The sequence below is a fragment of the Gemella haemolysans genome, from assembly GCF_028308085.1.
Taxonomy (GTDB): Bacteria; Bacillota; Bacilli; order Staphylococcales; family Gemellaceae; genus Gemella; species Gemella haemolysans_D.
In genome coordinates, this window is sequence record NZ_JAQMFS010000020.1 from 1 (window position 1) to 40457 (window position 40457).

The 40457-nt window shown below is 29.8% G+C and carries 42 protein-coding genes and 6 tRNA genes; 10 read left to right on the forward strand and 38 right to left on the reverse strand.

The window, feature by feature from the left end:
* Positions 1-218 precede the first annotated feature (218 nt).
* From PNO30_RS01005 to PNO30_RS01110, 22 genes are all read right to left on the reverse strand, one after another.
* Entirely contained in the window at positions 219-944 is a 726-nt protein-coding gene (locus PNO30_RS01005) for a zinc metallopeptidase (RefSeq protein ID WP_318263724.1), read from the reverse strand.
* A 239-nt stretch (positions 945-1183) separates the two neighbouring features.
* Positions 1184-2491, reverse strand: a complete 1308-nt coding sequence (der, locus tag PNO30_RS01010; RefSeq protein ID WP_003145884.1) for a ribosome biogenesis GTPase Der — start codon at positions 2489-2491, stop codon at positions 1184-1186.
* 102 nt (positions 2492-2593) lie between these two features.
* Positions 2594-3802: a 30S ribosomal protein S1 gene (gene rpsA, locus PNO30_RS01015; protein ID WP_271986829.1), complete on the reverse strand. Its 1209-nt coding sequence runs from the start codon at positions 3800-3802 to the stop codon at positions 2594-2596.
* 81 nt (positions 3803-3883) lie between these two features.
* Positions 3884-4615 (reverse strand): tRNA (guanosine(37)-N1)-methyltransferase TrmD, encoded by a 732-nt coding sequence (trmD, locus tag PNO30_RS01020; RefSeq protein ID WP_048803329.1) that lies wholly within the window; start codon positions 4613-4615, stop codon positions 3884-3886.
* On the reverse strand, positions 4615-5124 hold the full coding sequence (rimM, locus tag PNO30_RS01025) for a ribosome maturation factor RimM (RefSeq protein ID WP_271986830.1): 510 nt from the start codon (positions 5122-5124) through the stop codon (positions 4615-4617). Before rimM ends, trmD begins: the two co-directional genes overlap by 1 nt.
* A 24-nt stretch (positions 5125-5148) precedes the next feature.
* A complete protein-coding gene (locus tag PNO30_RS01030; RefSeq protein ID WP_271986831.1) occupies positions 5149-6708 on the reverse strand; it encodes a PhnE/PtxC family ABC transporter permease in 1560 nt (519 codons plus the stop codon).
* The gene (phnC, locus tag PNO30_RS01035; protein ID WP_271986832.1) at positions 6683-7420 is read right to left on the reverse strand and encodes a phosphonate ABC transporter ATP-binding protein; all 738 of its coding nucleotides are present in this window, start codon (positions 7418-7420) and stop codon (positions 6683-6685) included. The genes PNO30_RS01030 and phnC overlap by 26 nt, the downstream gene beginning before the upstream one ends.
* 205 nt (positions 7421-7625) lie before the next feature.
* Entirely contained in the window at positions 7626-7973 is a 348-nt protein-coding gene (locus tag PNO30_RS01040) for a thioredoxin (protein WP_271986833.1), read from the reverse strand.
* 150 nt (positions 7974-8123) lie between these two features.
* Positions 8124-8199: transfer RNA gene (locus PNO30_RS01045), tRNA-His, on the reverse strand.
* Between the two features lie 26 nt (positions 8200-8225).
* Positions 8226-8298, reverse strand: a tRNA-Phe gene (locus PNO30_RS01050).
* 5 nt (positions 8299-8303) lie between these two features.
* A tRNA-Asp gene (locus PNO30_RS01055) sits at positions 8304-8379 on the reverse strand.
* 31 nt (positions 8380-8410) lie between these two features.
* Positions 8411-8485, reverse strand: a tRNA-Glu gene (locus PNO30_RS01060).
* A 10-nt stretch (positions 8486-8495) separates the two neighbouring features.
* Positions 8496-8583 (reverse strand) — tRNA-Ser (locus PNO30_RS01065).
* 2 nt (positions 8584-8585) lie between these two features.
* Positions 8586-8659, reverse strand: a tRNA-Asn gene (locus tag PNO30_RS01070).
* A 197-nt stretch (positions 8660-8856) separates the two neighbouring features.
* Positions 8857-9741 carry a phosphate/phosphite/phosphonate ABC transporter substrate-binding protein gene (locus PNO30_RS01075; RefSeq protein WP_271986834.1) on the reverse strand — a complete coding sequence of 295 codons (885 nt, stop codon included), beginning with the start codon at positions 9739-9741 and terminating at the stop codon, positions 8857-8859.
* A gap of 157 nt (positions 9742-9898) precedes the next feature.
* Entirely contained in the window at positions 9899-10669 is a 771-nt protein-coding gene (locus PNO30_RS01080; RefSeq protein WP_271986835.1) for an RNA-binding protein, read from the reverse strand.
* A 4-nt stretch (positions 10670-10673) separates the two neighbouring features.
* A complete protein-coding gene (locus tag PNO30_RS01085) occupies positions 10674-10955 on the reverse strand; it encodes a YggT family protein (protein WP_271965732.1) in 282 nt (93 codons plus the stop codon).
* 2 nt (positions 10956-10957) lie between these two features.
* Positions 10958-11374 (reverse strand): cell division protein SepF, encoded by a 417-nt coding sequence (locus tag PNO30_RS01090; protein WP_271986836.1) that lies wholly within the window; start codon positions 11372-11374, stop codon positions 10958-10960.
* Between the two features lie 266 nt (positions 11375-11640).
* Positions 11641-12789 carry an AI-2E family transporter gene (locus tag PNO30_RS01095; protein ID WP_271965730.1) on the reverse strand — a complete coding sequence of 383 codons (1149 nt, stop codon included), beginning with the start codon at positions 12787-12789 and terminating at the stop codon, positions 11641-11643.
* Positions 12790-12809: 20 nt separating this feature from the next.
* Positions 12810-13016, reverse strand: coding sequence for a DUF1146 family protein (locus PNO30_RS01100; RefSeq protein ID WP_334212531.1), 207 nt, complete (start codon positions 13014-13016; stop codon positions 12810-12812).
* A gap of 24 nt (positions 13017-13040) precedes the next feature.
* Positions 13041-13994 (reverse strand): magnesium/cobalt transporter CorA, encoded by a 954-nt coding sequence (gene corA / locus PNO30_RS01105; protein WP_271986838.1) that lies wholly within the window; start codon positions 13992-13994, stop codon positions 13041-13043.
* Between the two features lie 68 nt (positions 13995-14062).
* Positions 14063-14818, reverse strand: a complete 756-nt coding sequence (locus PNO30_RS01110; RefSeq protein WP_271986840.1) for a TrmH family RNA methyltransferase — start codon at positions 14816-14818, stop codon at positions 14063-14065.
* Between the two features lie 121 nt (positions 14819-14939).
* Here PNO30_RS01110 and PNO30_RS01115 point away from each other — a divergent pair, with 121 nt between their 5' ends.
* Positions 14940-15326 carry a rhodanese-like domain-containing protein gene (locus PNO30_RS01115; RefSeq protein WP_271986841.1) on the forward strand — a complete coding sequence of 129 codons (387 nt, stop codon included), beginning with the start codon at positions 14940-14942 and terminating at the stop codon, positions 15324-15326.
* A 164-nt stretch (positions 15327-15490) separates the two neighbouring features.
* Positions 15491-15751, forward strand: coding sequence for a TM2 domain-containing protein (locus PNO30_RS01120; protein WP_271986842.1), 261 nt, complete (start codon positions 15491-15493; stop codon positions 15749-15751).
* A 109-nt stretch (positions 15752-15860) separates the two neighbouring features.
* Here the strand turns inward: PNO30_RS01120 and PNO30_RS01125 are convergent, their stop codons facing one another.
* The 3 genes from PNO30_RS01125 to dnaG form a co-directional block, all read right to left on the reverse strand.
* A complete protein-coding gene (locus PNO30_RS01125; RefSeq protein WP_271986844.1) occupies positions 15861-17285 on the reverse strand; it encodes a peptide MFS transporter in 1425 nt (474 codons plus the stop codon).
* Between the two features lie 386 nt (positions 17286-17671).
* Positions 17672-18757 (reverse strand): RNA polymerase sigma factor RpoD, encoded by a 1086-nt coding sequence (rpoD, locus tag PNO30_RS01130; RefSeq protein WP_271965798.1) that lies wholly within the window; start codon positions 18755-18757, stop codon positions 17672-17674.
* Positions 18758-18769: 12 nt separating this feature from the next.
* On the reverse strand, positions 18770-20560 hold the full coding sequence (gene dnaG / locus PNO30_RS01135) for a DNA primase (protein WP_271986845.1): 1791 nt from the start codon (positions 20558-20560) through the stop codon (positions 18770-18772).
* Between the two features lie 428 nt (positions 20561-20988).
* On the opposite strand from dnaG, the gene trkA reads away from it, so the two are divergent.
* Entirely contained in the window at positions 20989-22368 is a 1380-nt protein-coding gene (gene trkA / locus PNO30_RS01140; protein ID WP_271986846.1) for a Trk system potassium transporter TrkA, read from the forward strand.
* A gap of 3 nt (positions 22369-22371) precedes the next feature.
* Entirely contained in the window at positions 22372-23865 is a 1494-nt protein-coding gene (locus tag PNO30_RS01145; protein WP_271986847.1) for a TrkH family potassium uptake protein, read from the forward strand.
* Positions 23866-23886: 21 nt separating this feature from the next.
* On the opposite strand, the gene PNO30_RS01150 is transcribed toward PNO30_RS01145, so the two are convergent.
* From PNO30_RS01150 to PNO30_RS01180, 7 genes are read right to left on the reverse strand one after another with little or no spacing between them, the layout of a single operon-like run.
* Entirely contained in the window at positions 23887-24177 is a 291-nt protein-coding gene (locus PNO30_RS01150; RefSeq protein WP_271965802.1) for a hypothetical protein, read from the reverse strand.
* A 19-nt stretch (positions 24178-24196) separates the two neighbouring features.
* Entirely contained in the window at positions 24197-25027 is an 831-nt protein-coding gene (gene rsmI / locus PNO30_RS01155) for a 16S rRNA (cytidine(1402)-2'-O)-methyltransferase (protein ID WP_271986848.1), read from the reverse strand.
* A complete protein-coding gene (locus tag PNO30_RS01160) occupies positions 25028-25339 on the reverse strand; it encodes a GIY-YIG nuclease family protein (RefSeq protein ID WP_271986850.1) in 312 nt (103 codons plus the stop codon).
* Positions 25323-26057: a tRNA1(Val) (adenine(37)-N6)-methyltransferase gene (locus tag PNO30_RS01165; RefSeq protein WP_271986851.1), complete on the reverse strand. Its 735-nt coding sequence runs from the start codon at positions 26055-26057 to the stop codon at positions 25323-25325. The genes PNO30_RS01160 and PNO30_RS01165 overlap by 17 nt, the downstream gene beginning before the upstream one ends.
* A gap of 1 nt (position 26058) precedes the next feature.
* The gene (locus tag PNO30_RS01170; protein WP_271986852.1) at positions 26059-26895 is read right to left on the reverse strand and encodes a DNA polymerase III subunit delta'; all 837 of its coding nucleotides are present in this window, start codon (positions 26893-26895) and stop codon (positions 26059-26061) included.
* Positions 26885-27511: a dTMP kinase gene (gene tmk, locus PNO30_RS01175; protein ID WP_271986853.1), complete on the reverse strand. Its 627-nt coding sequence runs from the start codon at positions 27509-27511 to the stop codon at positions 26885-26887. Before tmk ends, PNO30_RS01170 begins: the two co-directional genes overlap by 11 nt.
* 21 nt (positions 27512-27532) lie before the next feature.
* On the reverse strand, positions 27533-28711 hold the full coding sequence (locus PNO30_RS01180) for an aminotransferase class I/II-fold pyridoxal phosphate-dependent enzyme (RefSeq protein WP_271965808.1): 1179 nt from the start codon (positions 28709-28711) through the stop codon (positions 27533-27535).
* Between the two features lie 292 nt (positions 28712-29003).
* Here PNO30_RS01180 and PNO30_RS01185 point away from each other — a divergent pair, with 292 nt between their 5' ends.
* On the forward strand, positions 29004-30089 hold the full coding sequence (locus PNO30_RS01185; RefSeq protein WP_271986854.1) for a branched-chain amino acid aminotransferase: 1086 nt from the start codon (positions 29004-29006) through the stop codon (positions 30087-30089).
* Positions 30090-30284: 195 nt separating this feature from the next.
* Here PNO30_RS01185 and PNO30_RS01190 read toward each other — a convergent pair whose 3' ends face one another.
* The 3 genes from PNO30_RS01190 to rny all read right to left on the reverse strand — a co-directional run bounded on the left by PNO30_RS01190 (position 30285) and on the right by rny (position 34129).
* Positions 30285-31070 carry a formate/nitrite transporter family protein gene (locus PNO30_RS01190; RefSeq protein ID WP_271986855.1) on the reverse strand — a complete coding sequence of 262 codons (786 nt, stop codon included), beginning with the start codon at positions 31068-31070 and terminating at the stop codon, positions 30285-30287.
* Positions 31071-31332: 262 nt separating this feature from the next.
* On the reverse strand, positions 31333-32124 hold the full coding sequence (locus tag PNO30_RS01195) for a formate/nitrite transporter family protein (RefSeq protein WP_271986856.1): 792 nt from the start codon (positions 32122-32124) through the stop codon (positions 31333-31335).
* Positions 32125-32575: 451 nt separating this feature from the next.
* Complete coding sequence (gene rny / locus PNO30_RS01200; RefSeq protein WP_271986857.1) at positions 32576-34129, reverse strand: ribonuclease Y; 1554 nt, start codon at positions 34127-34129, stop codon at positions 32576-32578.
* Between the two features lie 483 nt (positions 34130-34612).
* Between rny and rplK the strand changes: the two genes are divergently transcribed.
* Positions 34613-35038, forward strand: coding sequence for a 50S ribosomal protein L11 (rplK, locus tag PNO30_RS01205; RefSeq protein WP_003145837.1), 426 nt, complete (start codon positions 34613-34615; stop codon positions 35036-35038).
* Positions 35039-35051: 13 nt separating this feature from the next.
* Positions 35052-35744: a 50S ribosomal protein L1 gene (gene rplA / locus PNO30_RS01210; protein WP_271965652.1), complete on the forward strand. Its 693-nt coding sequence runs from the start codon at positions 35052-35054 to the stop codon at positions 35742-35744.
* A gap of 145 nt (positions 35745-35889) precedes the next feature.
* Here rplA and PNO30_RS01215 read toward each other — a convergent pair whose 3' ends face one another.
* The 3 genes from PNO30_RS01215 to PNO30_RS01225 are packed head-to-tail and all read right to left on the reverse strand — an operon-like array spanning position 35890 to position 37787.
* Complete coding sequence (locus tag PNO30_RS01215) at positions 35890-36705, reverse strand: hypothetical protein (protein WP_271986858.1); 816 nt, start codon at positions 36703-36705, stop codon at positions 35890-35892.
* Entirely contained in the window at positions 36698-37411 is a 714-nt protein-coding gene (locus tag PNO30_RS01220; RefSeq protein ID WP_271986859.1) for an ATP-binding cassette domain-containing protein, read from the reverse strand. The genes PNO30_RS01215 and PNO30_RS01220 overlap by 8 nt, the downstream gene beginning before the upstream one ends.
* Positions 37398-37787, reverse strand: coding sequence for a GntR family transcriptional regulator (locus tag PNO30_RS01225; protein ID WP_271986860.1), 390 nt, complete (start codon positions 37785-37787; stop codon positions 37398-37400). The genes PNO30_RS01220 and PNO30_RS01225 overlap by 14 nt, the downstream gene beginning before the upstream one ends.
* Positions 37788-38028: 241 nt before the next feature.
* Here PNO30_RS01225 and PNO30_RS01230 point away from each other — a divergent pair, with 241 nt between their 5' ends.
* The 3 genes from PNO30_RS01230 to arsS all read left to right on the forward strand — a co-directional run bounded on the left by PNO30_RS01230 (position 38029) and on the right by arsS (position 40307).
* Positions 38029-38712 (forward strand): TIGR04283 family arsenosugar biosynthesis glycosyltransferase, encoded by a 684-nt coding sequence (locus PNO30_RS01230; RefSeq protein ID WP_271986861.1) that lies wholly within the window; start codon positions 38029-38031, stop codon positions 38710-38712.
* Positions 38713-39016: 304 nt separating this feature from the next.
* Positions 39017-39355, forward strand: coding sequence for an arsenosugar biosynthesis-associated peroxidase-like protein (locus PNO30_RS01235; protein WP_003145829.1), 339 nt, complete (start codon positions 39017-39019; stop codon positions 39353-39355).
* Between the two features lie 7 nt (positions 39356-39362).
* The gene (gene arsS / locus PNO30_RS01240; protein WP_271986862.1) at positions 39363-40307 is read left to right on the forward strand and encodes an arsenosugar biosynthesis radical SAM (seleno)protein ArsS; all 945 of its coding nucleotides are present in this window, start codon (positions 39363-39365) and stop codon (positions 40305-40307) included.
* Positions 40308-40457 lie beyond the last annotated feature (150 nt).

Genomic DNA, 40457 nt, shown 5'->3' on the forward strand with positions numbered 1-40457 from the left:
ATATCTAAAAAGCTTTTATAAAGCGAATTTAGATATCAATAAACCACTGCGTCTATGAATTTTCATATAAACCTTGTTAAAATTTAGGACTTTTGAGTCAGCCCCTTTTTGATTAACCCTAATATAAAAAAATAAACGACTAGGAAATCGTGATTTTATGAAAATCTTGACTTCTAGTCGTTTTTTATTATTTTGACCGCATTGGTTAATATTAATTATTAGTCTCTATTACTACTATTTAATAAAATAAAAATGAATCTTAATAGTTCCATTAAAGCAACCATCGCTGCTGCTACATATGTTAATGCTGCTGCAGTTAGAACTTTACGACAGTGTCTGTGTTCTTGGTCATCTACGATATTTAAATCAACTACTTGCTCTAAAGCACGTTTTGAAGCATCGAACTCTACTGGCAGTGTTACTACTTGGAATAGTACTGCAAATAGCATAAATCCTACTCCAACCCAAGCAATAGTATAACCAAATTGTCCGATTAATCCTGTTAATAAGAATCCTACCATAATAAGAATAGTTGATAAGTTTCCTCCAAGATTTGCTAATGGTACTAGTGAGTGTCTCCATCTCATTGGTTTGTAGTCTGCTACTTTATCTTGAATAACGTGACCAATTTCGTGTGCAGCAATTGCAACTGATGCAACTGTTGGTTGATCATGTACGATTGGTGATAAAACTACAACATTATTAGTTGGATCATAGTGGTCTGACAATTCAACCTCACCTCTAACTACTCTAACACCTGTAATTCCATTTGCTTGCATTATTATTTCTGCAACTTCTTTTCCAGTTAATCCTGATTTTGTTCTTACTTTTTTATATCTTTCGTATGTTCTTTTTACTTTGAATTGAGCCCATAAAGGGATTAACATAATTAGTAAAAAGTAAAGTATATAACTTCCTGACATTCCATAATATCCTAATGGCATATAGATTACCTCCTAATTAGTAAATTATATAAGTTAAATTATACCATGTTCTAAGTATATTTTCTAGTATTTTGACTAAATTTTACCATTAAATTTTATTGAAAATAATGAGGGGTGTTTCCATTATTTCTTTCATAAAATTATTAACATAAAAGAGCAGTTTTAAAATCATTTTAGAACCACTCTCTTATCGTTTTATTAAGTTAATGTTTTAAAATTTGAATAACTAATCTATTCCACTAGTTTCTTTGTCTTGCTAATAGTTTAATAGGAGTTCCTTCAAAGTTAAATGAATCACGAATTCTATTTTCTAAAAATCTCTCATATGAGAAGTGCATAAGTTCTGGATAATTCACGAAAAACACGAATGTCGGTGGATTAATCGCAACTTGTGATGCATAGAAAATATTAAGTCTTTTACCTTTATCTTGTGGTGTTGGATTCATAGAAACAGCATCCACAACGATTTCGTTAAGTGTAGAACTTTGAATTCGACGTTGTCTATTTTCATAAGATTCTTTAATTAATGGGAAGATGTTAAATACACGTTGTTTTGTTTTTGCAGAAACATATACGATTTTCGCATAATCTAAGTATGCAAAACTATCTCGAATTTTTTCTTCAAATTCTTTCATAGTTTTATCGTCTTTTTCAATCGCATCCCATTTGTTAACAACGATGATTACACCTTTTCCAGATTCGTGAGCATATCCGGCTACTTTCTTATCTTGTTCAATAATACCTTCCTCGGCATTAAGAACAACTAAGACGACATCTGAACGTTCAATAGCTTTAAGAGAACGAAGAACTGAATATTTTTCACAACTTTCATATACTTTACCACGTTTTCTAATACCGGCTGTATCGATTACGACATACTCATCTCCATTATGTTTAAAATCAGTATCTATTGCATCTCGTGTTGTTCCAGCGATATCAGAAGCAATTACACGTTCTTCTCCTAAAATAGTGTTAATTAAACTAGATTTCCCAACATTTGGACGTCCTATTAGAGAGAATCTAATCTTATCATCTTCTTCCTCTTCTTCTAGAACTTTAAAGTTTTTACAAACTTCATCTAATAAGTCACCGATACCTAAACCGTGTGATCCAGAAATTGGGAATGGATCTCCAAATCCTAATGAATAGAAATCATAAATCATATGGTTCATATCAAAATTATCAATTTTATTTACTGCAAGAACTACTGGTTTATCAGTTTTATATAATAATTTTGCAACTTCTTCATCATCACTAGTAACACCATCGCGACCGTTTGTTAAGAATATAATTACATCGGCTTCATCTATAGCTAATTCAGCTTGTGCTCTGATTTGTTTTTGGAATGGAGTATCTTCTAACTCAATTCCCCCTGTATCAATCATGAAGAATGAATAGTTCAACCATTCTGCTTTTGAATAAATTCTATCACGTGTAACACCTGCTACATCTTCTACGATAGAAAGTCTATCACCAATAATTTTATTGAAAATTGTAGATTTACCTACATTAGGTCTACCTATTATCGCAACTGTTGGTTTTGCCATGTTTTTCCCTCCATATCTTTAAATTTTTACTTTATCTTTATACCTAAAAAATAAAAGCAATAGACAAGCTATCTACTGCCTTTATTTCTCTATTTTTTCAAATTAAAGTTCGATGTCTTTAAATTTGTCCCCTAAACTAAATGAAGTATCTTCATCTTTTAAGTAAGAAGTATCGTATTCTGCTTCTTCTTTAACTTCTTCTTTAACTGGTTTTTCTAAAAGTTCTTTGATTGATAGAGATAATCTTTCGCTTTCGAAATCAAATTCTAATACTTTTACAGTAACTTTGTCACCTTTTTTAAGAACGTCTTCTACGTTTGTTACTCTATCATGAGAAATTTGAGAAATGTGAACTAATCCTTCAACTTCTGGTAAAACTTCTACGAAAGCACCGAATGCAGTTGTGTTACGAACAACTCCTTCCAGTACATCCCCAGCTTTAATTGTAGCACGAGCTACTTCCCATTGAGTTGGTAATAAAGTTTTTGCTGAAAGTGAAATTTTTTCATTTTCTTTATCTACAGCGATAACAGCAACTTTAACTGTATCCCCAACTGAAAGTACGTCAGAAACTTTTTCTACACGAGCGTGAGAAATTTCTGAGATGTGAAGTAATCCGTCAACTTCACCAATGTTTACAAAAGCACCGAAGTCAGTAATACGACTAACTTTACCTTCAATAACATCACCTTCATTAATGTTACCATAAACTTCTGCTAATTTTTTAGCTTTTTCTTCTTCTAAAATTGCACGTCTGTTTAAGATAATTTTATTTTTAGATTTATCCACTTCTTCAATTTTGAATGTGTATTCATTTCCTACAAATTTAGATAGATCTTTTCTAAATTTAGTGTCGATATATGAACCTGGGATAAACGCACGTAATCCTTCTACGTCTGCTAATAATCCACCTTTAGTTTGTCCTGAAACTGTAGCTTGAATTAATTCTCCGTTTTCGAATTTTTCAATAATTCCAGTCCAAGATAATTCCATTAATTTTTTATATTCAGCATTTTCTAAAATTTTGTGTGATAAATAAATTACACCAGGTACGTCTTCTGATCTCTTTTCACGGTCAGCTCTGATTCCTGTTACTTGAGCTTCTACTTCATCGCCAACTGATAATACTTCTTCAATATTTTCGAATGGTTTTCTTGTAATTTGATTACGTAAAATTACGCAGTCATATTGAGCTCCTGCTACATCAACGTATACTTTATCGTTATCGATTTTAGATACTGTACCAGTTACTTTATCTCCTTTTTTCAGCATTTCTGAGCTATTTAATAATTCCTCAAATGAAGTTGTCATTACTTCTAATCCTCCTGTGCTTACAATACATACTATATTAATATTATACATCAAAAATACAGTTATGTCATTTATTTTATGTTAATTTTTTAATTCTTTTTTTATTTCATCGAGTAATTTTGTTTCTTCTTTACTCAATTCATAGTTATCTAGTAAATCTGGACGTCTTAGATATGTTCTTCGTAGACTTTCTTTTTTTCTGTAAGTTTCTATATTCTTATGATGTCCACTTGTCAGCACATCAGGAACTACCATCCCTTTGTAGTCTTTTGGTCTTGTGTATTGTGGATATTCTAAAAGACCAGTTGAAAATGAATCATCTTTATGAGATTCTTCTTTCCCTAATACATCTGGTACAAGTCGAGCAATACTATCAACCATAGTCATCGCAGCAAATTCCCCACCAGTTAAAATGAAATCTCCAATTGAGAGTTCATCAGTTACAAGGTATTCTCTAATTCTTTCGTCGTATCCTTCATAATGACCACAGATAAAAATTAAATGCTCTTCTTCTGAAAGTTCCTCAGCTTTTTTCTGACTAAATCTTTCTCCTTGAGGACATAATAAAATGATACGTGTTTTATCTGTTTTATCTAAACTTTCAACAGCATTAAATATTGGTTCAGGTTTTAAAACCATACCTTGACCACCACCGAATGGATAATCATCTACTTGATTATGCTTATTCCCAGAGAATTTACGATAATCTACTATATTTATGTCTAATAACTTATTATCTTTTGCTTTCCCTAAAATCGAATGATTTAACGAATCAAACATATCAGGAAATAACGTCAGTATATCAATTTTCATTAGTCAATTAGTCCTTCCATAACTTCGATATCTATTTTCTTATTCTCAACATCTATTTTCTTCACTACATCCTCAATATATGGTATCAAGATTTCTTTACCGTTTTGAGATTTTATAACCCAAACATCATTAGCTCCTGGTGTTAGGATTTCTGAAATTTCACCTAAAGATTTCCCATTTTCATCAAAAACTTCACATCCAATGATTTCATGAAAGTAGAATTCATTTTCTTCCAACTCACCAATATTATCTGAATCAATTTTAATTTGTAGATTTTTAAGTTTTTCAGCTTCTTCAATCGAGTCAATCCCAACAAACTTCACTAAAAGGTTGTTTTTATGAGTTCTATAACTTTCTACAGTCACTTCTTTTACAACTTGATTACCACGTGTTATTAATAATTCAGTGCCTTTTTCAAAGCGTTGCTCTTCAAAATCTGTAGATGAAATTACTTTCACCTCTCCTCTCAATGAGTGAGTATTTACAATTTTTCCTACTTTTAAACGCATTTGATCCTCCTATGTACTCTTATACTATTTTTTAACTTTCATTCTAATTAAATATGATATATTTTCTATAATAATTATAGAAAGTGATAACCCAATTAATAATGTTGAAATTCTGTTCCAATTTCTATATTCTATATTATTTACAAGTAAATGTCCAATTCCACCTGCTCCAACCATACCAAGTATAGTAGAATTTTTAATATTTGATTCAAATCTATACAACACTATAGTAACAAATTCAGGGAAATATCCATTAAATATTATTTTTATATAACTAATGAAACTTCCAAGACCTAAACTCTTCGTCATTAAAAGTACATTAGTATTTATCCCTTCTAGAACTTCATTATACATTTTTGTCATTACACCAACTGTATAAATGTATAATGCAAAAAAGCTACTGATTGCCCCTGGTCCAAATCCTCTAAAGAATATTAAAGCTACTATTATCGGCGGAAATGTTCTTAGTATATTTATGAAAATTTTCATACTTAGCGCTTTATATTTACCAAATAAATTAACCGAAGATAAGTAAGATGTGAAAATCGCTGTTACTGCGGCAAATATCGTTGCACTAAAAGCTATTTCAATGCTTACCATTAACTCGCTCAACATCTTTGGTACATATGCCAGATCAGGATTTATAATTCCATTTCCCAGCACCTTCAACTGTTTTAATCCTATTAAAAACCTTTCTTGGGTAATGGTAATATATTTAGTGACATACAGAATACTTCCAACTAGTACTATAGGTGTAACAACTCTAATAGTATTTTTTCTAAAAATAAATTTATCAAAAGTTAGTTGTGAAGAATTACTATAATTTCTAAAAAAGTAACTCACTAAATCGATAAAAAATATTAGAATTACTAGAGTAAGTATAATTATTGATACTCTATCATACCTCAAATGATTCAGCTCTTGCCACAATCTTTGACCTATTCCACCTGCTCCTACTAAACCTAGAACACTTGCTCCACGAATACTAGACTCTAGCGTTAAGAAATATATCGAAACCACCTGTGGTTTTAAGTTAGAAAGAATTGCATTTTTATATATAATAAATTTTGAACTTCCTAGTGACTCCATTGCCTCTAGCTGTTTAATCTCTACTTCTTCTGCATACTCCTTAAGCAATTTAGACGCCGTAAGAAAATTAATTAAATAAATACTTACAAATCCACTAAATACACCTGTACTAAATAAACTAACAAGAATAGCCGCAATAATTAGAAAAGGTATTGTTCTAAAAATAGAAAACACAGCACTGAATAATTTAGGTATTATTTTTAATTTAAAAAGCACATTTGTCAATATCGGTAAAAACAATAAAGCTGTAAATAATGCTAAAATCGATGAAAACAATGCTATATTTATCGTTTCAATTATAGGTTGTTTTAACTCACCCAAGATTGAAAAATCAACAGGATACATTCGCCCTAATAAGTTCTGTATTCTTTTAAAACCTACTGAAAAAGTTTTTGCATCATATTGCATAAACGCAATCAAGATAATACATACTATAAATATGCTAGCTAATATTTTATTTATATATTTTTTAATTATAAAGTTCTTCAAATTCATCTTTAGTCACCATATCAGAATCTTTATAAAATAAAACTTTTCCGTCTTTCAATCCTAAAATTTTTGTACTATATTTTTTCGCAAGATTTACATCGTGTAAATTGATTAAAACAGTAATATCTTTTTCTTTATTTAATTTCTTAAATGTATCCATTATAAGAGTAGTGTTCTTTTCATCTAAACTACTCACAGGTTCATCAGCTAATAAAAATTTCGGATCTTGTGCGAGCGCCTTAGCGATTGCTACCCTTTGCTTCTGTCCACCAGATAAATACTTAGACTTTTTAAAAGCCTCCTCTTCTAAACCAACCTGTTTTAAATAACCTACTCCTTCATTATACTCTTTCTTAGTATAACCAAGTAAAAGGCCTAATGGAGATTTTTTTACTAAATATGGAGTCAATACATTTTCAACTGTATATAAATTATCAAGAACATTATAATCTTGGAATATAAATGCAATTTCTCTTCTAATAAGCTTTAATTTCTTCTTATTGTAATTGACTATATTTTCACCAGCTATATTAATTTCTCCAGATTTAGGTTTATTCAATAGATTTAAGCAACGTAATAAAGTTGATTTACCAGCACCACTCTTTCCCACTACTGCTACAAATTCTCCTTGATCAACATTAAATGAGATGTCATTTAATATACTTTTTACTCCATAGTTAAATACTAGATTTTTAACTTCTAACTTCTCACTTTTCACTTCATCACCTCATTATCATATAATGAATTTTAAAATAAACTAATTCTAACTTTAGTAAAATTTTATAAGTACTATTATATCACTTAAAATAGTTTTTTTCAGTATTTTGCTACTAAATTTAGTACATTTATTAAACTGTTTACATTTAATTAAAAACAATCGTAAAATAATAAACTCGCCTATATTAAATAGACGAGTTATATTATTATTTAATGAATGTTGTAATTTCTTCTACAGATAAGCTAGAATCACATACAACTTTAACTTCACCAGCTTCAGCAACTAATAATCCTGGTACAGTTCTAACTGCATATTTTTCACGTAATGATTCAATTCCTGAGGCATCAGAAAAGTCTTCAGAATTAATAAAGAATGCTTCTACTTTATTAGAAACAACGACTTCACTTAATTTTGGCATGAATCTTCTGCAGAATGGACATGATGATCTACCAATAAATAATACAAATTTCTCTTTTGATTCAATTTTTTCAAAAGCAGTTTTTGAATCTATTACTTTAAAGTTCTCTAAATCTTGTTCGAATGTTTTTTCCATGTTATTTTATCTCCTTAAGTTTATAGGTCTAATTTTACTCTTATTTTTTAAAAATTTCTATTTATATGCTTACAAACTTTAAAATTCCATTTTATATAGAAAAAAAGAAGTAATGTACTTCTACACTACTTCTTTGCTAATTTCTAAAAATGGGGCGGCTGAGGGGAATCGAACCCCCGAATGTCGGAACCACAATCCGATGCGTTAACCACTTCGCCACAGCCGCCAAAATATTAATTTTAAATAAAAAAATGCCTTGAGACAGAGTCGAACTGCCGACACATGGAGCTTCAATCCATTGCTCTACCAACTGAGCTATCAAGGCAAAAATGGCGGTCCCGACGGGAATCGAACCCGCGATCTCCTGCGTGACAGGCAGGCGTGATAACCGCTACACCACGGGACCTAACTCTTATTCTCAATGTATTTAATTCAAATGGTGACCCGTACGGGATTCGAACCCGTGTTACCGCCGTGAAAGGGCGGTGTCTTAACCACTTGACCAACGGGCCAATAAAAAAACGGAGCAGGAGGGATTTGAACCCTCGCGCCGGTTTCCCGACCTACACCCTTAGCAGGGGCGCCTCTTCAGCCTCTTGAGTACTACTCCAACTCCACAGGCAGGACTCGAACCTGCGACCCTCTGATTAACAGTCAGATGCTACTACCAACTGAGCTACTGTGGATAAATATTTGTGTTCCTAACGAACAATATTTATTATACAAAAGTATTAACATAATGTCAATACTTTTGTATAACTTTTTTTATTTTTTCAATTACATATTTAAGAACTCTCTATTATCCCTGATAAAATAACATTTTTAAAATTCAGTTTTAAATATTTTTTTTTATTGAATTAATATTTTTTTGAAATTATTCGTATTATTTTACTTTATTCAAATCAATATTCATTTTTTCAGAGATTCTCACTATAGCTTTATATGCGTCATTATTTGGTTCTTCAAAACCAGTAATACTGAATAGATTTGTTAAAATCTGAATTGTTTCTTTATCATTTTGAATATCTAATAAGGCCTGTTTAATTTTTTTCTGTGTTTCTTCATCTAAATTATTTGATGCTACTACTGTTACTCCTGGTATTAGCTCACTTTTTGCTATTGGTGTAACATCTTCTTTTAGCGTAGGAAATTCTTTTGTATATTTTCTAATTACATTTTCATAGCTAGCTACTGCATCTACATCTTTATTTAGTAATAATTGTAAACTTTTGTCATGACCTCCACTAAATTGATACTGTATGTCTTTGTCTAAATCAATTCCAGCATCTTTCAACATTGCACCAGCATAAATGTAACCTGAAGCAGATGAAGGATCAACAAAAGCAATTTTTTTCCCTTTCAAATCAGCTAAGCTTTTTATATTAGAATCTTTTCTAACAAAGACTTCTGCAAAATAACCAGGTTTTCCACTAGTACTTCTTCCTACTAGTAAGTTTTTTGTATTACTTTGCTTATTAGAAAGCACTGCAGAAAATGGAGGTACCAACCCAAAATCAACACTTCCACTACCTATACCTTCTATCACCCCAATATAACTACTAGCAGTGAATACCTCAACTTTCATCCCTAGTTTATCTCCTAGAGCTTTAGCAAATGGTGATAAATCGTCTACCAGCTTTTCACTATTACTACTTGGTACTACACCAAGTTTTAACACTTTTTCTTCTTTAGTTGAACTCTTTTGTGAACAACCAATTAAAGAAAATACCAATAAGAAAGAAAAAATAGTTAATAATATTTTTTTCATTTTACTTACCTCATAATTATTTGTATAAATTTGTTTTATACAATTGAGTATAGCACAATACACTCAGCAATAAAATGAAAACGCTCATTTTTTGAAAAATAATAAAAAATTGTCTCAAAATACGACTTTATGTCGATATATTGAGACAATCATTTGATTAAATTAATTTTGATATTGTAATTCTATATTTTAAACTCTTTTTGTTTTGTTTGTATTCTTTAACCACGAATCTTCCGTACTTCCTAATAGAAATTATATCTTGAATTGCGCAATTTTTCTCACCATTTCTAACGATTACATGGTTTAACTTTATAAAATCTTGATCTAAGAACTCTTTCACCTTACTTCGAGACTTATTAGTAATTTTTGCCACTATTGAATCTAATCTAAATGAAGAACTTACTATTTCAAAATCTTCATATTTCTTTTCTATAGCAACATCAGCTAATTCAACTCTCTCGAAATTTAGATTTACTCTACCAGCTTTCGTGAATTCCATCGATATATAGTCGGCAATTTCTTCATCAACAAAAATATAAACTTCATTCTCAAGAACAACAATATCCCCAAATCTATTTATATTAATACCTAAGTTATGAATTGCACCTAAAATATTTCTATGTTCGATCTTGTTAAATTTATTATTATATTTAGCTTTCAAGCAAACAATATCATAATCTACATCATAATATTCATTTGAAATAATCTTTGCTTTCTTTTTCTCAGCATCATTATATCCACCAAAAAATTCTATTTTAAAATCACTATAATTATATGCAACTATTTGTTCTAAAATTACCTGTTCGAAATTAGTTAGAAACTTTGTAACAGTATTTCTATTTTCCACAAAACTTATACTTTGCAAAAGTTTCTCGGCTACTTCTTTTTGTTCTACTGATGCTTGCTGTAAAAAATTTAATTTTTTCATAATACTATACTGTTTTAAACAACAACGCTATTATAAGGTTTTGTATTACACTTAATACAATAAGCGCTACGACAGGCGAAATATCCAACATTCCAATAGGTGGTATGAACTTTCTAAATAGTTTTAAATATGGTTCACAAATAGCTTCTAGAAATTCTACTATAAAATTATTTTTGATTTGCGGTACCCATGATGTTAAAATATACGCTAACATACTGTATTCATAAAAATTAAATAAATAAATTATGAATTTATATACCCAAAAATATTCTGTTATATTTAGCAAAATTAATACTCTCCTTCGTAAAAGTCTCCTGAAACTTCAACTCCATTAGGAACACATAGATAAATATCTTCACCTATAGTTTTTAATCTTGCTCCAAGTGCGTAGATTCCACCTGAAATAAAGTCTAACAATCTATCTGAAGTTTCTACATCTAATTTACTTAGATTAATAATAACTACCTTGTTACGTTTAATATCATCAACTATATCTTTGCTATCAGCGAAAACTAAAGGTTCTGTTAATATTACATTATTTGTTCTTCCTGATGGTTGACTTTGTACGTTTGGTTTACTTTGCACTGGATTCTCCTTTTTTACAACTCTTTGTTTTGGTTGTTCTTGTCTTACTTCTTCTCTTTCTACTACTTCATCTTCAAAATCATCTTCATTAACGAATAAATTATTGAATTTTTTCATCATACTCATATTCTCAAACCTCAACTTACTTATATTTAACTACAATATTATAGCATATTTCTAGCAATAATGAAAATGATTTACTACTATCTACCTTTTTTATATATTTAAAATTATATTAATTTTTCAAAATACATTTCTAATATCAATATATACCATCATAATTATTAATTGACTTATTAAATTATGTCCAGCTCAAATACCTATTTCTTAAGTTCGAAAATAAAAATGAACCTTAGAGTTATAAACTCTAAAGCTCATTTTATTATTTACCCATAAAATTTATCGTATCTTTCTTTTAGAGATATTAATAGTTTAGAAATTAATACTTTCAATATTGAATAAACAGGTATTCCTAAGATAGCTCCAACTACACCCGAAATATTCACTCCTATCAAGATTACAAAAATAACTGTTAAAGGATGCATATTCATGCTTCGTCCCATTATGTTAGGGGAAATTATATTTCCTTCTAGAAACTGTACAACACCCCAAACTACTAACATTTTAACTACCATAACCCAACTTGTTGACGCTGCAACTAACATTGCTGGTGTAATAGCAATAACCGGTCCTAAATAAGGAACTATACTTAAAAATGCAGCAATAGTAGCTAGTGAAAATCCATAGTGTAATCCTATCACATTATACCCTATAAATAACATCACTCCTATGCATAATGAAACTAGCATTTGACCTTGGATATACGATCCTACTTTGTCATCAATTTCATCAATTGTTTCTGCAACTGGTTTTTCTAATTTTTTTGGTAATAAACTTATTACAAACTTATTGAATTTAGATGCATCTTTTAATAAGAAAAATAGCACGAAAGGCATAGTTACCAACACCGAAGCCGTTGAAGAAATAGATGAAACTATCCCCTGTGCAACTGATGTTGCAATCGTTATTAATCTTTCACTAATTTTCGAAGCATTTAAGTTTGTATTAACATACTCTACAACCACTTGAACATAAGCATTATCAGAATATTCTTCTAAATACCCTTTTACAATTTCAACATATCTAGGCATTGCTGTAATCAGGTTTTGCGTTTGCTCTACAATTATAGGTACTACTCCAATAATAACAATTAGTACCGTAATTATACCAACAAAAATCGCAAGTAGACTCGCAGAAAATCTTGAAATTTTCTTAGAAAAGAAATTTACAAGTGGATTTAACATGTAATAAAATACATACGCTACTATTATCGGTGTAATTATACTAGAAATTATTGTATTTATTGGAGTAAATATATAAGAAATTTCTGTATATAAATAAATAGCGATTCCTAATAAAATAACTATTAATAATATATAGATTATGAATTTCCCTCCAATAAAAGCTAATAATTTATCTTCTCTAGATTTTTCTAATCTTGATTCTCTTTTATTTTTTTCTAATTCTTTATCCATACAATTTCCTTTCTATTGAATTACTTAACTATAGTTAAAGATAATTCATAAATTGTAATAATAGTCTTATAAGCAATATACCCCAGCGCAAAGGAAGCTAGACTTACAAAAACTTTAATTTCTCTAGTACTGTTTTTTTTGAAAATTTTACTAAAATCAATTCTTAACATAGAGAAATTCGCTAATAATATCATAAAAAACAAAACTGTCAGTTTAAAAATACTCATAAGTAATCCTATATACTTAATATGTTATTTAAACATATCAAGCCACCCTTTTTTCTTGAATACCCAAAGCATTCCAAGTGCAATCCCGAACATTATAGCAACAACTAAAAAATACCCGTATTGCCATTCTAACTCAGGCATATTTTTAAAGTTCATACCGTACAATCCTACTATGAAGGTTAACGGAAGGAAAATTGTAGATATAACCGTTAGGGTCATCATAATATTGTTCGATTTCAATGAGTTATATGTCATGAAGTTTTCACGGATATCACTAGCTAACTCACGGTTCGCTTCTATAATCTCTGTTTGTTGAACAAGGTCATCATATATATCGTGGAAATACTTTCTATCATTATCAGTCATTTCGACACGACGAGAAACTAAAAATCTATGCAATACTTCTCGCATAGGTCTCAATCCACGACGAAGCTTTAATAAGTCACCTCTTAATTCAAAAACCTCATCCATAATCTTGCTTCCAGATTTATAAAAATCAGATTCTTCAATTTCATCTAAACGGTTCTCGATTTTTGAAATAATCGGAATATATCCTTCAACTATTTCTGAAACTAGCATATGCATTACATGTAATGGTGAATATTCTGCGCCACGTTGAAGAATTTTAGGTACTATTTTATTAACATAACGTATATGTGAGAGGTGGAACGTTACGATATAATTTTTTCCAACAAACATGTTAAGTGTTTCATAATCATCATCTATATTTTTTAAAACATGAGACACTAAGAATATTTGTTGTCTTGAAATTTCAATTTTTGGTCTTTGTAAAAGTGTTAAACAGTCTTCTATTAAAAGTTCGTGAAACTTAAAGAATGTTGTTAATAGATTAATTTCACTACGTGTTGGAGTATCAAAGTCAACCCAATACCACGCTATATCTTGATCTTTAAGTCTTTCTAAACTAATATCAGTAAGAATGTCACCTTTTTTATCTACTGCCATAGTTTTTAACATTAGATTTCACCTCTCTCGTTATTTTCACAATTACAATAATACCACACTTATAAAAAATAGTAAATTAATTATTTTAAATTGGTAGAAATATAGTGCATCACAATTCCAGCAGCAATAGAAACATTCAGGCTTTCTGCTTTACCAGGCATCGATATTTTAAGCAAGTTATTTACTTTACCTAATATTTCTTCACCTACACCTGCACCTTCATTACCAAATATTACAGCAACATTTCCTGTAATATCATCTAACTGTTCTATGTATTTATCTGCTTTTAAACTTGTTGCGAAAATACTAAAATCTGTCATTTGATCCAGTAAATCTAATAAATCCACATTATCAAAACAATCTAGATGAAAGTTACTCCCTTGTGTGCTTCTAATAACTTTTTGTCCATATAAGCTAGTTGTACCTTTACCTAAAATAATACAATCAAAAGCAAATGCATCGGCAGTTCTAATAATTGTACCTAGATTTCCAGGATCTTGAACTCTATCTAGAATAACAACTTTCTTATATTTACTTATATCCAATCCTTTATTTTCTATACAACAAACTGCTATAATTCCTTGTGTAGTTATAGTATCAGATAAATGTCTCATTACACTATCAGTAACTTTAGTAATCTCTCCTTCAAAAGCTTCAATTAATTTATACTCATCAAAGCTTTCAGAAATAACAATTTCTTCAACTACATTCACCTGCATAGCTTCTTCTACTAAATGTTTTCCTTCTATCAAATATTTTCCATATTTTTTTATATTTTTATTCTCTTTTAATTTTTGTATATCTTTAATTTTCTTATTACTAACTGATGATATCATTTTTTCTCCAATAAATTTATTTTGTACTTTTAGCTTTCATAATAATTATAAACAATATTGAAGAAATATTCAAATTATGATATAATTCACTTACAGATATTACAATAAAAAGGAGTTCATTATGTCATCATTCTTACTATCAACAATAGTTATTGTGGTCGTTTTAGGTGCAGTTGGACTTTTTAATTACTTCAGATTAAAAGGTGCTGTAACAAAACTTCCTTATGAAGAATTTAGAAAAGATCTTAGAAAAGTTCAATTAATTGATGTTAGAGAAAAAGAAGATTTTAAATACGCTCACATTAACGGTGCTCGTAACATGCCATCTTCTCAATTCAATTTCCTTTATACATCTTTGAGAAAAGACCAACCTATTTATCTTTGTGATAAAAATGGAACATTAGCTCCTCGTGCTGCCCTAACTCTTAAAAAGCACGGATATACAAATGTATATATGCTAAAAAATGGTCTACAAGATTGGAAAGAAAACCTAAAAACTAAAAAATAATTTTTAAGTACTTAATTTAATCTTAATAAAGATTGTTAAGTACTTTTTTTATTTTTAAAGATTTTTATCATTTATACCTATAAAATAATGCACTGATAATTATTTATTGAACACTACTATAATTTATGGTATTATATGCTTAAATTACAAATGGAGGTCAATTTATGACTAAATATTACTATGATCCTAATATGAATCGTGGATACATTCCCGGAAGATACGTTAACAAAATTGTATATCTTCTAATTACATTTTTCTTAGGACATTTTGGAATTCAATATTTTTATGTTGGAAAAAATTTTAAAGGAATACTGTGCCTATTATTTTGTTGGACATTCATTCCATCGATTATAGCTGTTTACTCATTTATAATTACACTATTTAGACCAGCTAATGAACACGGTGATATTTTTATCCATTATTAATTAGGTAATGAATTCAAATGCTACTTAAATACTAAAAAACAATAAACTCAAGGCTATCACATTCGTAATAACCTTGAGTTTTTATTATTTTTACCGTCTTTATTTTTTATTAAGCTACTTCAGCTTCTTTTTCTTCAGCATCAGCGATAGCTTTTGCTTCTTCTTCTAATTTATCAATATGCATATATTTATTTAAGTATCCTTTAAGTAGAACTAATACTGCACCAAGAACAATAACTACTCCTCCAATATAAGTAAATACTTGAGTATAATTTAATTGAACTGTTAATTTAGCTAAGTATCCAGAAATAATATTTGCTAATGAGAATGTTAGATACCAGATACCCATTGCTAATGATGCGTATTTTGCTGGAGCAAGTTTATTGAACATTGCCATTCCGATTGGAGATAAAAACAGTTCCCCAACTGTTAATAATACATATGTTAAAAGAACATACATGATGTTAATTTTCATTCCACTTTCAACATCGCCATTGATTGTGTTTAATCCCAATACCATTACGACGAAAGCTAATCCTGAAATTATCATTCCTAGACCCATTTTAGTACCAGTATCTAAGTCTCCTCGTTTTGTTTTGCTTAATTTAACCCAAAATGCACCGAACACTGGAGCTAAAATTGCACATAATAAACCATTGAATGAAACTAACCAAGGTGTTGGCACTGTCCATCCGAAGATATTTCTATCCACCGCTTTTTGAGTTAAAATTGCAAATGATGTTTGAGTTTGGAACCAAGCAGCCCAGAATAAAGTTGAGAAAACAAACATTACTGCCATAGCTTTCATTCTATCCATGTCAATTTTTGTTAATGGGTGATTAACAGATTTTTTAGCAGCTTTACTTGCTGTCGGATATTTACCTTTATCTTTTAACCAAGTAGGAGCAAAAAATGCAAATACTGCAAATTGTAAGAATGCAAGTGCAGCAGCAGCTAAGAATCCAACACGATATCCATATGATACAATTTTTCCATCATTAGCAACATTTGCAAACCAACTGTCTGTAATTAATCCGAATACTATTGGCCCAAATAAACTACCAATGTTAATCGCCATGTAGAAGATACTGTATGCTGCATCTTTCATCGTAACTTGGTCACGCTCATATAAGGCACCAACTATAGCACTAATGTTACCTTTACCAATACCCGCTGCAACTAGTAAAAGAATTAAACTTGAAATTACTGTCCATAATTCACTAGTTGAAAAGTATAAAGCAATATAACCTATACAACTAAATAATGTCCCTAAGATAATAGATTTTTGAAGACCTAGGTATTTATCTGCTAACCAACCACCAATAAGAGCCATCATATATCCTGCAGCAGCATAGTAACCATATAATGTTACCGCGAATCCTTTTTCAAGACCTAGTCCACCTTCTGATGTTCCAGTTGTGAAGAATAGAATCATGAATCCTATGATACCATAAGCATAAAAGTTTTGTATAACAGTCGTAACATTTACAAGATGAAGACCTTTAGGATGTTTCATTTTTTCTTTCTTTTCCATAATAACTTCCTCCTTAATTTATTTATTATATCTTCATCTGTTATTATATATTAAGCGTTTCTCAAAAGCAATTTATATTTTTTTTTTGAAATCATCTCTATTTGTTCACATAAATATATTTTACTATTATACTTAAGTTTTGTATTATAACAGTAAATTTTAACCTTATTTTATTTGTATTTTTTTAATACAAACTCTATAATATGTAAATAATTCATTATCGACGTCTCATTACAAAAAACATAAAAAATAAAGCAGTTTTTACACTGCCTTATTTTTTTAATGATTTTTTTATGTTTATTAAAAGTTATTTGGACTTACCCACTTTTTGCCCACTAGTAAAAAATTTAACCATTGAAACCTTATTACATCAACGTTTATCAGACTTACTCCATGAACCCCTTCAGTTTGTTAAGCTTAGATGGGTGTTTTAATTTTCTAATAGCTTTCGCTTCAATTTGACGGATACGCTCACGTGTTACCCCAAACGCACTACCTACTTCCTCAAGTGTGTGAGTCTTACCATCTTTTAGACCAAAACGTAATTTCAATACATTTTCTTCACGATCAGTAAGTGTTTCTAAAATCTCTTCTAGTTGTTCTTTTAATAATTCGTTAGCCGCATGCTCTACTGGAGATTGTGCATCTTTATCTTCGATAAAATCTCCTAAATGCGAATCATCTTCTTCACCAATCGGTGTTTCTAATGATACAGGTTCTTGAGCTATTTTTAGTATCTCACGTACTTTTTCTGGCGTCATATTCATTTTTTTAGCGATTTCTTCCGGTTTAGGTTCACGTCCTAAATCTTGAAGTAATTGTCTTTGAATACGAATCAGACGGTTAATTGTTTCAACCATGTGAACAGGGATACGAATTGTTCTAGCTTGGTCAGCAATAGCACGAGTAATCGCTTGACGAATCCACCATGTAGCATATGTTGAGAATTTGAATCCTTTTGAGTAATCGAATTTTTCAACAGCTTTAATTAATCCCATATTTCCTTCTTGAATTAAGTCTAGGAATAACATTCCACGTCCAACATAGCGTTTTGCAATACTTACTACAAGACGTAAGTTAGCTTCAGCTAAATCTTTTTTAGCTTGTTCTTTTTCCGCTTCTGTTCCTGTTTCAATAATTTTAGAAAGTTCTAATTCTTTTTCTTTTGATAATAAAGGAACTTTACCAATTTCTTTTAGGTACATTCTTACAGGGTCATTTGTTCTGATTCCCGCTGGAACTGATAAATCTTCTAAATCTAGTTCCTCTTCCTCTTCTTCTACATGATTTGCATTAATTAAAATAATGTCTTCATTATTTAATTCTTCATAGAAATCATCCATCGCTTCTGAAGAAATGTCTAATTTTGATAATGCATCTACAATCTCTTCTTGAGTTAATTCACCCTGTTTTTTACCTTTTTCTAACAATTCTTTTTTTATTGTTTCAAAATCTTTTGCTTTCTTAGCCATGTTCTTCTCCTTCTATTTCTTATACTTTTTCAACTGTGATAGTAACTCTTTTTGAGTTTCTACATCCATCTCTTGGATTGCAACCCTAAGCCTATCTTTTATCTCTTCTAATGTTATTTGATTATTTGAAAAATACTTGATATAGTCACTTACAACTTCTACAGTTGGATTTTCTTCTATTAGAAAATCTGTTTCATCAATATAAGTTGCAAGTCTGACAACCTCATCATCTTCAATACTATGAATGAATTTATGAATATGAAACTCAAGATTATTATTATAGTAAATAACCAAGTAATCCATAAGATTCACAAATACTTCTTGTGGAAAATTGCATTTCTCTAGATCATTGTATTTTTCAATAAACAATGCCCTATCAACAAAAAAGTATTTAAATAACTTGCACACCTTTTTGTCATAATTCGTTACTCTAAACAGCTGTTCTGGATTAGACGGTGCTACCCATTCTACAGCCGCTTGTTTTCTTTTCACATTCACTTGACCTAATTCTCTAAGAAGAACTTGTCGTTCGATTCCGAACTCCTCTGCCAAATTAGTAAGCAATATGTATCTTAATGATTCATCTTCCATATAAGCAATATTTTTAAGTAATTCATTTTTATACTGAATTCTTAGTTCAATATTAGTCTTAGAATCATTTTTACAATATTCAATTTTATAATTAATAAAGTGTTCTTTATTATTTTTTATATAGTTTACAGCATCAAAATCTTGATTTTTAGAATTTTTATCTGATAAAAACTCATCTAAATCTTTAGCCCCAGAAAATTTTAATTTATAGACATTATCAGTAGTCTGGATAATTCTATTCCCAATTTCTATCTGTGCTTTTGAACCAGCCTCATCATTGTCTAAACTTAATGTGACCTTCTTCACAAGTGATAAAATCTCTTTTAATTTATTATTGTCTATATTTGTCCCCATCAAAGCAACAGCATTCTTTATACCATTTTGATGAGCTTTAATTACATCCATATAACCTTCACATAATATTACTTCATTCTCTTTAGCTATAAAAGCTCTCGCATCCGAGAAGTTATATAAGACTGTTCTTTTTTCAAAAATTTTCGTTTCATGCGTATTGTAGTATTTCGCAACACTTTTGTCCGAAGACATAGTTCTCCCCGAAAATGCTACAACCTGATTTTGATTATTTTTTATAGGAAACATTACTCTGTCTTTAAAAACATCATAATAATTGCCACTTTCATTTTTTCCTAATAGTCCGGCTTCAACCATTAAATCTAAATTAATTTGATTAGAATTAAAAAAGTTTAAAGCTATGTTATTATCACGGGGAGCATAACCTATGTTAAAGTATTTAATAACATCGATACTCAGTCCCCTATTTAATAAGTAATTAAGTGCTTCTTCAGCCTCTTTTGTATTTAGTAAAATATAGTTATAATAATCTGCTAAAAGCATGTGCCCATAATACATTATGTCCAGCTCATTATTCAAATCGTAATTAGCTTCTAAATTCACTTTTGACTCTATATTCAGCCCTAACCTTGCCCCAAGCTTTACGATTGCCTGATTATACGTAATATTTTCAATTAGCGAAACAAATTGGAAAATATTCCCACCTTTACCACATCCAAAACAATGGGCTATTTTTTTCTCCGGAGAAACAGTAAACGATGGTGTTTTCTCATTATGAAACGGACATAAACCTAAATAATTTTGTCCTCTTTTTTCTAATTTGACATATTCACTAACTAGACTAACTATATCAATATTATCAAAAATATAGTCAATGTCTTGTTTAGATATTTTTGCCACCTTATTCCTCCTCTTCCTCAATTTACCATTAAGAATAAATGATTAGATTATTTCCCAACACTAATTATAACATAAACAAAGGTATTTTAATAGACTTTGTTAAAATATTTATATTATCACTCTAAGTTAATTTTCCTTTTCAAAGTTAATATTATATTATTTCTATAATCATACATTAAGATTTTATTATGATAAGTTTCATTAGAATATTACTGCTGTCAATTCTATAGTATAAAGATTAAATATTCCAAACTCACTTAAAATGATATTTTTAAAAGATTATAATTATACATTTTGTTAAGATATAAATTTAATCAAACTTTTCCTTAAATCTGCCTATTATATCACGTCAATCATAAGTAAAATCATATGATATAGCAATTTCTCTCAATTTAGGTTATAATATGAATATCATTAAAAAAAGGAGTATGAAAGTGAAAGTAATTATAGTCGGTGGTGGTAAAGTCGGAGAGCTTCTTTGTGCCGATTTTTCTAACACATTTGATGAAGTCACAATTATAGACACAAATGAGCGTCGTGTTGAAAAACTCGTTGAAACCTATGATATTAACGGACTTATTGGTAATGGTGCAAATTCAGACGTTTTAGCAGAAGCAGATGCAGCTAATTCTGATATGTTTATTTCTGTTACTACAAGTGATGAAATCAACATGATAGCTTGTATTGCAGCTAAACAAATGGGTGCAAAATATACAATAGCGAGAATTCGTAACCCTGAATATTCTAAAACAAAGGAATTCATTAAACAATCTTTAGGAATAGATCTTATGGTTAACCCTGAGTACGAAGCAGCTAAACAAATTTTCTATATGCTTAAGTATCCTACCGCAACAAAAGTAGAAAGTTTTTCAAACAATAAATTTAATATTTTAGAAGTATTAATAAGTGAAAATAGTTTACTAAAGGGTGTTTCACTTATTGATAGTAGAAAATACATTGATTTCCCTTCACTAGTATGTTTAGTAGAAAGAAAAGGAGACGTGTTCGTTCCTCGTGGGAATTATGTATTTGAAGTTGGAGATAAAGTTCATATAACTGCTTCAAATAAAAATTTAAAAAAATTTTATAAACTTTTAGGAAATAAAGAAAATTTAGAAAAGAAAATAACTTCATCTTTAATAATAGGTGGAGGGAAAGTAGCCTACTATCTTGTAGAATTTTTACAAAAAGCATCTTTCTATACTAAAGTAATAGAAATTGATAAAGAAAGGGCAATCTCTTTCAGTGAAACATATCCTGAAATTGATGTTATTTGGGCTGACGGCAGCGATCGTGATACTTTAATTGAAGAAGGTATCCAGACATTTGATAGTTGTATATCTTTAACTGGTTTAGATGAAGAAAACATTATAATTAATTTATATGCACATAAACTTGGAATTAAGAAAACAGTAGCAAAAGTTAACCGTGCATCTCTAAAACAGATAGCTGAGGATATCGGTCAATATTCTTATATCACTCCTAAAGAAATAGTAGGAAATATAATAAAAAAACATACAAAATCGTTGCAATGTAGGCGCACAACAGATATAGAAAACTTCTATAGGATATCAAACAATAAAGCTGAAGTAATTGAATTTAAAATCTCAAGTGAAAATTCAAAAGTTATCGGTATTAAATTAAAAGATCTTGATATTAACGATAATACTCTTATAGCATTTATAATTCGTAATAATAAACAAATCTTCCCAAATGGTGATGATGAAATTAAAGTGAATGATAATGTCGTTGTAGTTAGTTATCAACAGAAAATTGAACATATCGATGATATTCTTGCTAGGAGGTAATCTATGAATTTTAAAATGATTTTTAACGTTCTAGGTAAAATACTTATTCTTTTAGCCGCTTTACTAATACTTCCTACAATTATTTCATTAATATATAAAGAACCTACTTATGTGACTAACTCATTTTTAATTACTATAATGATATGTTTTATAATATCATTATTACTACATTTTTTAACAAAAGATGTTACCGAACGTGATTTCTATAAAAGAGAGGGTTATGTAATAGTTACCCTTACTTGGGTTATTTTTTCATTAATTGGAGCTCTTCCTTTCTATATTTCAGGAGAGATACCTCATTATATTGATAGTTTCTTTGAAACAGTAAGTGGTTTTACTACTACTGGTTCAACTATACTAGAAGATATTGAGACTTTAAGTAAAAGTTTACTTTTTTGGAGAAGTTTCACACACTTTATAGGTGGTATGGGGGTTATTGTATTCGCTTTAGCAATTTTACCAAGATCTCCTCATACTATTCATATAGCAAAAGCTGAAGTTCCAGGGCCTTATTTCGGGAAAGTTGTATCTTCTATGAAACAAACAGCAATTTATCTTTATGGAATATATATGGCACTTACAGTACTTCTATTTATATTCTTAATGTTTGGTGGGGTTGGATTTTTTGATAGTATAAACCTAGCTTTCTCTACTGCTGGAACTGGTGGTTTTTCAGTAAGAAATGCGGGAATTGCATATTACAACAGCACTTATGTTACAGTAGTAATTGCGATATTTATGCTTATTTTCTCAATGAATCTAAGTTTACTTTACTTTATTATTTTTAAAAGATATTTTAAAGTATTAAAAAGTGAAGAACTAAGATGGTTCTTTGGAATGATTGGTATACTTTCTGTAATCATGTTTTTAGATATCTACCGTTCATATGATACGCCAAACCATAGTTTATTAGATGTATTTTTTACAGTTTCATCTGTTGTATCTACTACAGGTTTTACATATAATGACTTCAATATTTGGCCAGTATTTTCAAAAATGATAATCTTAATACTAATGATTGTTGGAGGATGTACAGGAGGAACTGCTGGTGGAATAAAAATTCCACGACTTATTTTCTTCGTTAAAAATGCCAAACTAAGTATAAGTAAAGCTTTAAATCCAAGGAAAATAGCAATGGTTAAAATCGATGGGAAAGTAATAAAAGATACCACTCCACTTTCTAACTATTTACTATTATTCGGATTTGTATATGTTATTATACTATTCTTAATAACATTCCAAATTAATGACTTTGAAGATGCAATTTCTTTAACAGTTACATCAATCAGTAATGCTGGACCAGCATTCAATCACTATGGTCCAATGAGTAACTTCTCACAAATACCATATTTTACTAAAATAATATTATCTATATCAATGCTATTAGGACGTTTAGAATTAATGCCATTAATAGTATTCTTCTCTGCTAATACATGGAAAAAACGTAGAAAAAAAGCTAGAGAAAGTCAAAGAATAATTAATAATTTTAATGAGTAAGATGAAACAAAAAGACGAGTTCTACTTATAGATCTCGTCTTTTATCATTGAAACTATCTCTTGAATTTCTTCATTAATTCGTTCATCAAGTTCCTCTTTTGTAATTAATTCATCATTATGAGCTTCGGTATATCCTAAAATTATACCTAGAGAATTCTTAACATTATGCAACATAATTTTTTTCTTCTGTTCATTTTTATCTAAATCTGAACTTCTTCTATATATTAGATATATATTTAGGAATACAAATACTGTTAAAGGTAGGAAAAATATTTTAATGTGAATTGCGGCAATTAGAAATATTATTATCAATACATTTACTACTATGAAATTAATCATATTTTTCATGATATAAACTATAAACCTCTTTTTTATTTATGCCATATTCTTTAGCAGTATTTTTAATAGCTTCTGATTTTTTTTCACCATTTTGCACTTTTTCATAAATTATTTCTACGATATCATCAAGATTAAGTTCATCTTTTTCTTCATCTTTTGAAGGAGAAATAATAACAACAAACTCCCCTTTTTCCTTAATCTCTTCACCCAACATATCTAATATTATACTAGCTTCAAATGTTTCAATTTGTTCAAACATCTTTGTAAGTTCTCTCGCTACTGCAATTTTTCTTGTTGGGGCGATTTTTACGATTTCTTCCACTAAGTTCTTCACTCTGTGTGGACTTTCATACAAAATACCAGTTGTTTTTGAGTTTAAAATAATTTCTAACTTTTGTTTAAGTTCTTTAGTTTTTCGTGGTAAAAATCCGTAAAAAGTATAATTATATGATTCTATTCCACTTGCCACTAATGCAGTAAGTCCCGCATTAGCACCAGGTAGGGCTACAACCTCTAAATCAGCACTTTTCACTTTTTCTACAAGTACATACCCTGGATCTGAAATACATGGCATACCAGCATCTGTTACCAACGCTATTTCTAGTCCCTCCCCTAAGTATTCTATTATTTTATCACTCATCTTATCTTCATTATGTTCATGGTAACTAAGTAGTTTTTTACCTTTTATTTCATAATGGTTCAATAATTTTTGTGTATTCCTTGTATCTTCACAAGCTATAATATCCGCTTCTTTTAGCACCCTTAATGCTCTTAAAGTAATATCTTCCAAATTACCTATTGGCGTTCCTACTAAATATAACATTTATTTTTCCTCTATTTTTTTATTTAAATCTTTTACTTCTTGCCTTTTACTTGCATCCAAATTTAATAAAATATATTCTTCTTTTTTAGTACGTGTTAATTTCTTAAATAAACTTTCAGCTCTCGTCGCTTCACTTTTAGTCTCAAATCCTTCAAAATATAAAAGTTTTACCGGTACTCTCACCCTAGTGTATTTCGCACCTTTTTTTGCATTATGAGTTTTTATTCGTCTAACAATATCTGTCGTATACCCAGTATACCAAGTTTTATCACTACACTCAACTACATACATAAAACTACTCATAAATACCATACACTTTCTTCATCTCTTCAGTATAACTACCATCTTCATTATAAATATAAAATGGTTGTTCTACTTTAATATCACTTACTTTTGAGATACTACCTTCTATTAATACAATTTTACTAGTATCACTTGTTGCTTTACTATAAACAAATCTAATTCGTTTAATAGCTAAGCCATTTTTTTCACATTCAGAAATAATATCACTTATTCTGTATGTTCGATGTACCATAGCAAATTTACCATTTTGTTTAACCAAATATCTTATTGCTTTTACAATATCACTTAAATTACATAGAATTTCATGACGTGAAATACTATGATTATACTTCTCACGTTGATTCGGCATATTCTCCACTGGAAAATACGGAGGATTACAAATTACATAATCAAATGATGATGGTCTATAATATTCTTTCACATTCTTCACATCACCATTTCTTATCTCTATATTCGTAATTCCATTAAGTTCTAAGCTTTTTTTAGTTAGTTCAACTAGATCTTCTTGAATTTCTAACATTTCAATCTTAGCGTCTGACTTTTCTCTTAGAATAATTGAAATTCCACCATTGCCACTACAAAGTTCAATTATATTTTTTTTGAAACTTCTCGGTACATTAGAAAAATAAGGAAGTAAAAAAGAATCTGTTGACATACTATAATGATCAACCTTCTGCAAAATTTTATAATTTTTTGAAACTAAATCAACTCTCAAATTCTCTTCCATACTAACCTCGTAATAAAAATTCTAAATTAATTTTATCCAATAAAACTGTAAATAAAAATTTTTCTAAAACTAATGTAGCATTAACATTAGCATTCAAATCAGATAAAGCAAGTAGAACTTTCTCTTGAACTTTACTTATATTCACTATATCATATCGATTAGATTCATAATAACTGTTTGTAGTTTTAATACTCAAATATTTAAAAAAATCTAAAATCTCTTCCTTAACTTTAAGTAAGCCCAGAACATAAATATTAGCCATATGCGGCTTCCTACTATATCTTTTTACATATTCAGAAACAATCTTAATCATTTCCTCATTTTCTGTAACTTCCCTATCTTCACTCTGTCCTACTAATTTTATCTGTTGACATCGCGAAATAATAGTCGGTAGTACGGCACTAATATTTTTACAGCTAAGAATAGCAATAATATCATCTTCAGGTTCTTCTAGAAACTTAAGTAAACTATTCGCAGCTTGTTCTGTCATTTTTTCAATATCTTTTATCCAATATATTTTCTTTCCATAAAATGATTTAACACTTAGGTCAGATTTCAATGTTTGGATTTCATCTTTTTTTATAGATGTATCACTAGTTAATTTATAAAAATCTACATAGTTTCCGTGATTTATACTGCGACAATTGTTACAGCTCTCACAACTAAAAAATTCTTTATTTTTATTTTCTAAACAAAATATTGCTTTAACAAAACTTAAAATAAACTCATCAGAATATAAACTATCCTCGCATATTACTAGATAGGCGTGGGATAGTTTATTAGTTTTTAATGTATTTGTTAAAGATTTTATTACAATTTCATCTTTACTAAAGTTCATTGTCTAAAAATCCTTCCAGTATTGAAAGTGCCTGTTTTTGAACATTTTCATAAGTATCACTTGCATCAATTACTTTGATGCGCTCTGTATATTCTTTCGAAAGGTCATCATAACCTCGTTTTACATTTTTATAAAAGTTTAAACTTTCCTGATCCATACGGTTATTGTCGTCTCTATTTTTAGTACGAGCTAAACCTACCTCAACATCTACCGAAAAGTATAAAGTTAAATCAGGTTCTAAGTTATCAGTAGCATATGCATTAATATCCAATATATCCCGTTTACTAAGTCCACGACCATAAGATTGGTAAGCTACTGAACTATCAACAAAACGATCACATATAACTATATAACCTTCATTTAAATGTGGGAGTATTTTTTTTACAATATGATCACGTCTACTTGCACAAAATAGCAAACTTTCAGTTTTAGCGTCAATATCGTTAGAACTATCAAATAGAAGTTCACGAATTTTTTCACTAAAGTCTGTTCCTCCTGGTTCACGTGTTGTAATTACCTTATAACCTTTTTCTTTTAAATACTCGGTAGCAAAGTTAATAAAGCTCGTTTTACCTGAACCATCTGAACCTTCTACTGTTATGAATTTACCTTTCATTTGAATAACCTTTCTACTATATTATTTATTCATAAATTGAGAAATTCTTTCAACTGCTTCTTTAATATTTTCGATACTAGTTGCATAACTAATTCTAAAGAAGTCATTATATGCACTACCAAAAGCTGTTCCCGGAATAACCCCAACGCGAGCTTCTTTCGCTAATAATTTACAGAATTCCATAGCACCTAAATCACGGTACTTAGCTGGAATTTTAGCAAAAATATAAAATGCTCCATCGATTTCAGGAATTTCAAATCCTAATTCACGAAGTTTTGGAACCATATAATCTTTTCTTTCTCTATATGTTTCAATCATGTGTTTATTGTATTTATCTACATTTTCATCATTAAGCGCTACTACTGCTGCATCTTGAATGAATGTAGCTGCACCAGAAACTGTAAATAAGTGGAATACTCCAATTTTTCTAACCATAGCTAATGGAGCCGCGATGAATCCTACACGCCACCCTGTCATAGCGTGAGATTTAGATAATCCACTAATAAGTACAGTTTGTTCCGGAATAAATTCTGCTAATGATGTATGTTTATAATTGTATGTAATATCTCCATATATTTCATCACTAATTACAAAAATGTCATATTTCCCTAATACATCAGCAATAGCTTTAACTTCTTCTCTCGTATATGAAACACCACTTGGGTTGTTTGGATAGTTAATTAGTATTGCTTTTGCGTCTTTATTTTCTTCTAAAGCTTTTTCTAAATCGCTAGGAAGAACTTTAAATCCATTATCAACTGTATCTATAAATTTGATATTACATTTATTTAAAATACCAACTCCCTCGTAAGCTGAGAAATATGGTGTTACTACTATAATAGTATCCCCCTCGTTAGTTACAGCAGAAATTGTGTGTTCTATCGCAGCAGATGCTCCAATTGTTACGATAATTTCATCAGGACTATAATTTAAATTATATCTTTTCTCTAAATTTTTTGCCCATGCTGTACGTAACTCTGCAATACCATTATTTACTGAATAGTGCGTTCTATTATTATCTAGAGCACGTTTTGCAGCTTCTTTAACTTCTTCCGCAGTGTCAAAATCTGGCTCTCCTAAAGTTAATTTGATAATTCCTTCTATAGAAGAAGCATATCTATCAAACTCTCTTATCGGCGAACCTGTAAGGTTTGCAAGTGATGTGTTGAACTTATTTTCTAATGATTTTTTAATTTCCATAAATTTATCTTCCTTCTTTATTATATTAGATACATTGTTAATGTAATACTACTAATATTGTATCATATTTTCAGTAAAAATAGAATTCTTATTAGTAATATCGAATAAAATTCCAAACAATGTTTACGTATAATTTTATAGTATTTTCAGAAAATTTTCAACAATTAATTTCGGATATTTTGATTAAAATTTCAGAAAATTTAAAGAAAAGTATTGAAAAAAACTTTAATTAGTATTATAATAATTTTAACAAATTTTTAAAATTAATTGTTTATAAAAGGAGAAATATAATATGACAAAACTTACAGTAAATGATATAAGAGTAGAACTTACTAAAAATCCAAAAGAAAAAACGCCAGATGATAAATTAGGATTTGGTTCAGTATTCACTGATCACATGTTCGTTATGGACTGGTCATCAGAAAAAGGATGGTATGATCCACGTATCGTACCTTACGGACCAATTCCAGTATCACCAGCATTAAACGTGTTACACTACGGACAAAGCGTTTTTGAAGGAATGAAAGCTTATAACGCAAATGGAGAAGCTGTTTTATTCCGTCCAGAACAAAACTTTAGACGTTTAAACAATTCATCAGACCGTATAGCTTTACCACAATTAGATGAAGAGTTCGCATTAGCAGCTCTTAAAAAATTAATCTCTATCGATAAAGACTGGATTCCAAAAGCTGAAGGTACTTCACTATACGTTAGACCATTCTTATATGGTTCTGAAGAAGCACTTGGAGTACACCCTAACCATGAAGTTAAGTTTATAATCATCTTATCTCCATCAGGAAGCTACTTCAAAGCTGGTCTTCAACCAAATAAAATCTTCGTAGAACACGAATATGTACGTGCTGTACGTGGTGGATTCGGATTCGCTAAAACTGCAGGTAACTACGCTGGATCTCTTAAAGGTCAAAAGAAAGCTCAAGAACTTGGTTACTCTCAATCTCTATGGCTTGATGGAGTAGAACAAAAATACATCGAAGAAGGAGGAGCAATGAACATCTTCTTCAAAATCGATGGAACATTCGTTACACCTGAGTTAAACGGTTCTATCCTTCCAGGTATCACTCGTGCATCAGTAATAGAATTACTTAAATCATTAGGTGAAAAAGTAGAAGAAAGAAAACTATCTCTAGAAGAAGTTTACGAAGCATATGACAACGGAAAACTTGAAGAAGTATTCTTATGTGGTACTGCTGCTGTAATCGCTCCTGTTGGTGAATTATTCGATGGTACTAAGAAACTAGAACTTATCAAAGATGATAAACCAGGAGAATGGACTCAAAAAATCTACAACCTACTTACTGGTATCCAACTTGGTAAAGTTGAAGATAAATTCGGATGGGTTGTTAAAGTAGAAGAATAATATAAAAATAAAAGATTCCAAGTTAAACAATTTGGAATCTTTTTTATCTTATTGTTAAGTATTCAAGATTTATCTAAAGCACAAATAATATGCAATACAATAAAAAGATGAAGTATAGTATAACACCAACTTCATCTTTTTTATTTATTTGCTAATATTATTAATGTAAATTATATTCTATCGACTTTTATAAGCTTATTTTTTGTAAGCAAATGTGTATAGAGCAGTAACTAAAGTAACAGCCCCAACAAAGTTTCCTAAGAATACTGTTCCCATGTTTTGAATAAATTGTAAAACAGAGATATTTGCACCTTCAAACATTGCAGCTGGGATTGCGAACATGTTCGCAACCAAGTGTTGGAATCCAATAGCAACGAATGTCATAATTGGGAACCATACACCAAACATTTTACTACCTACATCTTTAGCAGCGAAGTTTAACCATACTGCCATACCTACTAACCAGTTACAACCTACAGCTGAGAAGAATACTTGCCAGAATGTTAAGTATACTTTTGATTCACCAGCTGAAATAGTTTTAGCTGCAATAGCTCCACCAGTTAAACCAGTTAAATGTCCTAAGAAATAAGCAATAACTAATGAACCTACAAGGTTAGCAAATGTAATAACAACCATATTTTTAGCTAATAGTTTAAAACTAATTTTCTTATTGAACCATGCAACAGTTACAGCCATCATATTACCTGTAACTAACTCTCCACCACCTACTAAAATACAAATAAGTCCGATTGGGAAAACAGATGCCCCTAATAATGCACCAATTCCTCCGAATTCTTTAGGAATTGATCCTGATACTCGAAGTAAAGCTAAGAAACCTACCCCGATAAATGCACCACCTAAGAATCCTAAACTTAACATGTATTTAAGGCTTGCAGTCGCTTTAGCAACACCTTTTTTACAAGTTAACTCGTAAGTTTCTTGTGGCTCTAAAAATACTTTAGATTCTACAGTGTTTGTCATAATAACACTCTCCTTAAAAAATTTATAATAATTACATAGATACAACCTTTTCTATATCTACAATAAAAATTATACAATAACAACGACATTTTTCCAACCCCTATTTTAATACAGATTTCATTAAAATGTGTACAAATTAATAAACTTAGGTGAAACTTATTTAACATAACTAAACAAATATATTACTAATTTAAATATAAAGTAAAAGATAAAAACCACTAGAAATAAAACGTTTCCTAATGGTTATGTTAAATTATAATTTTTAATTATTATTTTTATAAGCTATTGTATATAAACCAGCAACCAATATCGCTCCACCTAAAAAATTTCCTAAAAAAATTACAAACATATTATTAATAAATTGCATTATTGTAATATCTGCACCACCAAACATAGCTGCTGGAATAACAAACATGTTGGCTACAACGTGTTGAAAACCAACGGCTACGAATGTCATAATTGGAAACCATGTACCAATTATTTTTCCACTTACATCTTTAGCACAGAAAGATAACCATGCACCCATACCTACTAACCAGTTACATCCGACACCTGAAAACACACCTTGCCAAAATGTCGCGTTAACTTTTGACTCAGCAGTAGCTAAAGTTTTCGCAAATGTCGCTCCTTCAGTAAGTCCTGTCACATGTCCTAAAAAATATGCTACAAAAACAGCACCCACTAAATTTGCTAATGTTATAATAATCAAATTTTTCACCAACATTACTAGACTTACTTTTTTATTGAAAAATGCTAATGTAACTGCCATCATATTACTAGTTATCAATTCTCCACCACCTACTAATATACAAATCAAACCAATTGGAAAGACAGCCGCTCCTAATAAGACCCCTAATCCTCCAAATTCATGTGGAATAGATCCTGCAACTTTTAAATAAGCAAGATAACCTACTGCTATAAATGCACCTCCCAAGAAACCTAGACTTAACATATATTTTAGGCTTCCTGAAGCTTTAGCCACACCCTTTTTACTAGTGTATTCATATAATTCTTGAGGCTCTAAATAAGCCTTTGTGTGTATATATTCTGACATAACTTTTGTCTCCTTATTATATTCTACAGATATTATATAACAAATGATTTACATTAACAAATACAGTATTAGGACTCCCTTGTTATATATTTTTATTTTAATATATATCATAAATTATTAACTAAACATCATTTTACCCGCTCCATTACTATTTCACTAAATTACTCTATACTACAGCTTTATATATAACACTTAAATTATAGATATATATTTTTTTATTTTTAAAGTTTTATATTTATTATTTTTTAAATATAATATTTTTAATTAGAATATATAACTATTATTATCCTGCTATTAAATTGACTTCTTATATATTGTTTTAGATTTTTCCTATTAGTATCATAGAAAATTACTTATAATTTTTATATAATTCTAAAAAATTATATATTCAAAATCTGTATACAAATAAGCATATAAAAAAGCGATTGGACATTTCCAATCGCTTAATTTATTATCTTGCAAGCTTAACCGCTCTAACCTCACGAATAACATTAACTTTAATGTTTCCTGGGTATTGCATCGTTTCTTCGATTTTATTTTTAACTTCTTTGGCAATTTTGTAAGTTTTTGTATCATCTACTTCTTCAGGATTTACGATTACTCGAATCTCACGACCTGCTTGAATAGCAAATGTTTTCTCAACACCTTTGTGTTCATTTGCGATTTCTTCAAGTTTTTGTAGACGTTTAATATAATTCTCTAATGACTCTCTTCGAGCTCCTGGACGTGATGCAGAAAGTGCATCCGCTGTGGCAACAATGACAGAAATAGGATTTGTTGGTTCTGTATCTCCATGGTGTGAAGCAATTGCATTAACAACAATCGCATTTTCTTTATATTTAAGAGCTAAAGCAACACCAATTTCAACGTGCGAACCTTCTACTTCATGATCAAGTGCTTTACCGATATCGTGTAGTAAACCTGCACGACGAGCTGTAGCAACATCTAAGTCTAACTCAGCCGCGATAAGTCCGGCGATATACGCTACTTCCATAGAGTGTTGTAATCCATTTTGACCATAACTTGTTCTATATTTTAACTTACCTACGATCTTAACTAAATCTGGGTGCATGTTGTGGATTCCAAGATCAAATGTAGCTTGTTCCCCTGCATCTCTAATAACTTGATCAATATTTTTACGTGCTTTGTCAACAGCTTCCTCAATTTTTGAAGGATGAATACGACCATCATCGATAAGTGATTTAATTGCTGTTTTTGCAATTTCACGACGGATAGGATCATATCCAGAAAGGATAACTGCTTCTGGAGTATCGTCAATAATTAAATCTACTCCAGTCAATGTTTCTAAAGTACGAATATTTCTTCCTTCACGTCCGATAATACGACCTTTCATATCATCACTTGGAAGATCAACAACTGATACCGTAGTTTCACTAACTACATCTGTTGCAAAACGTTGTAACGATTGAACAATAAGTTCTTTTGCACGTTTATCTGCAACGTTTTTCGCCTCTAGTTCTTTATTTCTAATATATATTGCCATGTCTTTAGCCATATCAGTCTCAACTGTGGCCATAATCTCTTCACGAGCTTGTTCTTCTGTTAAGTTTGCAATTCTTTGCAACTCTGTTTCTTGTTGAATTTTAAGTTGATTAACCTCACTACTTTTCTCTTCAAGAAGCTGAGATTTTTCTTCCAATTTCATCTCTCTTGAACTTAACAGTTCATCTTTTTTATTCAGAAGTTCTGTTTGACGTTCTAATGAAGATTCTTTTTGAACGATTCTATCTTCTTGTCTTTGAATATCTTGTTTTTTAAATTCTGCTTCTTTATTAGCAATATTGATTATCTCTTCAGCTTCTTTTTTAGCTATTGTAGTTTCTTTTTCTACTATATATCTAGCTTCTTTTCTTGCTTCACCAATAATATGTTCGGCATCTTGCTTAGATAATTCTAATCTCTTTTGAATAGAATTTTTTGAAATAATATATCCAAATAAAAGTCCAACAAGTAAAGCTGCAATACTGATTATTCCATAAATCATTTTGCAACCTCTTTCTATTTTGAAAAATTTTTTATTATGATATTGTACTTTTGTCAGAATTTTAAACTCTGGCAATCTATCACATACCATAACTACAATTCTACACTACCTATAGTAAAAAGTCAATAGTTCACTTAGGGAAAATCTAGTTACTACATTCTTTTTCTTCTATATAATAGCTTAATTAATTAATTAAGTTGTTCTCAAATTTTCTTTAATTATTTTATAGAAATCACTTGATTAAAATTTGACTTAGTTGTATTATTTTACTATCTACTCAATAACTAAGTAGAAATATTTTTGCACTTGATTATAAAAAATTGAATTTTTTTTAAAAAAACTCAACAAAATACTTGCAATTCCATATTTGCTATGGTATTATAATCAAGTATGTAAAAATACAAAACTTGATTGAGTGGGAGAACGAAAAATTTCAAGTCGTTCAAATGACCACATCACGAAAAATATATAGGAGGTTTTATCGTGGCTAAAAAAGTTATAAAAGTTGTTAAATTACAAGTACCAGCAGGTAAAGCTAACCCAGCTCCACCAGTTGGTCCAGCGTTAGGTCAAGCTGGTGTAAACATCATGGGATTCTGTAAAGAATTCAATGCTCGTACACAAGACCAAGCAGGATTAATCATTCCAGTAGTAATCTCAGTATATGAAGACCGTTCATTTACTTTCATTACTAAAACACCACCTGCACCAGTATTACTTAAAAAAGCAGCTAAAATTGAAAAAGCATCTTCTGTACCTAACCGTGACAAAGTTGCTACAGTTTCAAAAGCTCAAGTTCAAGAAATCGCTGAACTTAAAATGGCTGACTTAAACGCAGCTTCTGTAGAAGCAGCTATGCGTATGATCGAAGGTACTGCAAGAAGTATGGGTATCTTAGTAGGAGAATAGGAGGATAATTATAATGGCAAAAAAAGGTAAAAAATATCTTGAAGCAGCTAAATTAGTAGATTCTTCTAGTCTATACTCTGTAGTAGAAGCAATCGAATTAGCTAAAAAAACAAGTACAGTAAAATTTGACGCAACTGTAGAAGTTGCATTCCGTTTAGGAGTTGACACTCGTAAAAACGACCAACAAGTTCGTGGAGCAGTAGTTCTTCCTAAAGGAACTGGTAAAACTGCAAAAGTTTTAGTTTTTGCTAAAGGTGATAAAGCAGCAGAAGCTGAAGCAGCAGGAGCTGACTACGTAGGACAAGGTGAATACATCACTAAAATCCAACAAGGTTGGTTTGATTTTGACGTAATCGTAGCTACTCCAGACATGATGGGAGAAGTTGGTAAAATCGGTCGTGTATTAGGACCTAAAGGATTAATGCCAAACCCTAAAACTGGTACTGTAACTATGGACGTTACTAAAGCAGTTAATGAAATCAAAGCTGGTAAAGTTGAATACCGTGCTGAAAAAGCTGGTGTTGTTCACACTCCAATCGGTAAAGTTTCATTCTCAACTGAAGACTTAGTTGAAAACTTCAACGCTATTCAAGACGCTTTAGCTAAAGCTAAACCAGCTGCTGCTAAAGGAACTTACTTCAAATCTGTAGCTGTAACTACAACTATGGGTCCTGGAGTTCGCGTTAACACTGCAGAATTCAAATAAGAATTATTTAATAAAAAGAAGATTTGGTTATCCAAGTCTTCTTTTTTATCCCTTCTTCTCTTTCAGAATAAAAGACAGTTCCTCTATAACTTATTTAAAAAGGCACTGTCTATTTTAGTATTCTGTTTTCTTATTTTACGTTCTTTTACTTTTTCATTGAATTATCGTATATTGTTACTATTCCAGTTTTTGACGCTTCTTTTACACCTCTATAAAATTCTTTTCCAGCATCTATATATAATTTATATCCGCTAGTAATTATTAATAACACTAAGATTATTACCAGTTTTAGCCTTTTGTTTTTATTTATCTTAATATTTCTCTTCGTATCATTTATAACATCAACACACATAAAATGATACACTACTACCAATAATATTATAATAAATATTTTTATTACTTTGAATTGTGCACTATCATATTTTGGACCAGTATATGCAGTATAAACGCCCAGTAAAACGAATCTAATTATACCAACGATAAATTCATATATTAGTATATCAAAAATAAAGAAGTAAATTAATGATTTTTTTGTTTTTACCATTTGTACTACCGCTAAATTAGATAAAGCTATAATAGTAAGTATTGCATAGATATATTCAATGATATTAACTCCACTATATAAGTAATCTAATACAAATACTATCACACCTCCAGCGAATATACTCATATAAGTTGTATAATATATATATTTTGCTTTACTTTTTAACGATATTGGAAGATATTCAGTATATTGTTGCTCAAGATCATCATATTTTCTACCATTAATTACTATAATAAACGAACTAATTAAAGCTAATAATATATATGTTTTATCAAATAATAATTCTAGTATAACACTGATTGTTACAAAGTAATATAAGATATATAATCCTTTGTAAAATAATGGCATACTATAGTTTCTACTTGATATTAAATTCCAAATCGCTCCAAATTTTGTTTCATATTGTTGTTTAATCATTTTTATTCTCTCCCTTCAATAGTGAAAGTAATATTCGCTCTATATCATTAGTCTCAAATCGTTCTTGTAATTCTACCACATCTTCCTTACTAGTAACTTGACCATTTTCAAATACAATAATATAGTCGGCCAGGTTTTGTATTACATATGGTTCTTCGGTCACTATAATTATTGTTTTATCTTCATCCATATATTCTCTAAGAAGTGCTATCATTTCTTTTCTAGCTATTAAACCAACACCAGAAAATGGATTGTCTAATACTAATAGTTTAGTTTTTGTAAAAAATCCTATAGAAAATAATAATATTTTCCTCTCTCCTTGAGATAGTTCATAAATTTTCTTATGACGATATACTTTATGTTTACTCAGAAATTCGAAACATTTCTCTAAATTAAATCTTTCATCTAATTTGTATATTTTATAAAGCACCTCAGCTACTCGTAATGAATCAGAGAACAACGGTCTATCTGCCACATAAGAGTAAAGTTTTTTAATATCCACGTTATTTTCATGAAAATTTAGATTGTTATAAGTGATTACATTTTTCTCTAAAAATATTCCTCCTAATAGTGTTTGTAAAAATAAAGTTTTTCCACTTCCACTGTTACCTGTAATTGCATAGACATACCCATCTTGAAACTCCAAATCAATTGGTCCAAGTTGAAATGTTCTTTTATTAATCAATAATTTATTAACTTTTATCATAACTATTCTCCTCCATTGCACTATTAAATATATCCCTAATATCATTTTTATTAAGTCCATCGTTAATAGCCTTATCAATTATACTCTTCAGTTCGTCTAAGTACTCTTCTTTTTTTATCATTAAAACAGTAGCTAAATCTATATCATTTACGAAATATCCAACAGCCCCTTTTGAATAAATTAGGTCTTCTTGAAGTAATACCTCATATGATTTTTTTACGGTTATTATACCTACTTCTAACTCCTTAGCTAAACTCCTAATAGAAGGTAATTGATCATTATTTTTTAAGCTACCATTTAGAATATTACTTTTAATTTGTGTCGCCACCTGCTGATATATCGGAACAGATGACATATTAGAAAGTTTTATATTCATCATTGTCCTCCTTATTAATTTATTTTAAGCAAACTACAACATTATTTAGATATTAAAAACGCTTTCTTGTATCTACTGTGATTATACGATAGATACAGTTAGTTTGTCAATAAATATATTAAAATTAATTTTAATTTTTATTAAACACAAATTCAATCTATTAATTTAAATATATATTTTTATTTTGAAAAATTTCTTAACATGTTATAATTGTATTAACTATTATTTTAGGAGTGTATTTATGATTACTATTATTGTGCCAATTTATAACGAAGAAAGAACAATACGTGATTTCGTTTATAATCTATATTGTTTGCATAATATTAAAGAACACGAGGTACTTTTCATTGATGGTGGTTCTACAGATAAAACAAAAGAAATACTAGATGAACTCTCTTATTTTGGTTATTCATACCACTTATCAGATAAAAAAGGACGAGCAAATCAGATGAATTACGGTGCAAAAATTGCTAAGGGTGATATCCTATGGTTCGTTCATTGTGATAGTGTTCTTCAAAAAGACGTTATTAAAAAAGTACTTGCTTGCCCTACTAAGGTCGGTTGTCTAAAGATTAGATTCTATCCAAATAGTTTTCCTATGTGGGTTAACTCATTAGTTTCTAATATGCGGGCTAGTATTACCAATCTAGCATTTGGAGATCAAGCTATATTCATAAAAAAACAAGTATTTGAAGAAATTGGTGGATATAAAGATATGCCTTTAATGGAAGATTACAAACTATCAGAAGATTTAAGTGCAAGAAATTACAAAATTACAGTAATCGACTCCTCTATTACATCATCAACTAGAAGATACAAAAACCACACAGTAAAAACTATGTGGCAAATGCAAAAATTTCAAAAAATGTATCGACGTGGTGTTCCTGTTGAAGAACTAACGAAAATGTATAAAGATGTGAGGTAATTCAATTTATATGGTTCTACGAAAAATGTTCTAAATAATATAAAAGTTTATATGAAAATTAATAGAAAAATAATTTATATATATTTCTAAGTTCACTTTATATGAGCTTCATTGATATCTAATATACTTTGAAAGCTGACTCGACAAAATCAATTTTTTCGAATCCTATATTTTTCAATCTATCTTATGTTTAATTTAAAATTATATATTTTTTTACACATTATATATAGTTCAATTTCATTGATTATTTATGGAAACTAACTTATAATTAATTTATATATAAATTTTAGAGGAGAGAATAAATATGGCAGAATATTTTAAAAAGAAACATTTAATAGAATTTGGTGAAGGGAAATTTGGTGAAGATGCACCTGAGTATTGGAAAAACTTCATGAATTACTACGGTAATGTAATGGCTGAAGGTGAATTAACAACACGTGAAAAAGCTCTTATTGCACTTGCTGTAGCTCATGCTGAAGCTTGCCCTTATTGTATTGATGCTTATACTAGTACATGTCTTGAAGAAGGATGCGATCAAGATCAAATCGCAGAAGCTATTCACGTTGCTGCTGCAATGAAAGCTGGTATTACCCTAGTGCACGGTCTTCAAAGTAAAGAACTATCAGATAAATTAACAAACTAAATTTATTATGACTGAATTAAATATACCCAAATTTTTTGATCAAGTAGAGGAAAAACAATACTTATTAACCGAAGAGTTTCCAGAAGTAATGCAAATTAATGTAGGTAGCTTATGTAATATTACATGTAGTCACTGTCACGTTGATGGAGGACCTACTAGAAAAAATAATATGGTTCGAGAAACTTTTGAACAAATTATAGAAGCATTCAAGGTTGGTAAGTATAAAACAATGGATATCACTGGCGGAGCTCCTGAGATGAACCCTAATTTCAGATGGTTTATAAAAGAAATCTCACAATATGCAAAAACTATAATTGTAAGAACAAACCTAATCATCCTTGATGTTCCAGCTTATAGAGACATACCAGAATTATATCGTGACTTGAAAGTTCAAGTAGTAGCCTCATTACCCTACTATAACGAAAAAGTCGTAGCTAAGCAACGTGGTAAAGGTGTTTTTCCAAAGTCAATAGAAGTACTAAGAAGACTAAATGAATTAGGTTATGGAAAAGACAAAGATCTAGTATTAAACCTAGTTTATAATCCAAACGGAGCGTTTTTACCTCCTAAACAAGAAGCACTAGAAAAAACTTACAAGAAAAAACTATATGACAATTTCGAAATTGTCTTTAATAATTTATTTGCTATAACAAATAATCCAATAGGTAGATTCTCTGAATTTCTTCATAGAGAAGATCTTTACGAAGGATATATGAATAAACTATATAAAGCATATAATCCTGCAACACTACCAGGGCTAATGTGTAGAAACATGATTTCTGTTGGTCCAGATGGATCTTTATATGATTGCGACTTTAATTATATTGAAAAACTAAAAATCTCTGGAGAAATCAACCATGTGAGTCAGCTTGTAGATAATCATACAGGTGTACGTAGAATCGTTACAGGTATGCATTGTTACGGATGTACAGCAGGAGCTGGTTCATCTTGAGGTGGAGAGACTTGCTAGCATAGGTTATGCTAATAATAAACTAAAAGAAGCCATTAAATGATCTGACCCCAAAAAGTTAGACTTAGGATAGCGTAGTAGTTATAATGACTGCTACGCTATCTTTTTTATATTTATACAGTCATATGTTCT

Coding starts and splice junctions, on each gene's coding strand:
- rpsA (WP_271986829.1), bottom strand. CDS start 3,802: ATGACAACTTCATTTGAGGAATTATTAAATAGCTCAGAAATGCTGAAA.
- tmk (WP_271986853.1), bottom strand. CDS start 27,511: ATGAAAGGTAAATTCATAACAGTAGAAGGTTCAGATGGTTCAGGTAAA.
- der (WP_003145884.1), bottom strand. CDS start 2,491: ATGGCAAAACCAACAGTTGCGATAATAGGTAGACCTAATGTAGGTAAA.
- PNO30_RS01120 (WP_271986842.1), top strand. CDS start 15,491: ATGACTAAATATTACTATGATCCTAATATGAATCGTGGATACATTCCC.
- rplA (WP_271965652.1), top strand. CDS start 35,052: ATGGCAAAAAAAGGTAAAAAATATCTTGAAGCAGCTAAATTAGTAGAT.
- rimM (WP_271986830.1), bottom strand. CDS start 5,124: ATGCGTTTAAAAGTAGGAAAAATTGTAAATACTCACTCATTGAGAGGA.
- PNO30_RS01160 (WP_271986850.1), bottom strand. CDS start 25,339: ATGGTATTTATGAGTAGTTTTATGTATGTAGTTGAGTGTAGTGATAAA.
- rpoD (WP_271965798.1), bottom strand. CDS start 18,757: ATGGCTAAGAAAGCAAAAGATTTTGAAACAATAAAAAAAGAATTGTTA.
- PNO30_RS01225 (WP_271986860.1), bottom strand. CDS start 37,787: ATGAATATAAAACTTTCTAATATGTCATCTGTTCCGATATATCAGCAG.
- PNO30_RS01115 (WP_271986841.1), top strand. CDS start 14,940: ATGTCATCATTCTTACTATCAACAATAGTTATTGTGGTCGTTTTAGGT.
- PNO30_RS01230 (WP_271986861.1), top strand. CDS start 38,029: ATGATTACTATTATTGTGCCAATTTATAACGAAGAAAGAACAATACGT.
- PNO30_RS01145 (WP_271986847.1), top strand. CDS start 22,372: ATGAATTTTAAAATGATTTTTAACGTTCTAGGTAAAATACTTATTCTT.
- PNO30_RS01080 (WP_271986835.1), bottom strand. CDS start 10,669: ATGAAAAAATTAAATTTTTTACAGCAAGCATCAGTAGAACAAAAAGAA.
- PNO30_RS01195 (WP_271986856.1), bottom strand. CDS start 32,124: ATGTCAGAATATATACACACAAAGGCTTATTTAGAGCCTCAAGAATTA.
- PNO30_RS01170 (WP_271986852.1), bottom strand. CDS start 26,895: ATGAACTTTAGTAAAGATGAAATTGTAATAAAATCTTTAACAAATACA.
- arsS (WP_271986862.1), top strand. CDS start 39,363: ATGACTGAATTAAATATACCCAAATTTTTTGATCAAGTAGAGGAAAAA.
- rsmI (WP_271986848.1), bottom strand. CDS start 25,027: ATGTTATATTTAGTAGGAACGCCAATAGGTAATTTGGAAGATATTACT.
- PNO30_RS01235 (WP_003145829.1), top strand. CDS start 39,017: ATGGCAGAATATTTTAAAAAGAAACATTTAATAGAATTTGGTGAAGGG.
- PNO30_RS01180 (WP_271965808.1), bottom strand. CDS start 28,711: ATGGAAATTAAAAAATCATTAGAAAATAAGTTCAACACATCACTTGCA.
- corA (WP_271986838.1), bottom strand. CDS start 13,994: ATGTTAAAAACTATGGCAGTAGATAAAAAAGGTGACATTCTTACTGAT.
- PNO30_RS01100 (WP_334212531.1), bottom strand. CDS start 13,016: ATGAGTATTTTTAAACTGACAGTTTTGTTTTTTATGATATTATTAGCG.
- PNO30_RS01110 (WP_271986840.1), bottom strand. CDS start 14,818: ATGATATCATCAGTTAGTAATAAGAAAATTAAAGATATACAAAAATTA.
- PNO30_RS01030 (WP_271986831.1), bottom strand. CDS start 6,708: ATGAATTTGAAGAACTTTATAATTAAAAAATATATAAATAAAATATTA.
- PNO30_RS01040 (WP_271986833.1), bottom strand. CDS start 7,973: ATGGAAAAAACATTCGAACAAGATTTAGAGAACTTTAAAGTAATAGAT.
- PNO30_RS01090 (WP_271986836.1), bottom strand. CDS start 11,374: ATGATGAAAAAATTCAATAATTTATTCGTTAATGAAGATGATTTTGAA.
- PNO30_RS01125 (WP_271986844.1), bottom strand. CDS start 17,285: ATGGAAAAGAAAGAAAAAATGAAACATCCTAAAGGTCTTCATCTTGTA.
- PNO30_RS01220 (WP_271986859.1), bottom strand. CDS start 37,411: ATGATAAAAGTTAATAAATTATTGATTAATAAAAGAACATTTCAACTT.
- PNO30_RS01165 (WP_271986851.1), bottom strand. CDS start 26,057: ATGGAAGAGAATTTGAGAGTTGATTTAGTTTCAAAAAATTATAAAATT.
- PNO30_RS01075 (WP_271986834.1), bottom strand. CDS start 9,741: ATGAAAAAAATATTATTAACTATTTTTTCTTTCTTATTGGTATTTTCT.
- PNO30_RS01095 (WP_271965730.1), bottom strand. CDS start 12,789: ATGGATAAAGAATTAGAAAAAAATAAAAGAGAATCAAGATTAGAAAAA.
- PNO30_RS01005 (WP_318263724.1), bottom strand. CDS start 944: ATGCCATTAGGATATTATGGAATGTCAGGAAGTTATATACTTTACTTT.
- PNO30_RS01190 (WP_271986855.1), bottom strand. CDS start 31,070: ATGACAAACACTGTAGAATCTAAAGTATTTTTAGAGCCACAAGAAACT.
- rny (WP_271986857.1), bottom strand. CDS start 34,129: ATGATTTATGGAATAATCAGTATTGCAGCTTTACTTGTTGGACTTTTA.
- trmD (WP_048803329.1), bottom strand. CDS start 4,615: ATGAAAATTGATATACTGACGTTATTTCCTGATATGTTTGATTCGTTA.
- PNO30_RS01215 (WP_271986858.1), bottom strand. CDS start 36,705: ATGATTAAACAACAATATGAAACAAAATTTGGAGCGATTTGGAATTTA.
- PNO30_RS01185 (WP_271986854.1), top strand. CDS start 29,004: ATGACAAAACTTACAGTAAATGATATAAGAGTAGAACTTACTAAAAAT.
- trkA (WP_271986846.1), top strand. CDS start 20,989: ATGAAAGTGAAAGTAATTATAGTCGGTGGTGGTAAAGTCGGAGAGCTT.